The 56,465-nt window shown below is 59.7% G+C and carries 58 protein-coding genes and 1 pseudogene (1 of these 59 running past the window's edge); 33 read left to right on the top strand and 26 right to left on the bottom strand.

The features are described 5' to 3' along the window. The 3 genes in view from WA157_RS19400 to WA157_RS19390 are tightly spaced (at most 34 nt apart) and all read left to right on the top strand, a layout consistent with a single transcriptional unit that may run on beyond the window. A protein-coding gene (locus WA157_RS19400; protein ID WP_422622546.1) for a uroporphyrinogen-III C-methyltransferase crosses the window boundary here: on the top strand, window positions 1–361 show its final stretch. Its footprint begins 749 nt before the window's first position; 361 of the gene's 1,110 nt are visible here — the last part of the coding sequence; its start codon lies off the left edge, out of view; the stop codon is at window positions 359–361. 2 nt (window positions 362–363) lie between these two features. Next, window positions 364–1,653: a heme biosynthesis HemY N-terminal domain-containing protein gene (locus WA157_RS19395; RefSeq protein WP_422622545.1), complete on the top strand. Its 1,290-nt coding sequence runs from the start codon at window positions 364–366 to the stop codon at window positions 1,651–1,653. 34 nt (window positions 1,654–1,687) lie between these two features. After that, window positions 1,688–2,761, top strand: coding sequence for a GGDEF domain-containing protein (locus WA157_RS19390; protein WP_422622544.1), 1,074 nt, complete (start codon window positions 1,688–1,690; stop codon window positions 2,759–2,761). Window positions 2,762–2,833: 72 nt separating this feature from the next. Here WA157_RS19390 and WA157_RS19385 read toward each other — a convergent pair whose 3' ends face one another. Continuing rightward, window positions 2,834–5,806, bottom strand: coding sequence for an Rne/Rng family ribonuclease (locus WA157_RS19385; protein WP_422622543.1), 2,973 nt, complete (start codon window positions 5,804–5,806; stop codon window positions 2,834–2,836). 525 nt (window positions 5,807–6,331) lie between these two features. Here WA157_RS19385 and WA157_RS19380 point away from each other — a divergent pair. The 4 genes from WA157_RS19380 to WA157_RS19365 are packed head-to-tail and all read left to right on the top strand — an operon-like array spanning window position 6,332 to window position 9,491. Continuing rightward, on the top strand, window positions 6,332–7,372 hold the full coding sequence (locus tag WA157_RS19380; protein ID WP_422622542.1) for an RluA family pseudouridine synthase: 1,041 nt from the start codon (window positions 6,332–6,334) through the stop codon (window positions 7,370–7,372). After that, window positions 7,350–8,036, top strand: a complete 687-nt coding sequence (locus WA157_RS19375; RefSeq protein ID WP_422622541.1) for an HAD family hydrolase — start codon at window positions 7,350–7,352, stop codon at window positions 8,034–8,036. The genes WA157_RS19380 and WA157_RS19375 overlap by 23 nt, the downstream gene beginning before the upstream one ends. Before the next feature lie 18 nt (window positions 8,037–8,054). Further along, the gene (locus WA157_RS19370) at window positions 8,055–8,420 is read left to right on the top strand and encodes a Rieske (2Fe-2S) protein (RefSeq protein WP_422622540.1); all 366 of its coding nucleotides are present in this window, start codon (window positions 8,055–8,057) and stop codon (window positions 8,418–8,420) included. After that, window positions 8,421–9,491, top strand: coding sequence for a S49 family peptidase (locus tag WA157_RS19365; RefSeq protein ID WP_422622539.1), 1,071 nt, complete (start codon window positions 8,421–8,423; stop codon window positions 9,489–9,491). It begins immediately after the preceding gene. Window positions 9,492–9,506: 15 nt separating this feature from the next. Here WA157_RS19365 and WA157_RS19360 read toward each other — a convergent pair whose 3' ends face one another. Further along, window positions 9,507–10,295: an SAM-dependent methyltransferase gene (locus WA157_RS19360; RefSeq protein ID WP_422622538.1), complete on the bottom strand. Its 789-nt coding sequence runs from the start codon at window positions 10,293–10,295 to the stop codon at window positions 9,507–9,509. Continuing rightward, window positions 10,292–10,891, bottom strand: a complete 600-nt coding sequence (locus tag WA157_RS19355; protein ID WP_422622537.1) for a Maf family nucleotide pyrophosphatase — start codon at window positions 10,889–10,891, stop codon at window positions 10,292–10,294. Before WA157_RS19355 ends, WA157_RS19360 begins: the two co-directional genes overlap by 4 nt. 25 nt (window positions 10,892–10,916) lie before the next feature. Here WA157_RS19355 and WA157_RS19350 point away from each other — a divergent pair, with 25 nt between their 5' ends. The 22 genes from WA157_RS19350 to nagZ all read left to right on the top strand — a co-directional run bounded on the left by WA157_RS19350 (window position 10,917) and on the right by nagZ (window position 30,276). Continuing rightward, window positions 10,917–11,465, top strand: a complete 549-nt coding sequence (locus WA157_RS19350; protein WP_422622536.1) for a YceD family protein — start codon at window positions 10,917–10,919, stop codon at window positions 11,463–11,465. Window positions 11,466–11,573: 108 nt separating this feature from the next. After that, a complete protein-coding gene (gene rpmF, locus WA157_RS19345; protein ID WP_011464025.1) occupies window positions 11,574–11,756 on the top strand; it encodes a 50S ribosomal protein L32 in 183 nt (60 codons plus the stop codon). Window positions 11,757–11,863: 107 nt separating this feature from the next. After that, a complete protein-coding gene (plsX, locus tag WA157_RS19340) occupies window positions 11,864–12,913 on the top strand; it encodes a phosphate acyltransferase PlsX (protein ID WP_422622535.1) in 1,050 nt (349 codons plus the stop codon). Window positions 12,914–12,916: 3 nt separating this feature from the next. After that, window positions 12,917–13,894, top strand: coding sequence for a beta-ketoacyl-ACP synthase III (locus tag WA157_RS19335; protein WP_422622534.1), 978 nt, complete (start codon window positions 12,917–12,919; stop codon window positions 13,892–13,894). A gap of 62 nt (window positions 13,895–13,956) precedes the next feature. Then, window positions 13,957–14,916: an ACP S-malonyltransferase gene (gene fabD, locus WA157_RS19330; protein ID WP_422622533.1), complete on the top strand. Its 960-nt coding sequence runs from the start codon at window positions 13,957–13,959 to the stop codon at window positions 14,914–14,916. After that, window positions 14,913–15,659 carry a 3-oxoacyl-ACP reductase FabG gene (fabG, locus tag WA157_RS19325; RefSeq protein WP_422622532.1) on the top strand — a complete coding sequence of 249 codons (747 nt, stop codon included), beginning with the start codon at window positions 14,913–14,915 and terminating at the stop codon, window positions 15,657–15,659. Before fabD ends, fabG begins: the two co-directional genes overlap by 4 nt. Before the next feature lie 97 nt (window positions 15,660–15,756). Then, a complete protein-coding gene (gene acpP / locus WA157_RS19320) occupies window positions 15,757–15,996 on the top strand; it encodes an acyl carrier protein (RefSeq protein WP_011464030.1) in 240 nt (79 codons plus the stop codon). A gap of 137 nt (window positions 15,997–16,133) precedes the next feature. Next, a complete protein-coding gene (gene fabF / locus WA157_RS19315) occupies window positions 16,134–17,381 on the top strand; it encodes a beta-ketoacyl-ACP synthase II (RefSeq protein WP_422622531.1) in 1,248 nt (415 codons plus the stop codon). 49 nt (window positions 17,382–17,430) lie between these two features. After that, a complete protein-coding gene (locus WA157_RS19310) occupies window positions 17,431–17,898 on the top strand; it encodes a hypothetical protein (RefSeq protein WP_422622530.1) in 468 nt (155 codons plus the stop codon). Between the two features lies 1 nt (window position 17,899). Beyond that, the gene (gene rpoE / locus WA157_RS19305; protein ID WP_422622529.1) at window positions 17,900–18,550 is read left to right on the top strand and encodes an RNA polymerase sigma factor RpoE; all 651 of its coding nucleotides are present in this window, start codon (window positions 17,900–17,902) and stop codon (window positions 18,548–18,550) included. A gap of 38 nt (window positions 18,551–18,588) precedes the next feature. Beyond that, window positions 18,589–19,230, top strand: a complete 642-nt coding sequence (locus WA157_RS19300; protein ID WP_422622528.1) for a sigma-E factor negative regulatory protein — start codon at window positions 18,589–18,591, stop codon at window positions 19,228–19,230. Continuing rightward, window positions 19,227–20,243: a MucB/RseB C-terminal domain-containing protein gene (locus WA157_RS19295; protein WP_422622527.1), complete on the top strand. Its 1,017-nt coding sequence runs from the start codon at window positions 19,227–19,229 to the stop codon at window positions 20,241–20,243. Before WA157_RS19300 ends, WA157_RS19295 begins: the two co-directional genes overlap by 4 nt. Before the next feature lie 75 nt (window positions 20,244–20,318). Further along, window positions 20,319–21,800: a Do family serine endopeptidase gene (locus tag WA157_RS19290; protein WP_422622526.1), complete on the top strand. Its 1,482-nt coding sequence runs from the start codon at window positions 20,319–20,321 to the stop codon at window positions 21,798–21,800. 463 nt (window positions 21,801–22,263) lie between these two features. Next, window positions 22,264–24,075, top strand: a complete 1,812-nt coding sequence (lepA, locus tag WA157_RS19285) for a translation elongation factor 4 (RefSeq protein WP_422622525.1) — start codon at window positions 22,264–22,266, stop codon at window positions 24,073–24,075. Continuing rightward, window positions 24,075–25,040 carry a signal peptidase I gene (gene lepB, locus WA157_RS19280; protein WP_422622524.1) on the top strand — a complete coding sequence of 322 codons (966 nt, stop codon included), beginning with the start codon at window positions 24,075–24,077 and terminating at the stop codon, window positions 25,038–25,040. Before lepA ends, lepB begins: the two co-directional genes overlap by 1 nt. Before the next feature lie 15 nt (window positions 25,041–25,055). Beyond that, complete coding sequence (locus WA157_RS19275; protein WP_422622523.1) at window positions 25,056–25,406, top strand: DUF4845 domain-containing protein; 351 nt, start codon at window positions 25,056–25,058, stop codon at window positions 25,404–25,406. A gap of 38 nt (window positions 25,407–25,444) precedes the next feature. Beyond that, entirely contained in the window at window positions 25,445–26,116 is a 672-nt protein-coding gene (gene rnc, locus WA157_RS19270; protein WP_404818591.1) for a ribonuclease III, read from the top strand. Between the two features lie 128 nt (window positions 26,117–26,244). Beyond that, complete coding sequence (gene era, locus WA157_RS19265; RefSeq protein ID WP_422622522.1) at window positions 26,245–27,186, top strand: GTPase Era; 942 nt, start codon at window positions 26,245–26,247, stop codon at window positions 27,184–27,186. A gap of 15 nt (window positions 27,187–27,201) precedes the next feature. Continuing rightward, the gene (recO, locus tag WA157_RS19260) at window positions 27,202–27,951 is read left to right on the top strand and encodes a DNA repair protein RecO (protein ID WP_422622521.1); all 750 of its coding nucleotides are present in this window, start codon (window positions 27,202–27,204) and stop codon (window positions 27,949–27,951) included. Between the two features lie 2 nt (window positions 27,952–27,953). Beyond that, complete coding sequence (locus WA157_RS19255; RefSeq protein ID WP_422622520.1) at window positions 27,954–28,712, top strand: pyridoxine 5'-phosphate synthase; 759 nt, start codon at window positions 27,954–27,956, stop codon at window positions 28,710–28,712. After that, window positions 28,709–29,101: a holo-ACP synthase gene (acpS, locus tag WA157_RS19250; protein ID WP_422622519.1), complete on the top strand. Its 393-nt coding sequence runs from the start codon at window positions 28,709–28,711 to the stop codon at window positions 29,099–29,101. Before WA157_RS19255 ends, acpS begins: the two co-directional genes overlap by 4 nt. An 80-nt stretch (window positions 29,102–29,181) precedes the next feature. Continuing rightward, window positions 29,182–30,276, top strand: a complete 1,095-nt coding sequence (gene nagZ, locus WA157_RS19245) for a beta-N-acetylhexosaminidase (protein ID WP_422622518.1) — start codon at window positions 29,182–29,184, stop codon at window positions 30,274–30,276. Here the strand turns inward: nagZ and WA157_RS19240 are convergent. Further along, window positions 30,273–30,491: a hypothetical protein gene (locus tag WA157_RS19240; RefSeq protein WP_422622517.1), complete on the bottom strand. Its 219-nt coding sequence runs from the start codon at window positions 30,489–30,491 to the stop codon at window positions 30,273–30,275. The genes nagZ and WA157_RS19240 overlap by 4 nt on opposite strands. 195 nt (window positions 30,492–30,686) lie before the next feature. On the opposite strand from WA157_RS19240, the gene WA157_RS19235 reads away from it, so the two are divergent. From WA157_RS19235 to WA157_RS19225, 3 genes are read left to right on the top strand one after another with little or no spacing between them, the layout of a single operon-like run. After that, a complete protein-coding gene (locus WA157_RS19235; RefSeq protein WP_422622516.1) occupies window positions 30,687–31,901 on the top strand; it encodes an MFS transporter in 1,215 nt (404 codons plus the stop codon). A 51-nt stretch (window positions 31,902–31,952) separates the two neighbouring features. Next, window positions 31,953–32,315 (top strand): translation initiation factor Sui1, encoded by a 363-nt coding sequence (locus tag WA157_RS19230; protein WP_422622515.1) that lies wholly within the window; start codon window positions 31,953–31,955, stop codon window positions 32,313–32,315. A 2-nt stretch (window positions 32,316–32,317) separates the two neighbouring features. Continuing rightward, window positions 32,318–32,530, top strand: a complete 213-nt coding sequence (locus WA157_RS19225; RefSeq protein WP_422622514.1) for a DUF3820 family protein — start codon at window positions 32,318–32,320, stop codon at window positions 32,528–32,530. Between the two features lie 11 nt (window positions 32,531–32,541). Here the strand turns inward: WA157_RS19225 and WA157_RS19220 are convergent, their stop codons facing one another. The 13 genes and pseudogenes from WA157_RS19220 to lysS all read right to left on the bottom strand — a co-directional run bounded on the left by WA157_RS19220 (window position 32,542) and on the right by lysS (window position 45,382). Next, on the bottom strand, window positions 32,542–33,645 hold the full coding sequence (locus tag WA157_RS19220) for a sulfate/molybdate ABC transporter ATP-binding protein (RefSeq protein ID WP_422622513.1): 1,104 nt from the start codon (window positions 33,643–33,645) through the stop codon (window positions 32,542–32,544). Between the two features lie 371 nt (window positions 33,646–34,016). Then, complete coding sequence (gene cysW / locus WA157_RS19215) at window positions 34,017–34,883, bottom strand: sulfate ABC transporter permease subunit CysW (RefSeq protein WP_422622512.1); 867 nt, start codon at window positions 34,881–34,883, stop codon at window positions 34,017–34,019. After that, the gene (cysT, locus tag WA157_RS19210) at window positions 34,880–35,761 is read right to left on the bottom strand and encodes a sulfate ABC transporter permease subunit CysT (protein ID WP_422622511.1); all 882 of its coding nucleotides are present in this window, start codon (window positions 35,759–35,761) and stop codon (window positions 34,880–34,882) included. Before cysT ends, cysW begins: the two co-directional genes overlap by 4 nt. A 61-nt stretch (window positions 35,762–35,822) precedes the next feature. Continuing rightward, window positions 35,823–36,821: a sulfate ABC transporter substrate-binding protein gene (locus tag WA157_RS19205; RefSeq protein WP_422622510.1), complete on the bottom strand. Its 999-nt coding sequence runs from the start codon at window positions 36,819–36,821 to the stop codon at window positions 35,823–35,825. Between the two features lie 49 nt (window positions 36,822–36,870). Then, on the bottom strand, window positions 36,871–37,428 hold the full coding sequence (locus tag WA157_RS19200) for an RBBP9/YdeN family alpha/beta hydrolase (protein ID WP_422622509.1): 558 nt from the start codon (window positions 37,426–37,428) through the stop codon (window positions 36,871–36,873). A gap of 204 nt (window positions 37,429–37,632) precedes the next feature. After that, window positions 37,633–38,340: a hypothetical protein gene (locus tag WA157_RS19195; protein WP_422622508.1), complete on the bottom strand. Its 708-nt coding sequence runs from the start codon at window positions 38,338–38,340 to the stop codon at window positions 37,633–37,635. Between the two features lie 17 nt (window positions 38,341–38,357). Beyond that, entirely contained in the window at window positions 38,358–39,458 is a 1,101-nt protein-coding gene (locus WA157_RS19190) for an NmrA family NAD(P)-binding protein (RefSeq protein ID WP_422622507.1), read from the bottom strand. Between the two features lie 64 nt (window positions 39,459–39,522). Continuing rightward, window positions 39,523–40,113 (bottom strand): TetR/AcrR family transcriptional regulator, encoded by a 591-nt coding sequence (locus WA157_RS19185; RefSeq protein WP_422622506.1) that lies wholly within the window; start codon window positions 40,111–40,113, stop codon window positions 39,523–39,525. A 254-nt stretch (window positions 40,114–40,367) separates the two neighbouring features. Further along, window positions 40,368–40,484 (bottom strand): annotated as a pseudogene (locus tag WA157_RS19180) (FMN reductase (NADPH)); the annotation flags it as partial. A 32-nt stretch (window positions 40,485–40,516) separates the two neighbouring features. Further along, complete coding sequence (locus WA157_RS19175) at window positions 40,517–41,542, bottom strand: sulfate ABC transporter substrate-binding protein (protein WP_422622505.1); 1,026 nt, start codon at window positions 41,540–41,542, stop codon at window positions 40,517–40,519. A 107-nt stretch (window positions 41,543–41,649) separates the two neighbouring features. Then, on the bottom strand, window positions 41,650–43,179 hold the full coding sequence (locus WA157_RS19170; protein ID WP_422622504.1) for an AAA family ATPase: 1,530 nt from the start codon (window positions 43,177–43,179) through the stop codon (window positions 41,650–41,652). Between the two features lie 27 nt (window positions 43,180–43,206). Beyond that, window positions 43,207–43,776 carry a YgjP-like metallopeptidase domain-containing protein gene (locus WA157_RS19165; protein WP_422622503.1) on the bottom strand — a complete coding sequence of 190 codons (570 nt, stop codon included), beginning with the start codon at window positions 43,774–43,776 and terminating at the stop codon, window positions 43,207–43,209. A gap of 43 nt (window positions 43,777–43,819) precedes the next feature. Then, window positions 43,820–45,382, bottom strand: coding sequence for a lysine--tRNA ligase (gene lysS / locus WA157_RS19160; RefSeq protein WP_422622502.1), 1,563 nt, complete (start codon window positions 45,380–45,382; stop codon window positions 43,820–43,822). A 125-nt stretch (window positions 45,383–45,507) separates the two neighbouring features. Here lysS and WA157_RS19155 point away from each other — a divergent pair, with 125 nt between their 5' ends. Next, window positions 45,508–46,074, top strand: coding sequence for a YggT family protein (locus WA157_RS19155; protein ID WP_422622501.1), 567 nt, complete (start codon window positions 45,508–45,510; stop codon window positions 46,072–46,074). A 148-nt stretch (window positions 46,075–46,222) separates the two neighbouring features. Here the strand turns inward: WA157_RS19155 and WA157_RS19150 are convergent, their stop codons facing one another. From WA157_RS19150 to WA157_RS19110, 9 genes are all read right to left on the bottom strand, one after another. After that, window positions 46,223–47,677: an ArnT family glycosyltransferase gene (locus WA157_RS19150; protein ID WP_422622500.1), complete on the bottom strand. Its 1,455-nt coding sequence runs from the start codon at window positions 47,675–47,677 to the stop codon at window positions 46,223–46,225. Next, a complete protein-coding gene (locus WA157_RS19145) occupies window positions 47,661–48,695 on the bottom strand; it encodes a glycosyltransferase family 2 protein (RefSeq protein WP_422622499.1) in 1,035 nt (344 codons plus the stop codon). The genes WA157_RS19150 and WA157_RS19145 overlap by 17 nt, the downstream gene beginning before the upstream one ends. A 97-nt stretch (window positions 48,696–48,792) precedes the next feature. After that, entirely contained in the window at window positions 48,793–49,665 is an 873-nt protein-coding gene (gene accD / locus WA157_RS19140) for an acetyl-CoA carboxylase, carboxyltransferase subunit beta (protein WP_422622498.1), read from the bottom strand. A gap of 51 nt (window positions 49,666–49,716) precedes the next feature. Continuing rightward, window positions 49,717–50,538: a tryptophan synthase subunit alpha gene (trpA, locus tag WA157_RS19135; RefSeq protein ID WP_422622497.1), complete on the bottom strand. Its 822-nt coding sequence runs from the start codon at window positions 50,536–50,538 to the stop codon at window positions 49,717–49,719. Beyond that, window positions 50,535–51,842, bottom strand: coding sequence for a tryptophan synthase subunit beta (gene trpB, locus WA157_RS19130; protein WP_422622496.1), 1,308 nt, complete (start codon window positions 51,840–51,842; stop codon window positions 50,535–50,537). Before trpB ends, trpA begins: the two co-directional genes overlap by 4 nt. Further along, window positions 51,835–52,569: a phosphoribosylanthranilate isomerase gene (locus WA157_RS19125; protein WP_422622495.1), complete on the bottom strand. Its 735-nt coding sequence runs from the start codon at window positions 52,567–52,569 to the stop codon at window positions 51,835–51,837. The genes trpB and WA157_RS19125 overlap by 8 nt, the downstream gene beginning before the upstream one ends. Then, a complete protein-coding gene (gene truA, locus WA157_RS19120; protein WP_422622494.1) occupies window positions 52,566–53,348 on the bottom strand; it encodes a tRNA pseudouridine(38-40) synthase TruA in 783 nt (260 codons plus the stop codon). The genes WA157_RS19125 and truA overlap by 4 nt, the downstream gene beginning before the upstream one ends. A 49-nt stretch (window positions 53,349–53,397) precedes the next feature. Further along, window positions 53,398–55,836, bottom strand: coding sequence for a FimV/HubP family polar landmark protein (locus WA157_RS19115; RefSeq protein WP_422622493.1), 2,439 nt, complete (start codon window positions 55,834–55,836; stop codon window positions 53,398–53,400). A gap of 376 nt (window positions 55,837–56,212) precedes the next feature. Beyond that, the coding region (locus WA157_RS19110) for an Asd/ArgC dimerization domain-containing protein (RefSeq protein ID WP_422622492.1) at window positions 56,213–56,465 on the bottom strand (253 nt) is incomplete at its 5' end.

The raw sequence follows: 56,465 nt of genomic DNA, 5'->3' as shown, positions 1-56,465 counted from the left end.
TTGGTGGCAGCGCAGTCTGCAGGTGGTGATCACAGAGGCACGCAGTCTGGTGCGGCTCAGTCGTATCGAGCAGCCCGAGGCGGCCCTGCTGTCGCCGGAACAGTCGTTCTTTGTGCGGGAAAACCTGAAACTGAAATTGCTCAACGCACGCCTTGGACTGTTGGCGCGGCAGATCGAGTCAGCGCAGGCCGATCTGGTCGCGGCTCATCAGACGCTCGACAAATACTTCAACGCCACTTCGCGCAAGACACAGGCAGCCGTGGCCTTGTTGCAGCAGGTGCAGAACCAGATGAAGACGCTGCGACTGCCGGCGGTGGATGAAACGCTCGCCGCGCTGGCTACGGCAGCTGCCGGAAGGTAACTATGCGGGCTGCCCTGTGGTTTTTGGGATTGTTTGGTGTGGCGGTGGCCATGGCGTTGTTTGTCGGTAATAACCAGGGCACCATCACGGTTTTTTGGCCACCCTATCGGCTTGATCTGTCGTTCAATCTGGTGGTGCTGTTGTTGGCCTTGTTCTTTTTGGGCTTGCATGTGGCCTTGCGTGCGTTGGCCGCCTTGTTTGCCATGCCGGGTCATGCGCGCAGCTGGCGCATCCAGCACCAGGAGCGCGCCATGCACGTCGCTTTGCTGGATGCCCTGTCGCACATGATGGCGGGGCGTTTTATTCGGGCCAGAAAAGCAGCCGAGGTGGTGCTGGCGCGGGAAAGTGCCATGGCGCGCAGTGGTGAAACACTGGCTTATTCGGCTCGCCTGCGATCGCTGTCGCACTTGCTGGCGGCCGAAAGCGCCCAGTCGCTGCAGGACACGGTGGCGCGGGAGGATCATCTGCGCCAATCACTCGAACAGGCGTCAAGGCGCGATGCGCAAGAAACCCGGGAAGGGGTGCAACTGCGGGCGGCCCGTTGGGCGCTGGAAGATCACGATGCCCAAAGCGCGCTGCAATGGCTGAACGATCTGCCGCAAGGCGCCTCCCGTCGCACCCTGGCCCTGCGTTTGCGCTTGCAGGCCGCACGGATGGCACACCAGACGCAGCTGGCGCTGGAAACGGCCCGCTTGCTGGCCAAACATCGTGCATTTTCCGACGTCGCGGCGCCCGGAATCTTGCGCAGCCTGGCGCTGGACCTGGTGCTGACCGCGTACGACCCGGATCAGCTGCAAACGGTGTGGAGTCAACTCGATGAGACAGAACGCCTGATGCCCGAGGTCGCCATTGAGGCCAGCAGCCGGATGCTGAAAGTGGGCGGCGATATCGAGCTGGCCCGCAACTGGCTGCTGCCGGTCTGGGACCACATGCTGGCGCAGCCGGGGGCCTTGACAGACATGCAGCGCATCAGTCTCATTCGGGCGTTGGAAAGCAGCTTTGCAATGGCGTCCGGTGCACCAGAAGCGACCTGGCTGACCCGCATCGAGCAGGCCCAACTGGCCGATCCGGCCGACTCAAATCTGCAATATCTCGCGGGCATGACCTGTATGCGACTGCAACTGTGGGGCAAAGCCCAGCAGTTGTTGCAACACGCACTGCCCAAGTTGCAAGACGCCGGTCTGGCCAGAAATGCCTGGGCCGCGCTGGCCGAGTTGGCCGATCAGCGGGGCGACGTTGTGGCGGCCACGCAAGCCTGGAAAAACGCGGCCAAGGCGGCGGCAAGCGCGTGACGCCTCTTGTGTTCGGGGCTATTATGTGAAACCTATGAGCACCTTGATCGAACACATTCTCAAGCTGACCGACCATCGGGATCGGGATTTGCTGGAACTCACGCTCTCCAAGGCGCTGATTGATCTGTTGCCGATTCAGCGCATCGTCATTGCACGCGTGATGAGTGAGGAAGCTGAACAGCGCTGGCTGGAAGTGGCGCGGCTCGACGCCAGGGGCGGCGGCAAAGTCGTTGATCCGACGCGGGTTGACTTCTTGACACTGGCGCGCCTGAACGATGCGACGGATCGCCTGAAGTGTCTGTTGGGCCGTGAAATGGTCGAAATAGCATGGGCTGGAGACGAGGGTCCTCGCATTTACATGCTTCCCCTGTTTTCTGACTCACGCAAGGATGACGCAGGCGTTATCGAACTTCACTCGGATTCGACCCTGACCGCAGAACATCTTCTGATGGTCGAGCAATTGCGTCGTATTTACCGCAACATGTATTCCTTGCTGGAGTACAGCGACCGCGATGCCCTGTCCGGCCTGCTCAACCGTAAATCGCTTGATGATGCTTTTTACAGCGCGGTGCTGGAAGAGCTTGACGGCCTCACCGGTGAAGCCCGCACGGCGGGCTCTCCCAAAGGACTGGACCAGGAGCGTCGCCATCGGGTGCCGGCCAATTACTGGCTCGGCTCGGCCATTGTTGACAACTTTGAACAGGTCGGTGAGAAGCATGGTCATCTGATCGCCGAAGAAGTGCTGTTGCTCGTTGCTCGTGTGATGAACAACACGTTTCGTACCTACGACCGCCTTTACCGCTTTGGCGGCGAGCATTTTGGTGTGTTGATGCATTGCCCGGATGAGGCACTCGTGCTGGCTGCCTTTGAGCGTTTTCGTGTCAATGTTGAAAAATTCAATTTTCCGCAAGTCGGCCGGGTCACGGTGAGTTGCGGTTTTACCAATGTGCTGGCGGATGATTCGCCCAGCAGCGCGCTTGAAAAAACAGAGGGTGCAGTCGAGTTTGCGCAGCGAAGCGGCGGCAATAAAGTGTGCAGTCATATCGGCTTGGTGCGTCGAGGCTACTTTGGAGACGCGCCCAAGGTGGGGGCGGTCGACCTTTCTTGACAAAAGCAGGGCGTAAAAAAGGGCACTTGACGTGCCCTTTTTTGTGGCTGCCCCGAGGGGCAGCAAGTCGATTTATTGCGGTTCTTTTTCTTCAAAAGGCAGCGTCATGTTACGCAAATCGCGTTTGGTTTCCACTAAAACCAGTGGTCCTTCCTGCACTTGAACCACTGCCGGGCGTTCACGGGGCACGTGAACTGGTTTTGGTTCGGCCGCGATGGCCGCCTGGACCGCTGCAATTTTTTCCGGGTTCGAGTTGACCCAGCTCAGGCCGGAGCTCTGCGCCACCTGGACCAACTCGCCCAGTGGCAGCTCAAACTGCTCAAGCTTGGGCATGGCTGCTGCCGGTGCCACAGGCTCCGCCACTGGGGCCGCGACCATGGACACGGTGACCGGTGTTGCCACGAGCTCCGGCGCCGCAGATGACACAGCGACAGGGATTGCTGCCGGCGCCGCGGACACGGCGGCTGGCGTTGCCGCAACCGGGATCGGTTCCGCCGGGGTCGTGGCTGCTTCAGGGCTGGCCGTGAAGTAGGACTTGCGGGGCTCTTGCGCCGAAGGCTCTGCTAAAGGCTGGCTGTCACGCGATGGCTGGTCATGACGCTCCCCTTGTTCGGGGCGCTCACCGCGAGGTGCACGATCCCGGCCATAGCGGTCACGGCTGCGTTTTTCACGCGCTGGTGCGCCCTCGGGACGCTCCGTTGCCTGACCGGCAAGGCTTGGTTCGAGGTCGGCAACATTCTCGTGCGAGACGGCCAAGACATCGGTGCGGCTGGCCTCTTGATTGAACGCGTCGCTGGGGACGTTGGCGTCAGGCCGACGGTTGCGTTCGGGACGACGCTCATTGCGCAGGTCGGGCCGGAGCTCATCGCGTTCAGCGGGACTGGTCGACTCGACCCCGTCGACTCGCTCGCTGCGGCCGCGACCACCGCGGCCGCCACGGCCACCCCGTTCAGAATTGCGCGCTGGGCGCTCTTGCCCTGGTTCCGTCCTGGATGTCTCCTGGCCTGTCCCGTTGAGTGGCGTCTGCACTTGGCTGGCGCCTGTATCCATCGCGCCGGGTCTGCCTTCGCCGTCGAAACGCTCACGCGGGCCAGACGCTGGACGCTCACCGCGACCCGTTCTACCGCCACGTCCGTCACCACGTCCCCCGCGGCCACCTCTGCCGCCACGACCTTCGTCGCGACCTTCGCTACGGGGTTCGCCACGACGGGCGCCTTCGCGGCTCGGGCGTTCTTCGCGCTTGTCGGCCTGGCCCGCGTCTGCCTTGGGTTGCGCGGGGACGACCGGTGTTGCTTCGGGCGCAAACAGCCGCTTGAGCCAGCCAAAGAAACCACCTTCTACCGGCGGCACTGGGGCCACGGACGCAGGTACGGGCCTGGGTGCCGTGCGTGCGGCGACCGCTGGCTTGACGGGCTCGGGCCGGGGCGGTGCAACAGGCGCCGGGGCATCGGGCAAGACGCCTTTGATGATCGGCGTCTGCTTGTTGGTGGGCTCCTGCGAGCGGCGTGTCACCGCTGTGGCGTCTTCCATCTGATCGGCCATCTTGTAGCTCGATTCGATGTTGTCCAGGCGCGGATCGTCATGCTTGAGACGCTCCAGCTTGTAGTTGGGGGTTTCCAGTGTCTTGTTGGGCACCATCAGGACATTGATGCGTTGCTTGAGTTCAATTTTTGTAATCTCGGCCCGTTTTTCATTGAGCAAGAAGGAGGCAACCTCAACCGGAACCTGGCACAGCACCGAGGCTGTGTTGTCTTTCAGAGACTCTTCCTGGATGATGCGCAAGATCTGCAATGCACTGGATTCCGTGTCACGGATGTGGCCGGAGCCGCCGCAACGCGGGCAGGGAATGGAGGCGCCTTCTGACAAGGCGGGGCGCAGCCGCTGGCGGCTCATCTCCATCAGACCAAATTTGCTGATGGTGGCAAACTGCACACGGGCGCGGTCCTGCCGCAGCGAGTCGCGCAGGCGGTTTTCCACGTCGCGGCGGTTGCGGCTTTCTTCCATGTCGATAAAGTCGATCACGATCAGACCACCCAAGTCCCGCAGGCGCATCTGGCGTGCCACTTCTTCAGCCGCTTCCAAATTGGTGCGGGTGGCGGTTTCTTCGATATCGCTGCCTTTGATGGCGCGTGCCGAGTTGACGTCCACCGACACCAGCGCTTCGGTGTGGTCAATCACAATGGCGCCACCGCTGGGCAATTGCACGGTGCGGGCGTAGGCCGATTCGATCTGATGCTCGATCTGGAAACGGCTGAACAGCGGTGCATCGTCGCGGTAGCGCTTGACGCGGTCGGCGTGCTCGGGCATCACATGGGCCATGAACTGCTGGGCCTGGTCAAACACGTCGTCGGTGTCGATCAGGATGTCGCCGATGTCGTTGTTGAAGTAATCACGAATGGCGCGGATCACCAAAGACGATTCCTGGTAAATCAGGAAGGCGCCCTTGGCACCCTTGGCGGCGCCATCAATGGCGGCCCACAATTTAAGCAGGTAGTTCAGGTCCCATTGCAACTCGGGCGCACTGCGGCCAATGCCGGCGGTGCGGGCAATGATGCTCATCCCGTTGGGGTATTCAAGCTGATCGAGGGCCTCTTTCAGGTCGGCACGGTCTTCGCCTTCAATGCGGCGTGAGACACCGCCTCCGCGTGGGTTATTGGGCATCAGCACCACGTAGCGGCCAGCGAGCGACACGAACGTGGTCAGGGCAGCGCCCTTGTTGCCGCGCTCTTCCTTTTCCACTTGCACCAGCAGTTCCTGGCCTTCACGGATGGCATCCTGGATACGTGCCTGGCCGACGGCCACGCCTGGTTGAAAATACTGCCGGGAAATTTCCTTGAATGGCAGAAAGCCATGACGGTCTTCACCGTAATCGACAAAACAGGCTTCCAGCGACGGCTCGACGCGGGTGACGACGGCCTTGTAAATGTTGCCCTTGCGTTGTTCGCACCCTTCGATTTCAATCTCGTAGTCGAGGAGTTTTTGTCCGTCGACAATGGCCAGGCGGCGTTCTTCAGCCTGCGTGGCGTTAATCAGCATCCGTTTCATGGGTAGCATTCCTTCAATTCAAATAACAGATAAGCTCTTGACGAGCCATTGATACCGGAACTGACGCTTCGAATTGAGGAGGAATTGCCGGAGAACCAGGACTCAAACAAAAAGTTCTGGTGTAGGCGCGTGGAGGGGAACGGGTTGTCTGGATTGTGAATTTGCTACTAAATAAATAGCTCTATGCGCCCATTGTGTGGGCGCTGACGGCCAATTCATGCCAAAACGCGGCGCGCAAACGCGCCCCAGGCAATTTTGAATCAGGCTCAACAACACAAACATCTCGTTTCATTCCGATCACAGGCAAATCTGTCTGTGATCTTGGGGTATTCCGTATCAGGGTTCCAAAGCGTCGTCTTGACCGTTTGTCCTGCAGGCCACTGCAAGCATCTGGCTTGCGGTTTGCGTGCATTGGCAATCGGCGGTATCGACCTTCTGGCGGTGCTGTTGAGTGCTGGTGAACTAAACTCCACGTCAGTTATGAATTAACTTCTCGTTAAATCAACCACTTACAGCTCTTCGCTAGTGAAACACATTATAGGGGGCAATCCAGTCCCACCGACACCTCAGGCTACAACGATACGCGTCGACGAAGACGCGGCTGGGCAGCGCCTGGATAATTTCCTGATGCGTCACCTCAAGGGCGTACCCAAAACCCATGTCTATCGCATCATTCGCAGTGGCGAAGTCAGGGTGAACAAAGGTCGGGCGTCTGCCGATGCACGGTTGGCGGCGGGTGATACCGTGCGCTTGCCGCCGCTGCGAATTTCCGAGCGGGTGGCGGAAAAAGCCGAGGCGATGACGCAAGCCATGGCCCGTGGAGCGCCAGCGCGGGACTTTCCCATTTTGTTTGAAGATGAGCAACTGCTGGTCATTGATAAGCCGGCCGGCGTGGCCGTGCACGGTGGTTCGGGCGTGAGTTTTGGCGTGATCGAACAATTGCGTATGGCCAGGCCCCAAGCCAAATTTCTGGAACTGGTGCACCGCCTGGACCGGGACACCAGTGGTATTTTGTTGATTGCGAAAAAGCGCAGCGCCTTGACCCGACTGCAAAGCCAGTTTCGCGAGCGCGAAACCGGCAAGACCTATCTGGCCTTGGTGGCAGGGCACTGGCCAGCCAACAAGAAGGTGCTGGACAAGCCGCTCTATAAATACCTGCTGCCAGGCAAGGACGGCAGTGCGGGCGAGGGCGAACGACGCGTCAAGGTGGTGTCCCGGGATGATCCCAACGGCATGCCGTCGGTCACGCTGGTGAAAGTCAGGGAGACGACGGCGACCAGTTTTACCTTGCTTGAAGTCACTATCAAGACCGGGCGCACGCATCAAATCCGGGTTCATCTTGCCAGCGAGGGCTATCCGATTGTCGGCGACGATAAATATGGCGACTTTGGCCTGAACAAGAAATTACTGCAGTCCGGGCCCCGGCCCGGCCTCAAACGCATGTTTTTGCATGCATGGCGCTTGCAATTCAACCATCCCGCCAGCGGCGAGCGACTGGAACTGCTGGCGCCCCTACCGACTGAACTTGAGGCTTTTTCCGACCATGCCGCACCGTCTTCATCCTGAGATTGCCAGAGTCCGCCAGTTCGACTTGATCGCCTTCGACTGGGATGGCACCTTGTTTGATTCCACCGCCATCATCACGCGTTGCATTCAAAACGCCGTGCGTGACGTGGGCGGCGCGGTGCCGAGCGACAAGGACGCCGCCTACGTGATCGGCATGGGCTTGATGGAGGCCTTGGCGCACGCGGCGCCGGACGTGCCAGTGGACAAGTACCCCCAGTTGGGGGCGCGCTACCGCCACCATTACCTTGCCCGCCAAGGTGATATCAGCTTGTTTGAGGGCGTGTTGTCGCTGCTGGCCGATTTGAAGGCGCGCCAGCACTGGTTGACCGTGGCCACCGGCAAGAGTCGGCGCGGCCTGAACGATGCCTTGCAGGCGGTGGAACTCAAAGGCTTGTTCGATGCGTCGCGTACGGCGGATGAAACGGCGGGCAAGCCCGACCCCCGCATGTTGCTCGAATTGATGCGCGAGTTTGATGTGGCACCTGCGCGCACGCTGATGATTGGCGACACCACGCATGATTTGCAGATGGCACTTAACGCGGGCTGCGCCAGTGTGGCGGTGAGTTACGGCGCGCATGAGCCTGAGGTGTTTGCCGCCCTGCAGCCCCGCTTCATTGCCCATTCGGTGGGCAGTTTGCATCGCTGGTTGCTGGACAATGCCTGATATGTTTGAGTTCCGCGCATGGAGCAATTGATTCCCCTGTGCCCTTCAGCTGATTTGCTTGACAGTGGCGATGGCGTGCCGTTTGAAGTGATTTATTGCGGCCGCAGCGGCCGCGGCTTTGCAATCCGTTACCAAGGGCAGGTCCATGCCTACTTGAATCAATGTTCGCATGTGCCGATGGAGATGGATTACCAGCCCAACCATTTTTTTGACAGTACCGGCCACTGGCTGATGTGTTCCACGCATGGTGCAATTTACGCCCCCCAGACCGGCCACTGTCGTATGGGTCCGTGCCGGGGCGGCCTGATCAAAATTGGGACGTCCGAGCTTGACGGCGTCGTGCACTGGCATACTGCCCCTAATCTCAAACCCCTAGAGTTTTAAATGACCGAACCCAACAACCCTGACAAAACGGTCGAAGTATCAGTTTCGACCACGCCTGAGAGTTTAGAATCAAATCAGGCTGCAGCCCCCGTCCATGGTGAGAAGCATGCTACCAAAACAGGTAGCAAGAACGAGGCAGTTGACAGCCCGGGCTGGGAGCGCGCGACGCTGGAAAAGCTGGCATTTGCGTCGCTGACCGAGCAGCGTTTGGCGCGCCGCTGGCGTACTTTTATGCGGCTGGCCTGGTTGGCATTCTTTATTACTGTGGCGTGGCTGGTCATCAGTCAAAATGGGGCGTCCCGTGCCGCCTTGAAGCCGCACACGGCCGTCGTTGAGATCAAAGGCGAAATTGCGTCTGACACGGACGCCAGCGCGGACGCGATTGTTGCTTCTTTGCGGGATGCCTTTGAAGACGCCGGAGCCCAGGCGGTGGTGCTGTTGATCAATTCGCCGGGTGGCAGCCCGGTACAAGCGGGCATCATCAACGATGAACTGCTTCGCCTCAAAGCCAAGCACAAGAAGCCGGTCTACGCCGTGGTTGAAGAAACATGTGCGTCGGCCGCTTATTACATTGCCGTTGCAGCTGACAAGATTTACGTCGACAAGGCCAGCATCGTCGGCAGCATTGGCGTGTTGATGGATGGTTTCGGCTTTACGGGTTTGATGGAAAAACTGGGCGTCGAGAGGCGTCTCATGACGGCGGGCGAAAACAAGGGTTTTTTGGACCCGTTCAGTCCGCAGACCGAGAAGCAGCGCGTTTTTGCCCAAGCCATGCTGAACCAGATCCACCAACAGTTCATCGACGTTGTCAAGGCTGGGCGCGGCACCCGGCTCAAGGAAACCCCTGAGACCTTTAGTGGCCTGTTCTGGAGCGGCCAGCAGGCGATTGAACTCGGACTGGCGGACCAGTTCGGCAATCTTGACTTTGTCGCGCGTGAAGTGGTCAAAGCCGAAGACATCATTGATTACACCCGCCGTGAGAATGTCGCAGAGCGTCTGGTCAAACGGTTTGGCGCCTCTATTGGCCAGGGTGCGGTGCGGGCGATTCAGTCGACGCCGACGCTGCGCTGAATCTGCGCAGCGTTGTCAACGACCCAGCGCGAACACCGCTGGCGTCGAATTGTCCAGCGGCGAGGATTTTTGCCGCCAGTTCTTGATGGTTTCGCTGCGACACACGCCCCGGCTTAAGGTGAGGCCACTGCACACTGCCAACCGCGTGTTGTGCTGCAGTGTTTGCAGCAGTGTCTGCAGCATGGCCGCGTTGCGGTAAGGTGTTTCAATAAACAACTGGGTCTGCCCGGTTTTTAGTGCCAGTGATTCCAACTCGCGCACGCGCTGGGCACGCTCCGCAGCGTCTTGCGGCAGGTAGCCCACAAAGGCAAAATTCTGGCCGTTGAGCCCGCTGGCGGCCAGTGCCAGCAACAATGAAACCGGGCCGGTGAGCGGCACAACTTCAATCCCCAGATCATGGGCGGCGCGCACCACCGAGGAGCCCGGGTCCGCCACGGCCGGCATGCCGGCTTCGCTGACCAGCCCCACGTCATGGCCTTGGCCTGCAGCGTCGAGCAGATGACGCGCGTCAAAGTTGCCGGTGTGATCGCCTTTCTTATGCACTTCGCGAGGCAGTTCCTGAATGTGCAGGGCCTGCAGCGGGACGCTCAGAGGTGTGATCTCATTCACTCGTTTCAAGTAGGCGCGAGCTGATTTGGCGTTTTCACAGACCCAATACTGAAGCCGTGCTGCCACCGCCAGGGTGCCCCGAGGCATGGTATTTTCCAGGTTGACTTCGCTGGCGCAGCCGAAGTCCAGCGGTGCAGGCACCAGGTAGAGTTTGCCGCTGGTAACTTGCGTGGGCTTGGTCGGTGTTGTTGTCATGCGCCCAGCACCTTGATGCCTGCGGCCTGAATCATCCGGCAGGTGCGGATCATCGGCAGTCCCACCAGGGCCGTTGGGTCGTCGTTGTCAATACTGTCGAGCAAAGCGATGCCAAGACCTTCGCTCTTGGCGCTGCCCGCGCAGTCATAGGGCGTCTCCGCGCGCAGGTAAGATTCGATTTCGGCATCCGAGAGTTGGCGAAAATTGACTTTGACCTGGGCCAGATCCATCTGCGCAAAACCGGTCTCAAGGCAGACCACTGCCACCGCAGTCTGGAAAATCACGGACTTGCCACGCATTTGCTGCAACTGGGCAACCGCGCGCGCATGGTTGCCGGGCTTGCCAAGGGCCTGGCCGTCCAGCTCGGCCACCTGATCCGAGCCAACCACGACGCAGGACGGAAATTGCGCGGCCACGGCACGGGCCTTGGCCATGGCCAGGCGACAGGCCAGCTGTTGCGGTGTTTCGCCAGCCCATGCTGATTCATCGACATCGGGCGCGGCGACTTCGAATGGAATGCGCAGCCGCGCCAGCAGTTCGCGGCGGTAGGGCGATGTGGAGCCCAGGATGAGTTTGCGTTGGATAGGTTCAGACATGCCTTGATTCTCTTACACTGCGGGCATGAAACAAGAGTCAGCCCCTACCCATTTGGATGTCAAGGTGTTTGCGCAAGCCGCGAGCGCGATCACCGGACATGATTTGCTATCAAAATTCGTGCGTTTGCTGGAGGAAACAAAAGGGCATGGCGCTGATCTGATCATTGATTGGTCAGCCCGTGGCGAACTTCGAACCGACGAAGCGGGCGCCGAGCAGATCTGGCTGCATTTGACGGTTGATGCCAGTCTGCCCCTGATTTGCCAGCGTTGTCTGGGTCCGGTGGATATTGCTGTGCGTGTTAACCAGTCTTTTCGCTTTGTCGGAAGTGAAGAAGCGGCTGAAGCACAGGACGAAGAGGCCGAAGAAGATGTGCTGGTTCTGAGCCGTGACTTCAACCTGGCTGATCTGATTGAAGACGAGGTGTTGATGGCGTTGCCGGTGATTCCCCGTCATGAAACATGCCCGGTGGAGCTCAAGCTGACGGCTGTGGATCCGGGTTTTGAGGCAGAGGCCACCGAAAAGGTCAATCCTTTCTCGGTGTTGGCCAAGCTCCGCAGCGGCAAAGGCAGTTGAGACGGCAAGGTACGCTATAATTCGAGGCTTCGCGCGGATCAAACAAACGCGTGTTCCACTAACCCAAGTTGTTGCAGCGTTCGCAACACACCTGCCAAGGAGCCGATCATGGCCGTTCAACAAAACAAAAAGTCACCCTCCAAGCGCGGCATGCACCGTGCGCACAATGCCTTGGTCGTGCCGGGTATTGCCGTTGAGTCCACCACGGGCGAAACCCATCTGCGTCACCACATCAGCCCCAATGGCTTTTATCGTGGTCGCCAGGTTCTCAAGACCAAGTCAGAAGCCTGATCGTTTTTTCTTAACCAAGGCCCGAGGCTGCTATGTTTGTAGCCTCGGGCCTTTGTTTTAATGCGCCTGGTAACCGGATTTCATTTGCTTGGGTGGGCTAGCTTGTCATGATCACTATCGCTGTCGACTGTATGGGGGGCGATCATGGCCCGCGCGTCACGCTGCCTGCCTGTCGCCATTTTCTGGATCGTCACGCTGACGCGCAGTTGTTGCTGGTGGGGCGGCCTGAGAGTCTGCGCGCATTTTCCCATCAGCGCGCCAAAACGGTCGCGGCCAGTGAGGTCGTCAGCATGGATGATCCGCTTGAAGTCGCTCTTCGGCGCAAAAAAGATTCCTCCATGCGGGTAGCTATCCAGCAGGTCAAGGATGGCGCTGCACAGGCAGCGGTGTCGGCCGGCAACACCGCTGCGTTAATGGCCATCTCGCGCTATTTGCTCAAAACCCTGGATGGCATCGATCGCCCCGCCATCGCTGGCCAGATTCCCAATGCCAAAGGTGAAGCAACGACCGTGCTGGACATGGGGGCCAATGTCGATTGTTCGGCTGAGCACTTGCTGCAGTTCGCAATGATGGGCTCCGCCCTAGTATCGGTCTTGAACGGCAAGGACAGTCCTAGCGTCGGCCTGCTTAATATTGGCGAAGAAGCAATTAAAGGTAATGAAGTCATAAAGAAAGCCGGTGAACTGCTTCGATCTGCCTCCAAAGCGGGGGATTTGAATTTTTATGGCAATGTCGAGGGCAACGACATTTTCAAGGGAACTGCTGACATCGTGGTGTGTGATGGTTTCGTTGGCAACGTCGCCTTGAAAGCCAGCGAGGGCCTGGCGACGATGATCGTTGATTTTTTGAAAATGGAATTCTCTCGCAGTATTTTTACAAAATTTGCGGCAATTGCTGCCTATCCCATCATATCGGCGCTTAAAAAGCGTATGGATCATCGTCGCTATAATGGGGGTGCTTTGCTGGGCCTGCGCGGTCTGGTCTTCAAAAGCCACGGCTCCGCCGATGAATTGGCATTTGAGTATGCTTTAACCCGGGCGTATGATGCGGCCCGAAACAACTTGCTAGACCGTGTTCAAGCCCGGATTGCCCATGCAGCCCCCCTATGGGGTGCCAGTGGGCGACCCGGGTTGTCCAATACAGTCGCACTCGTCTGATCAATGAAACTTTATTCACGTATCACTGGAACTGGCAGTTATCTGCCGCCCCGTCGACTGACCAATTCCGATCTGGCGGCAGAACTTGCCACGCAAGGTGTTGAAACTTCGGACGACTGGATTGTTGAGCGCACCGGCATTCGGGCGCGCCATTTTGCTGCGCCGGAGGTTTGCAGCAGCGATCTGGGCCTTGAAGCCGCACGCCGGGCTTTGCAGGCCGCTGGGGCAAAGGCCCAAGATATTGACCTCATCATCGTCGCCACCTCCACGCCCGATATGGTGTTCCCCTCGACCGCTTGTATATTGCAGGACAAGCTGGGAGCCAATGGTTGCCCGGCGTTCGACGTGCAGGCTGTCTGCAGCGGTTTTATTTACGCTTTGAGCATTGCCGACGCGATGATCAAGACCGGCGCTGCCAAGAAAGCGCTGGTGATTGGCGCAGAAGTCTTTTCACGTATTCTCGATTTCAAGGACCGGACCACATGTGTGCTGTTCGGTGATGGTGCTGGCGCCGTGGTGCTGGAAGCGTCCGACACCCCCGGTATTCTCGCCAGTGACTTGCATGCAGACGGCAAGCATGTTGGCATTCTGTGTGTGCCGGGCCACGTCTCAGGTGGCAATGTGCTGGGCGCCCCGCTGCTGCAGATGGATGGTCCGGCCGTGTTCAAGCTGGCGGTGGGCGTGCTGGATGAAGCCGCCCGCGCCGTTCTGGCCAAGGCGGGCAAGACAGCGGCCGATATTGACTGGCTGATTCCGCACCAGGCTAATATTCGCATCATGCAGAGCAGCGCCAGAAAGCTCAAGCTGTCGATGGACAAAGTCGTCGTCACAGTCGACCAGCATGGCAATACCTCCGCGGCTTCCATTCCCCTGGCGCTTGATGCGGCGGTGCGTAGCGGCAAGGTCAAGGCTGGTGAACTGCTGCTGCTGGAAGCGGTGGGCGGCGGATTTACCTGGGGTGCTGTGCTGCTAAATTTGTAGCATATAGTGAAGTAAGAACGGGGGCTGTAGCCTCATCCAATCCTAATATTAGCCATAACAGCATGCAAGCTTTCGCTTTTGTATTTCCCGGCCAAGGGTCCCAGTCCATGGGTATGCTTGATGCTTGGGGTGATCATCCGGTGGTGCTGGAAACGCTCCAGGAGGCCTCTGATGCCTTGGGCGAAGATGTTGCGGAGCTCATCCGGAGGGGTCCCAAGGAAGCACTGGCCCTGACGACGAATACCCAGCCGGTGATGTTGGTGGCAGGGGTGGCCGCGTACCGTGTCTGGATCGCCGAGACCGGCGCTGCGCCATCCGCTGTGGCGGGGCATTCGTTGGGCGAATACTCGGCGCTGGTGGCTGCCGGTGTGCTGACACTGACTCAGGCCGCCCCGTTGGTGCGCTTTCGGGCCCAGGCCATGCAGGATGCAGTGCCTGTCGGCGTGGGCGCCATGGCCGCTATTCTTGGCTTGGATTCTGCAAAAGTCATAGCGGGCTGCGCAGAGGTCACCAAGGAGTTGGGCGAAACACCGGATGAAGTAGTGGAAGCCGTCAATTTCAATGACCCTCTGCAGACGGTCATTGCCGGTACCAAAGCAGCCGTTGAAAGAGCCTGTGTGGTGTTAAAGGCCAAGGGCGCCAAGCGGGCCCTGTCGCTGCCCGTGTCAGCGCCTTTCCATTCCAGTTTGATGAAGCCGGCCGCGGCAAGACTTAAAGAGAAATTGAAATCGGTCGATTTTTTGGCGCCCCAGATTGCGCTCATCAACAATGTGGATGTCGCCGTCGAGGTTGACGCTGATCGGATTCGCGATGCCTTGTACCGTCAGGCCTTCGGGCCGGTGCGCTGGGTTGAGTGCATCCAGGCACTCAAGGCTCGTGGATTGACTACCCTTGTGGAATGCGGTCCCGGCAAGGTGCTGGCCGGCACGGTTAAACGCATCGACCCGGACTTGAACGCCATGGCGCTGTCAGATCCAGCCAGCCTGGTTGAGCTTAAGAAATTACTTTTGGGTGCCGCATGACTGATATCAAATTTGACGGACAGGTCGCTTTGGTGACGGGTGCGTCGCGTGGCATTGGTGCCGCCATTGCCCTGGAGCTGGCAAAACAGGGGTTGAAGGTCATTGGTACGGCGACGACCGACGACGGAGCCGCAAAAATTGGGCAAACCCTGGCAGCTTTCCCCGGGTGCAGCGGCAAGACTTTGAACGTCAACGATGCGCAGGCGGCCGAAGTTTTGATTGGTGAAATTGTCAAAGAACATGGCGGCTTGCAGGTGCTGGTGAACAATGCCGGTATCACGCGCGACAACCTGGCCATGCGGATGAAAGACGACGAGTGGGATGCCGTGCTGGACACCAACCTCAAAGCGGTATTTCGCATGAGCCGTGCCGTCATGCGCACCATGATGAAGCAGCGTTATGGCCGCATCATCAGCATCACCTCCGTGGTGGGGGCCTCAGGCAACCCGGGACAGGCCAACTACGCCGCCGCCAAGGCGGGCGTGGCCGGCATGACCCGCGCGCTGGCCCGTGAGCTGGGCTCGCGTTCCATCACGGTCAATTGTGTGGCACCCGGTTTTATCGAAACCGACATGACCGCCAGCCTGCAGGAAGAGCAGAAAAAAGCACTGGTGAGCCAAATCCCGCTGGGGCAACTCGGCCAACCCTCTGACATCGCCCACGCGGTGGTCTACTTGGCTTCACCGCAGGCGGGCTACGTGACCGGGCAGGAATTGCATGTCAATGGTGGCATGTACATGTAAGATGTAAGCCGATTTATCCGCTCGGCAGCCGGATTGGGGTATCAGCCCTGCACCCGGCTAGAATCGCGGATTAATTTACAACACTCTGAGTGAACCCATGAGCGATATTGAAGCACGCGTTAAGAAAATCATTGCCGAACAACTCGGTGTGGAAGAAGCACAAGTCACCAGTGAAAAAGCCTTTGTGGCCGATCTGGGGGCTGATTCGCTCGACACAGTGGAGTTGGTGATGGCCCTGGAAGATGAGTTCGGTATAGAAATTCCGGATGAAGACGCTGAAAAGATTACGACAGTGCAAAACGCCATTGATTACGCCAATACACACAAGAAAGCGTAAGGGGCTCTGCTGGCGGCGCGCTAAAGCGTCGTTGCGCTTGCTCTGACGGACTGGGCTGCTTTGGCGCCAGTCTGCAAGTCTGGTTTCATGCCGCTGCTGGCGGCTTTCCTTAGCTAAACTACTGGCTGCAAATTTTTATGTCCCGTCGTCGCGTTGTAGTAACAGGTTTGGGGTGTGTCAGTCCCGTGGGTAACACGGTGGCTGACGCGTGGGCGAACCTGCTGGCCGGAAAATCCGGCATTGATCTCATTACCAAGTTTGATGCCTCCAGTTTTTCCTGCAAGATTGCGGGTGAAGTCAAAGGCTTTGATCTGGGGTCTTACATCGGCAGCAAAGAGGCGCGCACGATGGACACCTTTATTCACTTCGGTATCGCGGCGGCGAGTCAGGCCGTGGCCGATGCCGGTCTGCCCACCGGCGAGGCGCTGACAGAGGAGCTGGCAGTCCGCATCGGCTGTTTGATCGGTTCAGGCATTGGCGGCTTGCCAATGATCGAGGACATGCACACCGAGTTCGTCAACCGGGGCGCGCGCCGTATCTCTCCATTTTTTGTGCCGTCCACGATTGTCAACATGATCGCCGGTCATGTGGCGATTCGTTGTGGTTTCAAAGGGCCCAATATGGCCATCGTGTCGGCCTGCACCACCGGACTGCACTGCATTGGTGAAGCTGGCCGCATGATTGAATATGGGGATGCCGACGTCATGGTGGCGGGTGGCTCCGAAGCCGCGGTGTCGGCCCTGGGTGTTGGTGGCTTTGCCGCCATGCGGGCTTTGAGCACCCGCAACGATGACCCCCAAACGGCCTCGCGCCCGTGGGACCGGGACCGGGATGGCTTTGTTTTGGGTGAAGGCGCCGGCGTGATGGTGCTCGAAGAGTACGAACACGCCAAGGCCCGCGGTGCCAGGATCTACGCCGAGCTGGCTGGTTTTGGCATGAGCGCCGATGCCGGCCACATGACCGCCCCCAACATGGATGGCCCACGCCGCGCCATGCTAAATGCCATGCGCAACGCCGGGGTCAACGCCGATCAGGTTGATTATTTGAATGCCCATGGGACTTCCACGCCGTTGGGGGACCTGAACGAAACCAATGCCATCAAGGCTGCGTTGGGGGAGCAGGCGAAAAAGACGGTGGTCAACTCCACCAAATCCATGACCGGGCACCTGCTGGGCGGTGCTGGCGGCCTTGAGTCCATCATTACCGTGCTGGCGCTGTATCACCAGAAGAGCCCACCGACCACCAATATTTTCAACCAGGATCCCGAGTGCGATCTGGACTACTGCGCCAATACGGCGCGCGACATGAAAATTGATGTGGCCCTGAAAAACAACTTTGGGTTCGGTGGTACCAATGGCTCGCTTGTTTTCAAGCGCGCGCCCTGACGTTTGCTTGGCACTGTACCCAAATTCTTGCAATTTGACTGATTCCAGCATGCACAGCGCCCCAGCGGTTAATTATCCGGTGGGGCGTTCGCGTTTCCAGGGTTGGCTGGTGCTGGGGCTGGGTTTGGGCGCCTGCTTGACGGGCGCGCTCTGGCTGCGACAGCTCGACGCTATCGGATGGCGTCAGTGGCTGTTTGCCGGGGTTCTGTTGGGCGCTTGCGGAACTGCGGCGGTGGCTTGGCGCCGGTGTGCCCAGGGAATCTTGCGTTGGGACGGACAAGCCTGGCATTGGACTGGCGCTGATGCGTCGGTCCCGGTGCTGCTGACGGTACATCTTGATGGTCAATTCGTTTTGTTGTTGAGCCTGCGCCCAGACACGGGTAAGCGCCTCTGGCTCTGGCCGGAAAGCCGACTTGATGCGGCGCATTGGAACGCTTTGCGCCGGGCTGTCTTTTCTCGTGGCGGCGCGGGACACGCTCAAAACGCCGCTGCCATCGTTCACACGTCGAACTGGTGACATGGTGAGTGCAGACTCCACAAAACCCTCTCTGCCGGCACTGACCGGGGCCACTGACAGCGACCTGATGCTGGTGGAGCGCGCTGTCGCGGGTGATCAGAACGCCTACGAATTGCTTGTGATTAAGTACCAGCGCCGGATTCAACGCCTGATTGGCCGCATGGTGCGTGATGTGGACTTGGTGGAAGACATTGCCCAAGAGACTTTCATTCGGGCCTATCAGGCCTTGCACCAGTTTCGCGGGGACGCCCAGTTTTACACCTGGCTGTACCGCATTGCGGTCAACACGGCCAAAAAATTCTTGATGGAACTCAAGCGTGACCCCACGGTGTCGGAGAACGCCCTTAAATCAGATGATGAGGGTGATGAAACTTCTTGGGCTGGAAATGAACCAATTGACAACGAAACGCCGGAGTCGGTGCTGGCTGCCAAGGAAATTGCCATGGCGGTAGATGCCGCCCTCGAGGCTTTGCCAGAGGATTTGCGACAGGCGTTGACTTTGCGCGAAATTGAAGGCTTGAGCTATGAGGAGATTTCGGAAGTGATGGATTGCCCGATTGGTACCGTTCGCTCCCGAATTTTCCGCGCTCGGGAAGCGATATCTGACATTGTGAAACCAATGCTGGAAAGACAGACCAGCAAACGCTGGTAAACCACAGGCTGAGACGGGTAAAAAAACTGGAATTGATGATGCAAGAAGCTGCGAAAAATCGTGAATTGATATCGGCACTGGCCGATGGGCAGTTGCGCGATGAGGATTTCGCGCGAACGGTTGAATGGGTCAATCAGACTGAAGAGGCCCGACTCACCTGGCGCACCTATCATCTGGTGGGCGATGTGTTGCGCTCGGGTGAGCCGGTGGTGAGTGCACGCGATGCTGATTTTCTGCAAAGTTTGAAGTTGCGCCTGCAGCAGGAGACGCCGCAATTGCGTCATGCGATCGCTCCTGAATTAATAGCTAATGATCCAGGTACGACGGGGGCTGGAGTCCAGAATGGCTCAAGATATTGGAGTGCCAACGACGGTCGATTCCGCTGGAAAATGCTGGCTGGCTTGGCTTCGTTGTCGACGGTCGCGCTCATTGGCTGGCAAATTGTCAGCGGCTGGGGTGATCTGGGTGGGGCGCGGCAACTCGCGCAGGTGCCAGTTCAGGCGCTCCAGCCCGAGGTCGGGTTAACGCAGCCTGGCGTCGGTGCTGAGCCGCAGCGCATGATCCGCGACCCGCAACTTGATGCGCTGCTGGCGGCACACAAACAATTTGGCGGTACATCTGCGCTGCAGGGACCGGCTGGGTTTCTTCGTAACGCCACGTTTGAGGGAGGCGTTCCTTGAGCCATTACCTAGCTGGGTTGCTGCTCATGGCGCTGAGCGCCACAGCAACGGCTCAGACCACGATTAGCGCTGCGGCGCCTGCGGCTGTTGACCGACCCGTCGCTGAGCGCAGTATCGGCGACTGGTTGCAGCGCATGCACGATGCGTCGCGCCAGCGCGCCTATGTGGGTACATTTGTGGTGGCGGGGGGAGGGCGCTTGTCAAGCGCCCGCATTTGGCATGTCTGTGATGGCACGCAGCAGATGGAGCGCGTGGAGTCGCTGACGGGCGCGCCGCGCTCCACGTTTCGCCGCAACGACCAGGTACTGACGTTTTTGCCCGAGAACCGGGTGGTGCTGGCAGAAAAGCGCGAGTCATTGGGACTTTTCCCGCAGTTGCTGCAAGCAAACAATGCTGCCATTGCGCAGTATTACCGTGTTCACGAGTTTGGCCGTGATCGGGTTGCCGGTTTTGAAGCCGATGTGTTGGAACTGCAGCCGGTCGACAGCTTGCGTTTTGGCTATCGGGTCTGGATTGAGAAAGATACTGGATTGATGGTCAAACTGCAAACCCTGAACGCGCGGGGGCAGGTGCTGGAACAAGCGGCTTTCTCCGATTTGCAATTTGACGTGCCGGTCAGCATGGACCAGCTGGCGCAAATGATGAGCCACACCGAAGGCTATAAGCTTGAGAAGCCTCAAATGCGCAAAACCACGGCCGAAGCCGAAGGTTGGTTTTTAAAGCAAGTAGTACCCGGTTTTCAGCCCATGAGCTGCTACCAGCGCTCAGTGAAGGGCAGCGCTCAAAGTCAGCATGAGCACACCGTGCAATGGATTTTTTCCGACGGGCTCGCGTCGGTTTCGCTTTTTATCGAGCCCTTTGTTGCCCGGCGTCATGGTCAGCCAGCGAGCCAGGCCATGGGCGCCACACACACCCTGACGCGTCGTTTGGGGGACTGGTGGCTCACAGCGGTTGGCGAAGTTCCGACCGAAACCCTGGCGGCTTTTGCGCAGGGGCTTGAGCGGCAGAAATGAAACCTTATATGTCCGAAGCGTATCGAAGCCCTGTTTCCGTTAATTAGCCATTTGTTTATTGAAGAAAGGTCGATGATGATTCATATCGATTGGAAGAAGTTGCATTCTTTTGTTCTCGCCAGTGCTTTTGCCTTGACGGCGTCGGTCGTTCTGGTGCCCGTGTCGCAGGCGATGGCTCAGGTGCGCACCTTGCCGGACTTTACCGACTTGGTGGAGCAAGTGGGGCCATCGGTGGTGAACATTCGTACGCTTGAAAAGGTGACGCCATCCGACGGTTCCGGTGGTGTGGACGAACAAATGCTGGAGTTTTTCCGTCGTTTCGGGTTGCCGATTCCGAATATGCCCAATGGTCCGAAAAATCCGCACCAGACGCCGCCCAAGAATCATCCGCCGATGCCAGAAGACTCGCAGCCGCGTGGCGTCGGTTCCGGCTTCATCCTGTCGGCGGACGGTCTCATCATGACCAATGCCCACGTCGTCGACGGCGCTGACGAGGTGCTGGTGACGCTGACTGACAAACGCGAGTTCAAGGCCAAAATCATTGGTGCGGACAAGCGCAGTGATATTGCGCTGGTCAAGATCGAGGCCGTCGGCCTGCCGGCTGTCAAAGTGGGCGACGTGGGTCGACTCAAAGTTGGCGAATGGGTGATGGCGATCGGCTCGCCGTTCGGCTTGGACAACACCGTGACGGCCGGCATTGTGAGTGCCAAGCAGCGCGACACGGGCGACTATCTGCCCTTCATTCAGACCGATGTGGCTATCAATCCTGGCAATTCGGGCGGCCCCTTGATCAACATGCGCGGCGAAGTGGTGGGTGTCAACAGCCAGATTTATTCGCGCTCGGGTGGCTCTATGGGCATCTCGTTTGCCATTCCGATGGACGAAGCGTTTCGCGTCAGCGAGCAGTTGCGCGTGTCGGGTCGGGTCTCGCGCGGGCGCATCGGTGTGCAAATTGACCAGGTGACCAAAGAGGTGGCGGAGTCCATCGGTTTGGGCAAGGCCCAAGGGGCGCTGGTACGCGGTGTCGAGCCTGGATCGCCGGCCGAGAAGGCAGGCGTGGAAGCAGGCGACATCATTATCAAGTTCGAAGGGAAGGCGGTCGAGAAATCCAGTGACTTGCCGCGCATGGTGGGTAGCACCAAGCCGGGTACCCGAAGCAGCCTGACTGTGTTTCGTCGTGGTAGCCAGAAAGAGTTGACTGTCACCATCGCGGAGATTGAAGCAGACAAAGTCGCAGCCAAAGCGGCTGAGAAGGTGGAAAAGCCCAAAGCATCCAGCGCAGGGCAGGCGCTTGGATTGGCTGTCACCGAATTGACTGATGCGCAGAAGAAAGAACTCAAGGTCAAAGGTGGCGTGAAGGTCGAAGCCGCGACCGATGCGGCTGCCCGCGCTGGTATCCGTGAGGGCGACGTGATTGTTGCCGTTGCCAATGTGGTGATTGCCAACATCAAGGAATTCGAAAGTGCGCTGGCAAAGCTTGACAAGAACAAGGCCGTCAGCGTTCTGTTGCGGCGTGGCGAATGGGCGCAATATGCGGTGATTCGACCGGCGCGTTAGGCAAACAAGCGGTGCAAGACCCCAATTCCAGGAGGGGCTTGATGTTTTTTTACCCGTCTTTTTGTTCGGCCCAAGTTTGCATTCACTAACTTTCAGTTTTAACTATGGCTGTTTTGGTTAGAATGAGAGTACACAATTGGGGCTTAAAGGCATATCAAAAGGGTTCAACCCCACGATGCGGGATAATGAACAGGGATGCACAGGTGATCCACAGTTCACCCACAAGTTGTCCAGAGGTTGACCTATCGATTATGTTGATAAGCTGTGTATAAAATTTTGTTGCTGCACTGCAACGACTCATGTTGACTGTTTTTTGGGCTGTATGTTCTGGGGTTTTTACCTACAATGAACTTCCAGCTATCGCAGTTGCCAATGATTGTTGGTTCAGGGCGCGTCAAAACTTGACGTGCCCTTTTTTCTTGCCTCTCATCGTTCTAATTCAGTCACTTGAAGCTCGCCCTTGATGAATCACATCAGAAATTTTTCGATTATTGCGCACATTGATCATGGCAAATCCACCCTGGCAGATCGCTTGATTCAGCGTTGTGGGGGTCTGCAAGAGAGGGAGATGGAGGCCCAGGTGCTGGACTCGATGGATATCGAGAAAGAGCGCGGGATAACCATCAAGGCGCAGACGGCGTCACTCAAATACAAAGCGCAGAACGGCCAGATTTACAACCTCAATTTGATCGACACACCGGGGCACGTTGACTTCTCCTATGAAGTCAGTCGTTCGCTCTCTGCCTGTGAGGGTGCACTGCTGGTGGTGGACGCCAGCCAGGGCGTCGAAGCACAAACGGTGGCCAACTGCTACACCGCGCTTGATCTGGGGGTGGAGGTGGTGCCGGTCTTGAACAAGATGGACTTGCCCAATGCAGATCCAGATAACGCCAAGATAGAAATTGAAGATGTGATTGGCATTGATGCCACTGATGCGATCGCGTGCTCGGCCAAAACCGGCATGGGCATTGACGAAATCCTGGAAGCCGTGGTGGCTCGCATGCCGCCGCCCAGAGGCAACCCGGCCGGTCCACTGCGTGCCATGATCGTCGACAGCTGGTTCGACACTTATGTGGGTGTGGTGATGCTGGTGCGTGTGGTCGATGGGCGTCTGTCCAAGGGTGAGCGCATCAAGATGATGGCCACCGGCACCACCTACAACGCCGACAGCCTGGGGGTCTTCACGCCCGCTAATGAACCGCGCGAGTCATTGGAGGCGGGTGAGGTCGGTTACATCATTGCCGGCATTCGCGAACTGCAGGCGGCCAAGGTGGGTGACACCATTACCCTGATCAAAGCCGGTACCGGTGGTGCCGCGTTTACGGCCACCGAGCCCTTGCCGGGTTTCAAGGAAATCCAGCCACAGGTGTTTGCGGGCCTTTATCCGACCGAGGCCAGCGAGTATGAAAGTCTGCGTGACAGCCTGGAAAAACTCAAACTCAACGACTCTTCACTGCGCTATCAACCTGAAGTGTCGCAGGCTCTGGGTTTTGGTTTCAGGTGTGGCTTTCTGGGTCTGCTGCACATGGAGATCGTGCAGGAGCGTCTGGAGCGCGAGTTTGACCAGGATCTGATCACCACGGCACCGAGCGTGGAATACCAGGTGGTGCAGGCGGATGGCACGGTCAAGATGGTCGAGAACCCATCCAAGATGCCCGATCAGGGTCGCCTTGACGAGGTGCGCGAACCGATTGTCACCGTGCACTTGTACATGCCGCAAGACTACGTGGGTGCGGTCATGACGCTGGCCAACCAGAAGCGCGGCGTGCAGATGAATATGGCGTACCACGGCCGGCAAGTGATGCTCACTTACGAAATGCCGCTGGCAGAGATCGTGATGGACTTTTTTGACAAACTTAAAAGCGTGTCGCGCGGCTACGCGTCGATGGACTATGAGTTCAAGGAGTACCGCGCCGCCGATGTGGTCAAGGTTGATATTTTGCTCAATGGCGACAAGGTTGATGCGCTGTCCATCATCGTGCACCGCTCCCAGTCGCAATACCGGGGTCGTGCGGTGGTTGCCAAAATGCGCGAGATCATCTCCCGGCAAATGTACGACGTGGCGATCCAGGCCGCGATCGGGTCCAACGTCATTGCGCGTGAGACAATCAAAGCCATGCGCAAGAACGTGATTGCCAAGTGCTATGGCGGCGACATTTCGCGTAAACACAAGCTTTTGGACAAGCAAAAAGAAGGTAAGAAACGCATGAAACAGATTGGTTCGGTGTCCGTGCCGCAAGAGGCATTTTTGGCGATTTTGCAGGTGGACGCTTGATGCAAATCCTGACTTCTTTCATTCTGGCGGCCTTCGTCGGCTACGCCGGTGCCTGGTACCTTGGCATGCTCGAAGGCAACTTCGCCTTGTTGCTGTTTCTGGCCACGGTGGTGACCGGGGTTTACTGGCTGGCCGAGCGCTTTTACTTCCTGCCGCAGCGGCAGAAGGCGGTGGCGTTGCTGGAGGCTGATGCGATCAAGCGCCGCGAAGCACTCGTCAAACAAGGTATCAGCCAGGTTGACATGGATATCACCGAGGCCAGAAGCCGCCTGCTGGCGCAGCCCTGGTGGCTGGACTGGACGGCGGGCTTGTTCCCGGTGATCATCGCCGTGTTTTTCTTGCGCTCGTTCCTGTTCGAGCCCTTCAAAATTCCGTCTGGTTCCATGATTCCGACCCTGACGGTGGGCGACCTGATTCTGGTCAACAAGTTTCACTACGGTGTGCGCCTGCCGGTGCTCAATACCAAGATAAGCGAAGGCACGCCGCCGCAGCGCGGCGATGTGATGGTGTTCCGCTATCCACCCAAACCAAGCCTCGATTACATCAAGCGTGTGGTCGGCGTCCCCGGTGATGAGGTGGCTTATCTGAACAAGCGTCTCACCATCAATGGTCAGGTGATTGAAACCGTCGCGTTGCCGGAGTACTTCGACGAAGACGCCATGCGTTACTTCAAACAGTTTGAAGAAACCCTGGGTGAGCAAAAGCACCGTTTGCTCAACGATGATGACCGGCCCGCCTTTATTCCCGGCGCGGACGACTTTGCCTTCAGGCAAAACTGCCGCTACAGTGTTGAAGGCGTGGTATGCAAAGTGCCTGCAGGCCACTACTTCATGATGGGCGACAACCGCGACAACTCGCTGGACTCGCGTTACTGGGGTTTTGTGCCGGATAAGAACATTGTTGGTAAAGCATTTTTTGTCTGGATGAACTTCAGCAGCTTGAAGCGCATCGGCTCGTTCAACTGATTAGGAGAATGCGAGATGGTTCAGTTCAAATCCAGGCAGCGTGGCCTGTCTTTTTTGGGGCTCTTGTTTGTCGGTGGTCTGCTGGCTGTGGCGGGCGTCATCACCGCCCAAATTGTGCCCACTGCCATCGAATACCAGGCGGTTCTCAAAGCGGCGAACAAGGCCAGTGAAGGCAATTCGGTGGCCGAGGTGCGCAGTATTTTTGACAAGGCGGCAGCGGTCGACAACATCAGTTCCCTGAGTGGCAAGGACCTGGAGGTCACCAAGGAGAACGACAAGATCGTCGTCAGTTTTTCCTACCAGCGCGAGATTCACCTCGCCGGTCCCGGCTACCTGACGCTTAAATATGCCGGACGTTCCCGCTAAAGTGTTCGCTAAGAGGTGTGGGTTTGAATAATGGTTTGATGGCGCTGCAGGCTCGCTTGCAGCATGAGTTTTCCAACCCGGGTTTGTTGACGCGCGCACTCACCCATCGCAGTTTTTCACTTGATCACAATGAACGGCTGGAGTTTCTGGGCGACTCGGTGCTGGGTCTGGCTGTGGCTGACCTGCTGTACGAGCGCCTGAGCACGCTGCCGGAGGGCGATTTGTCGCGTGTGCGTGCCAATCTGGTCAAGCAAGATACGCTGCATCATTTGGCGCTGGGCTTGGGTTTGCCTGAGGTCATTCGACTGGGCGAAGGCGAGGCCCGCTCGGGCGGACATAAGCGGCCTTCCATCCTGGCTGACGCGCTGGAGGCTGTCATTGGGGCGGTTTATCTGGATGCCGGTTTTGCCGTGGCACAAGGCTTGGTGCGGCGCCTGTTCCAGGCGGTTGAAATCAAATCCGACATGGAGGCCATTGGCAAAGACCCGAAGACCGAATTGCAGGAATGGTTGCAAGGGCGCAAGATGAACCTGCCGCTGTACCGGGTGGTTGCCACCCTGGGGGCGGCGCACAAGCAGACGTTTGACGTCGAGTGCGAAATTGTCGAACTCAATTTTCTGGAACGTGGCATCGGCGGCTCCCGTCGTGCCGGCGAACAGGCCGCAGCTGCTGCGATGCTGCAAACACTCAAGGCAAAGGCCGCGCAATGACCGCTTCAAAAACTACTGTTAAAACACCAAAACCCAAGAAATTGGATGTCGCCAAATCATCTGCTACTGAATCAGTAGCTTCTGATGCAATAACGGCGGGGGCTGAAGGCCAGAATGATATAGAAAGCATGCTCAAGAGCATGCGCGTGGGTGCGGCGGGGACGCCGGTGGCAGGTCAGCGCTGCGGCTTGATCGCCATCGTCGGCAAACCCAACGTCGGTAAATCGACTTTGATGAATGCGCTGGTCGGCCAAAAGATCAGCATCACCTCGCGCAAGGCGCAAACCACGCGCCACCGCATCACCGGCATTCATAGCCAGGGCGCGACGCAGTTTGTGTTTGTCGATACGCCGGGCTTCCAGACGCGGCACAACAACCCCCTGAACCGCTCGCTCAACAAAACCGTGCTCGGCGCGGTCGGCGACGTGGACCTGATTCTGTTCGTGGTGGAGGCCGGCATGTTCAACCAGGCCGATGCCAAGGTGCTGGCGCTGCTAAGTAAGGACATTCCGACCCTGCTGGTGGCCAACAAGCTCGATCAGGTCACGCGCCGCGCCGACATCGCGCCGTGGCTGCAGGAAATGCAACAGCGCCACAAATTTGCCGAGTTCGTGCCGATGTCGGCCAAGAACGCCAAGGACATCGAGCGCATGCTGGGCATCTGCGAAAAATACCTGCCCGAGCAAGCCTGGTGGTACGCCGAAGACGAGTTGACCGACCGCAGCGAGAAATTCCTGGCCAGCGAGACGGTGCGCGAAAAGCTGTTCCGCCTGACCGGCGATGAGTTGCCCTACACCTCCACAGTGGTGATCGACAAGTTCGAGGAAGAGGCTGGTCGCGGCAAGCAAAAGCGCCTGCTCCGGATTGCCGCCACCATCGTGGTCGAGCGTGACACGCACAAAGCCATGGTGATTGGCGACAAGGGCGAGCGCATCAAGCGCATCGGCATGGAAACCCGCGTGGAGCTGGAGAAAGCGCTGGACTGCAAGGTGTTCATCGAAATGTGGGTCAAAGTGCGCTCCGGTTGGGCCGACGATGAAGCGCGGGTGCGCTCGTTCGGCTACCAGTGATCTGCTGATCCCCCCGTGGCGACCCAACGCATCTCTGACGAACCCGCTTACGTCCTGCACCGCTATGACTGGAGTGAGTCGAGCCTGATTCTGGAGGTGTTCACCCGCCACCATGGCCGCATTGCTCTGGTGGCCAAGGGCGTCAAGCGGCCCAGCTCCAGTTTTCGCCCGATTCTGTTGCCTTTGCAGCCCTTGCATGTGGCCTTTGGCGGCGATGCCGAAATTCGCACCTTGAAAGCTGCCGAGTGGCAGGGCGGCCACGTCATGCCGACCGGCGACGCGTTGATGTCCGGTCTGTACCTCAATGAACTGTTGTTGACACTGCTGGCGCGCGACGACCCGCACACCCGCTTGTTTGACGTCTATTCCCAGGTGGTGCAGGTGATCGCCTCCGAGCATGGCGAGGTTTTGCAGTCGGCCTTGCGCGCCTTTGAGCTGTTGCTGCTGCGCGAGATCGGCTTGTTGCCCCTGCTGGATGCGCAGACCATGACGCTGTTGGCACTCGACCCACAGAGCCGCTACAGCCTGGTGCCCGAGGGCGGTTTGCGTCAGACCAATGACGCTGATCGGGCCAGCCTGAGCGGCGCCCAATGGGTCACGCTGCAGCAGTCGCTGGCCGACTCGGCACCGTTTACCACCACGCTGCGCGCCTGTTCGGAAGTGATGACGCAACTCAAACCGCAACTTCGCACGCTGCTGAATTACCATTGCGGGGTGCAGACCCTGCGCACGCGGCAAATGATGATCGACCTGCAATCCCTTTAGCTATGACCACCAAGCTTTCAGTCAACCTCAACAAAGTGGCGCTGGTGCGCAACACGCGCCACCTGGGCATCCCCAGCGTGACGCGGGCGGCCACCTTGTGTCTGCAGGCCGGCGCCCACGGCATCACGGTGCATCCCCGGCCGGACGAGCGCCATATCCGCACCGACGATGTGCGGGATCTGGCGCTGTTGATGCAAGCCTGGCCGGACCGTGAATTCAATATCGAAGGCAACCCGCTGCACAATTTGATGGACGTGGTGCATGGTCTGGTTGAGAAAAAACTGCCGGTGCACCAGGTGACCTTTGTGCCCGATTCAGAGGGTCAATTCACCAGCGACCACGGCTGGAATTTCCCGTTTGACGCGCAGCGCCTGCGGCCCTTGATCGATCAAGCCCATGCCTGGGGCCTGCGTGTCAGTCTGTTCATGGATGCCGACCCGACCGCCATGGCGGCGGCACGCGCGGTAGGGGCCGACCGTGTTGAGCTCTACACCGAGCCCTATGCCGCCGCTTGGGGCACGCCGCAACAGGACGCGCAACTTGCGCGCTTTGCCCAGGCGGCGCAAGCCGCGCTGGACGCCGGGCTGGGCGTCAACGCCGGCCATGACCTGAACCGCGACAACCTCGCCGCTTTCATTCAAGCCGTGCCGGGCGTCGCCGAAGTGTCAATCGGCCATGCCCTGATTGCCGACGCGCTGGAGCTGGGCTACTGCGCCACGGTGCAGGCCTACCTGCGCTGCATCGACCAGGGCCGGTCGTGATCTACGGCATTGGCACCGACATTTGCGACGTGCGCCGCATCCGCGCCAGTCTCGCGCGCCACGGCGAGCGCTTTGCGCTGAAGATTCTCAGCGACGCTGAATTTGCCACTTGGCAAGCGCGTAGCGTGCGCTGGCCGGAACGCGGCGTGCGTTTTCTGGCGACTCGTTTCAGTGCCAAGGAGGCCTTCAGCAAAGCCATTGGCTTGGGGCTGACGATGCCCATGACCTGGCGCTCGTGCGAAGTTGGCAACTTGGCCAGCGGCAAGCCCACCATCGTGCTGCATGGCGCCTTGAAAGACTGGTTTGACGCGCGGGCCTTAAGCGCCCATGTGAGTGTGACCGATGAAACCGACTACGCTGCCAGCTTCTGTGTGGTCGAAAGTTTATAAGAAATTGGCCTCTAGCCCCCGTCTAATATACGTAAGTAGCTATTAAACATATAGCATTATTTTCTACCAAAGGTTTCCCGATGACCCAACATGCGCCTCTCATCATTGACATTGCGGGCTTGAGCCTGTCCCGCATTGACCGCCAGCGCCTGCAACACCCCTTGGTGGGGGGCATCATCCTGTTTGCCCGCAACTGGCAGAGCCGCGCCCAGCTGACCCAGTTGTGCCGCGACATCAAAAAAGTGCGGCGTGACTTGCTGATCTGTGTTGACCACGAAGGCGGCCGTGTGCAGCGCTTCAAGACCGATGGGTTTACCCATTTGCCGCCCATGCGGGCTTTGGGCGAGCTATGGATGAACGATAAAAAAGGCGGACAGGGCAGTGGTGCCATGCGTGCCACCAACGCCGCCAGCGCCTGCGGTTTTGTGCTGGGGTCTGAGTTGCGGGCCTGTGGTGTCGACTTCAGCTTCACGCCGGTGCTGGACCTTGATTTTGGTGCCAGCAGTGTCATCGGCGACCGCGCTTTCCATCGTGACCCGCGCGTGGTGAGTCTGCTGGCCAAAAGCCTGATGCACGGTCTGTGCATGAGCGGCATGGCCAATTGCGGCAAACACTTTCCGGGTCATGGCAGCGTAGCAGCCGACTCCCACAGCGCCGTTCCCGTGGACAAGCGCAGCCTGAAAGCGATCCTGGCTGACGACGCCGCGCCCTATGGCTGGCTGAACACCACGCTGAGCAGTGTCATGCCCGCGCATGTGATCTACCCCAAGGTCGATGCGCGGCCAGCGGGTTTCTCAAGCAAATGGTTGAACGACATCCTGCGCGGCCAACTGGGCTTTGGCGGTGCCATCTTCAGTGACGACCTGTCGATGGCCGGCGCGCGTCTGCTCGACGGCGAGCCGGTCAGCTACACCCAGGCGGCGGTGGCGGCATTGAACGCGGGTTGTGACCTGGTGTTGCTGTGCAACCAGTCGCCCGCCAGCAGCGAGGGCGCTGGCGGCGCGCTGGACGCCTGGATCAACGGGCTGACCGAGGCGCAGCTCAAAGGCGCCTGGCAGCCCTCGGAGGCCAGCGAAGAGCGCCGCCGCGCGCTCTTGCCACAAACGCCCGCGCTGCCATGGGATGACTTGATGCTGCGCCCCGATTACATACATGCGCTGACGCTGGTGCCCTAGGGGGAGCGGTGCAGCCGCGGCGCCGCGATCATGTCGGTGGTTGCGGCATCGATGTTGGGGTGCTGCGCCAGTAGTTTGGCTTGGGAGAGGAGGACGCGCAGTTGCTGCAAATCCTTCACCGTGGGGGCGACTTTGATCTGTGCCAGCGCGGCCGAACTGTTGCCTGCTTGAATCAGGGCGGCGACCTTGGTCGCCCACACTTGGGGACGTGACATACGAAGAACTCCTGACAATCGCTTTGCTTATGAGCCATTTTGGCACGTTGCCCGCGTGCATTCTTTGTGAGTAGCTATTAAAAATATAGCTTTATTCAAGACGACAGCAGCCGGCGGCAAGCCTGGCAAGCTTGGCCCATCCCGGCTGCGCGGCGACCGACAGTGCGGCCGTCGGTTTCCGCGACAATGGCCGCCATGAATCACCCCCCGCGCCTTTGGTTTCGCCTGGTTCCGGCCTATGCCCTTGGCTATTTCTTGTCGTATGGACTGCGCAGCGTCAACGCCGTGATCGCGCCCGAGTTGATGCACGAACTGGACATGACGGCCACCGGCCTGGGTCTGCTGACCTCTGCCTATCTGCTCGCCTTTGGCCTGTTTCAACTGCCGCTGGGTCTGCTGCTCGACCGCTTTGGCCCGCGCCGGGTCGAAGCGGCGCTGCTGCTGGTGGCCGCCGCGGGCTGCGCGCTGTTCGGCCTGGGGACGACGATCGGCGTGCTGGTGCTGGCCCGTGCGCTGATCGGCCTGGGCGTCTCGGCCTGCCTGATGGCCAGTTTCAAGGCCTTCAGCCAGTGGTTCCCGGTCGAGCGGCTGCCGTCGTTGACGGCCACCATCATGGTCGCCGGTGGTCTGGGCGCGCTGTCGGCCAGTGTGCCGGTGGAGGCCGCGCTGCCGTTGCTGGGCTGGCGCGGCGTGTTCTTTCTTTGCGCCGGTTTGCTGGTGCTGACGGCGGGTTTTCTGCTGACGGTGCCCGACCATGCCGCGGGTACAGAGCGCGAGCCCTTCGTTCAGCAGCTGCGCACCCTGCGCGCCATCTTCTGTGACCGCACGTTCTGGCGGTTTGCGCCGCAGGGTTGCCTGGTTTCTGGTGGCTTCATGGCGATCCAGGGCCTGTGGGCGATGCCCTGGCTGATGGAGGTCAACGGCGTAACGCGCACCGATGCCGCCGGTGTGCTGTTCTTGCTGGCGCTGGCCATGCTGGCCGGCTTCCTCTTCGTGGCCACCTGCTCGGGTTGGTTGGCCCGCCGCGGCATTGCGCCGATGACGCTGCTGAGCGTCGGCATGGGCCTGGCGCTGGTGACCGAGCTGGCCATCATTCTTGACCTCACCCGCCCGGCCTGGCTCTGGCCGCTGCTCGGCGTGTCGTTCAGCCTGAGCAATATCGCTTATTCGCAGCTCAGCGCGGCCTTCCCGGTGGCGCTGGCCGGGCGGGTCAATACCGCCCTCAACCTGCTCGTTTTCGTCGGCGCCTTTGGCCTGCAATGGGGTATTGGCGCCGCCGTGGACGGCTTCGCCGGTGGCATGAGTCGCGCTGCTGCCTTTCGACTCACGTTCGCCGCGCTGCTGCTGGTGCAGGGGCTCGCTTTTGCGTGGTTCCTGCTGCCCGTCAAGCGGGTCCATCCAGCGCCATGACCGAGCGACCTATCGTCCATCCATCATGACTTTACCGAGGCCGATTCATTCATGAAGTCCAGATCAACCAGCGGGGGCCTGGTCTACAGCACCGACAGCGGGCGCATGTGTCCGCAGTGCCGCTTGCCCGTGGCCAGTTGCCGTTGCAGCGCTACCGTGGCTGCGGCGCCGTCAGATGGCGTGGTGCGCGTATCGCGTGAAACCAAGGGCCGCGCGGGCAAGGGCGTGACCCTGGTGCGTGGCCTGGCGCTGGAGCCGCCGGCGCTGGCCGCCCTGGGCAAACAGCTCAAAACGGCCTGTGGTTCGGGCGGGACGGTCAAGGAGGGGGTGATTGAAGTGCAGGGTGACCACTGCGTGCGCGTGATGGAAATGCTCAAGAGCCAGGGCTTTGTGGTCAAGCGGGCAGGGGGCTGAGCATGCAGCCGCAAGACCTGCAATTGCTGGTGACGCGAAGCATGCCGTTTGGTAAATACAAAGGCCGGATCATTGCCGACCTGCCGGGCGACTACCTGCGCTGGTTTGTGCGCGAAGGTGTGCCCAAGGGTGAAATCGGGCGGCTGCTGGCCCTGATGCATGAGATTGACCACAACGGACTCAACGACTTGCTCAAGCCGCTGCGCAAGGGTTGAAAAGGTAATCATTAGGCCACAAACACCCTTGCCTTGCGTGGCGTCAGCACCAGCGTGTCGCCTTCCTTGAAATCGAGTTCCCGGTAATGCTGGGCCGGGATTTGCGCCTCAATGATGTCGCCGCTGCCGGCTGCTGATGCATCCAGCGGCAGCAGCTCCAGCCGGGCAATCGGTCCAATCACCATCGCGCGGGTCAGCTTGGCCACAATGCCGCGCGGCTGGTCTGCCGCGTTCAAGCCCACCACGTAGCGCTGCACATCCAGATCATGCGGGCGCACGTAGGCAAAGGCTTTGCTGTCCTGCACATCGCTGTGCTCAGGGCTGGCCAGGCGCAGGCCGTGCTGGTCTTCGCCGATGAGCATTTCGCCCTCATGGGCGCGACCGTGAAACAGGTTCACGTCGCCCAAGAAGCCATAGACAAAGGGGCTTGCCGGGTGGTCCCACACCTCTTGCGGCGAGCCAATTTGCTCCACTTGGCCGCTGTTCATCAGCACCACCCGGTCGGCCACTTCCAGCGCTTCTTCCTGGTCATGGGTGACAAAAATGCTGGTGACGTGCAAGTCGTCATGCAGGCGGCGCAGCCAGCGGCGCAACTCCTTGCGCACCTTGGCATCGAGCGCGCCAAAGGGCTCATCGAGCAGCAGCACCTCGGGTTCCACAGCGAGCGCGCGCGCCAGGGCAATGCGCTGGCGCTGCCCGCCGGAGAGTTGTGACGGGTAGCGGTCCGCCAGCCAGTCGAGCTGCACCAGACCCAGCAGCTCATGCACTTTTTGCTTGATCACGGCCTCTGCGGGGCGCGTTGCCTTGGGCTTCATGCGCAGGCCAAAGGCCACGTTGTCAAACACGCTCATGTGGCGAAACAAGGCGTAGTGCTGAAACACGAAGCCCACGTTGCGCTCGCGCACATGCTTGGTCGTCGTGTCTGCGCCATTGACCACGATGTGGCCCTGGTCGGCGGTTTCCAGTCCGGCGATGATGCGCAACAGCGTTGTTTTGCCGCAGCCTGAGGGGCCGAGAAGCGCCACCAGTTCACCGGATTCGATGTCCAGGTTGACGCTGCGCAGGGCGTGGAAGGTGCCAAAGTCTTTGCTGACGTTGCGGATTTCTATGCTCATTTTGTTTAATTCAGTACGTTTTTTATATCTAAGTTAATCGCTTTTTTTCGTTGCTTCCCCCACTCACTCCCCCAACCCCTCTCTCGCCCCGCCGGGCGAAAGAGGGGGGCCTCATTTGGCCATGTGTTTGAAGGTTGGAAATTGGTCTTTGCCTGCGCGCTGGCCTCGAAGTGACTGCAACCCATGAACAGCCCGATCAAATTCATGGCTTGATCAACGTCAAATGGCGCGTGTACGTCCCACCTAAAAACACGCGGCCAAATGTGGCGGTTAGCTCCCTCTTTCGCCCGGCGGGGCGAGAGAGGGCGGGGGGAGTGAGTGGGGGCAGAACAAGACATAACTAAATTAGCGTCAAAAATTCAGCAATCAACTCAAGCGACAGGACGTTCAGGCGGCAACGCAGCCGCCGCCTTCATGTCGCGTTCAAACTGCCACTCCACCACCGACTTGATCAACAGCGTCAGCACCGCCAGCAGTGCCAGCAGCGAGGCCACGGCAAAAGCCGCTACCGACTGGTATTCGTTGTACAAAATCTCCACATGCAGCGGCAGCGTGTTGGTCTGGCCGCGGATGTGGCCTGAGACCACCGACACCGCGCCAAACTCGCCCATGGCGCGGGCGTTGCACAAGATCACGCCATAAACCAGCCCCCACTTGATGTTGGGCAGCGTCACATGCCAGAAGGTTTGCCAGCCGGTGGCGCCCAGCACGATGGCCGCTTGCTCTTCTTCGGTGCCTTGCGCCTGCATCAGCGGAATCAACTCCCGCGCGATGAAGGGAAAGGTGACAAAAATCGTGGCCAAAATGATGCCCGGCACGGCAAACACAATTTTGATGTCGTGCTCAGCCAGCCACGGCCCGATCCAGCCCTGCGCGCCAAACATCAACACGTAAATCAGGCCCGCCACCACCGGCGACACGGAAAATGGCAGGTCGATCAGCGTGGTCAAGAACGCTTTACCCTTGAACTCGTACTTGGCCACGGCCCAGGCGGCTGCCACACCAAACACCAGGTTCAGCGGCACCGCCACGGCAGCGGTGATGAGCGTCAACCTGATGGCACTCCAGGCATCGGGTTCGCGCAAGGCTTCCAGTGCGGCAGGCAGGCCTTTGCGCAGCGCCTCGGTGAACACTGCGGCCAGCGGCAGCAGCAAAAACAGCAGCACAAAACCCAGTGCCAGTGAGATCAAGGAGACGCGTACCCAAGTGGGCTCAGAGGTTCCCGCACGCGCACTCATGTCTTTCCCCCCGAGCGGCGGCGCTGCCAAGCTTGCAGACCGTTGATGATCAGCAGCATGACAAACGAAATACCCAGCATCACCGTGGCCACGGCGGTGGCACCGGCGTAGTCGTATTGTTCGAGCTTGCCGATGATGATCAGCGGCGTGATTTCAGAAATCATGGGCATGTTGCCGGCAATGAAAATCACCGAGCCGTATTCGCCGATGGCACGCGCAAAAGCCATGGCAAAACCGGTCAGCAGCGCGGGCGCGATGGTCGGGAAAATCACGTAACGAAAGGTCTGCCAGCGGCTGGCGCCCAGGCAGGTGGCGGCTTCTTCCAGTTCTTTCTCGGCGTCTTCCAGCACCGGTTGCACGGTGCGCACCACAAACGGCAGGCCAATGAAGATCAGCGCAATCACGATGCCGTTGCGGTTGAACGCCAACTGGATGCCCAGCGGCTCCAGGTATTGGCCAATCCAGCCATTGCCGGCCAGCAGCGCAGTCAGTGAAATGCCCGCCACCGCAGTGGGCAGGGCAAATGGCAAGTCCACCAGCGCATCGATGATTTTTTTGCCTGGGAAGCTGTAGCGCACCAGTACCCAGGCCAGCAACAGGCCAAAAAACACGTTGACCAATGCCGCCACAAACGACGCCCCAAAGGTCAGCCGGTACGAGGCCAGCACGCGTGGGCTGGCCACTGCGGCCCAGAACTCCACCCAGGTCAGGGTGAAGGTCTTGAACAGCAGGGCGGAGAGCGGGATCAGCACGATCAGGCTGAGGTAAAACAGCGTGTAGCCGAGCGTCAGCTTGAAACCCGGCAGCACGCGCCGGGTGGCGCGTTTGGCGGGCAAGCCACCCGCGAGGGGCGATGGGGAGAGGATGGCAGAGGTCATTGAAGCGTGATCAAAAGGTTGTCATGCCGGATGCGGTCCGGCAGTCAGGGCGGTGTAACGCTTACTTGACGGTATAGATCTTGTCGAACTGGCCGCCGTCGTTGAAGTGAACCTTTTGCGCTTCAGAGAGCGAGCCAAAGTACTCGCTCACCGGGAACAATTGCAACGGTTTGAAGGTGCTGGCGTATTTGGTCAACACTTTTTGATTGCTTGGGCGAATGCCGTGTTTGGCAGCAATTTCTTGCGCTTCGTCGGAGTACAGGTAGTTCAGGTAAGCCTTGGCCAAATCGCCGGCGCCTTTCTTGGCCGCGGTACGCTCAACGACTGCCACCGGGTTTTCGGCAATGATGCTGACCGACGGGTGAACGGCATCCACCTTGCCGGCGCCAAATTCGCGGTCCACCGACACCACTTCAGACTCAAACGTGATCAGCACGTCGCCAATGTTGCGCTGCAAAAAGATGGTGGTGGCATCACGCCCGCCCTTGGCCAGCACGGGCACGTTTTTGAACAGCTTGCTCACAAACTCAGCCGCTTGCGCGTCGGTGCCGCCCGTTTTGCGCACATAGCCCCAGGCGGCCAGGTAGGCCATGCGGCCATTGCCACCGGTTTTGGGGTTGACCACGATCACCTTCACATCGGGGCGAATCAGGTCATTCCAGTCCTTGATGCCTTTGGGGTTGCCGTTGCGCACCAGAAACAGCATGGTCGACGTGGTGGGCGAGGCATTGTTGGGGAAACGCTTGGCCCAGTCAGCCGCGACGATGCCACTTTTGGCCAGAAACTCGACATCGGTGGTGGTGTTCATGGTGACCACATCGGCGTCCAGCCCGTCGTTCACGGCGCGGGCTTGCGCGCTGGAGCCGCCATGGGCTTGATCCACCTTGACATCCTTGCCCTTGGTCTTCTTGTAATTGGCCACAAAAGCTGCGTTGTAGTCCTTGTAAAACTCGCGCGACACGTCGTAAGACGCATTGAGCAGGGTTTGAGCTGCTGCAAATTGTGTAGCTGTAAGCGCAATACCAGCAAGGGCTAGAGTCACTTTTTGCATAAATTTCATGGTGTTTCCTTTGGCGTCTGTAGAAAGTTAAAAGAGTGTGTGCGGGGTGTCAGGCGGCGGCCAAAGCAGCCTGTTTAAAGGCGACAGCTTCACCCATGAGCGACTGCAGCAGCGCCAGCCCCAGCGGCCAGGGACCAAAGCCTGCCTCCAGGTTGAGGTGCCCCGCGTTTTGCAGCCGTACAAATTCGCTGCCCCAGGCCCGGGCGTAAGCGCCTGCGGTGCGGACCGGGCAATAGGGGTCGTTGTTGCTGGCCACGATGATGCTGTGGTACGGCAGGGTCTGGCACGGCACTGGGGCAAAGTTAGCCAGCACACCCCGGCGCTCGGGGTCAGCCGGGGCTACCAGCAGTGCACCCTTGATGCGGGCGTTGGCCTCAGGTGGTAAGTGGACGGTGGCAATGCAGCCCAGGCTGTGCGCGGCAATCACCACCGGTTTGGTTTGATCCAGCACCGTGCGGGCAATGGACGCAACCCAGGCACTGCGCGAAGGTGCCACCCAGTCATCTTGCTGCACACGGACCGCGCCCGGTAGCTGGTCTGCCCACAGGCTCTGCCAGTGGCCAGCGGGCGAATCGCGCCAGCCAGGAATGATGATGATGCTGACCATGGTCAAGTGCTTGCGTTGCAAGCTGAAATTGAAGTTGGTCGCATTGTGGGGTGACTTGCTTAAAACACAAACTACTTGTTTTTCATTTGGTTATTTCGAAATTCGCATATAAAAGCGTCATTCATCGCGGCAGCATGGCGGCTGGTAGCCGCTTTATCCTGCCGCTCCATAAGCCAATAGGCATCGGCTGCCGCGTTCTCTTGTTCAAGCTGCGTTGACAGGGAGTGCGGGTTCTGAAAGATGGCGCATGCGATGCCGCAGCGCCCGAATGGCCAGCACATGCAGCAGCAAGGCCAGCGGCACCATGAGGCCGGGAATGTACGAAAAGGGCAGGGTTCCGATGGCCGTATTGGGCACCTCGGCGGTGATCAGATGCAGTGGCCCGGGGGCGGTGAGCACACCCCGCAGCGCCACATTGGCGAGCATGACGATCCCGAGCACATTCCACGCCAGTGCAGCCCGGTCAGAAATCTTCCTTGATGCCAACAGCCATGCCATGAGCGGTGCCGATGCGCCGATCAGAATATCGAAGTTGGCGCCATGGAACGTCATCATCTTGGGCAGTTGTCCGTCGCGCCACAGCTGGTCCAGGAAGAGTTCCACCACCAGGCGGAACGATTCCGTGCCTATCAGCAGCCAGGTCGGAAAGCTCAGTGCCACGGTCAACCCCAGGCGGGACCGGGCCATGAACATGACAAACAGCACCATGGGCGCGAGCAGGTAGAAAAGCCCCGGCGGCATCAGCGATGCGTTGCCAATCACGCCAGCGTAGCTCAGCATGCCGCCGTAGGTGATCCATGTCACCCATCCGATCAAGGCCGGTGTCTTGTAAGCGTGCGGCAGGTAACGCATCAATCCGGTGGCCACGACCACAACCATGGCGCTGGCGAAGAGCAGAAACAGTGTGTTCATGTTCATTCCCTTTCGCCTTATTGCGCCAGGGGGGTGGCCACCAGATGTGCCGCCGGCAGGCCCGAGCCCGGCGTGTGCGTGGCGAGCCATTGCGCCGAGTCCGCCGCCAAAGCCGTTTGGGCGAGACGGGGAAAATCGTTGGACTGTGCGAAGCGTGCCGGGTTCAGCGCTGGCGTCAACAGGATCTTCACCATGCTGCCCAGCGCACGCAGGCGGGCGCCCATGTTTCTTTGAGCGCAGGGCGATTGGCCGACGTAGCGGCGAACAATCGTCTCGAAGTCTTCCGGCCATTGCCCGGTGACTTCCAGCACGGCCTGCGTCGGTGCTCCCACGGCAAACGCGTTGCGCTGGTAGTCATCGAGATACCACAGCACCTGGGCAATTGTGAAGTCCGGAAAGTTCAGCGCACGCGCCACTTTGGTAAACATCCCGATTGGCGCGTTGACATACCTGACCGGCCGCCCAAGAACCTTCGCATAGGTCGCAGCAATGTCCTCGGGGGACAGCAGCACGGGGCCGGTAGGCCGGTAGGTCTTTCCGATGTGCGGGGCCGGGTGGACGAGCGCCGCCACGATCACGCGCGCGATATCCTCGTTCGAGGGTGGCGCATTCATGCCTTCTCCAAGCGGCATGGGCATCATGCCGAACTGGGCGATCGGCTCCAGGGCGGCCATGTAGTTGTCGGCGAACCAACCCGGATTCACGGTGACCACATCGACATCGGGCATCCACGACAGCATCTTGTCGGACAGCCAGGTTTCGCGCGTGTGGATGGAGGGATGGCGCGGATCGGCCGGCCATTGGCTCAGGGCCACGACGACCTCAAGCCGCTGCTCTTGCGCGGCGCTGGCAAAAAGGGCACTGGCACTCAATCCGCCCCGCAGCAGCGGCGCACAGAAATAAGCGCGTTGCACATCCCGAAGGGCCTGGCGCACATCCTCTATGTCCTGCAGATTGCCTACCCGTATCTCTGCGCCGAGCGCTTTCAAGGCGTCGCTGCGGGCATCCACGCGGCGCACCAGTGCGCGCACCGGGAAACCCTTTTCCAGCAATTGTTTTGTGGTCTGAAAGCCGGTGTTTCCGGCGGCGCTGGTGACCAGTATGCGGGGCAGTGTCATGTTTATCTCCTGGGGTTGTATGATGATCGTCATCTAATGGTGCAAAAAAAAGCAGCGAACGAATTCAGTCCAGCCAGCTGCCGTACAAATGCAAGAGCTGGGTGCGAACGGAATCGAGCAATAGCGTGCTGAACTTGGGGTCGTTGACGGCCCGCGCGACCAACACGCCTCCGGCCATGCTGGAGAGAAGCATCATGGCCTGCGAGAGCCGGCTCTTCTCACTCGCACCGGGCATGTAACGGGCCATCTGGCGCAGGTTCTGCTTGGCTGCCTGGGTAAAGGCGTCGCGCACGGAGTCCGCTTGCCCGGCAATCTCGGCTGCCAGTGCGGGGAGCACACATCCAAAGCCCGGCTCATCCCGGTGCGCAGGGCTCAGGTAATAGTCCAGCATCGCCGCCACTTCCTTGCCGGGCGCGGCCGCCTGGGCCGCCGCCATCAGTTGCTGAAAACCATGGTTCGCGGCGCAAACCGCCGCCTCTTCCACCAGTGCATCCCGGTCTTTGAAATGGGCATAGAAGCCCCCGTGTGTCAGACCCACCTGCGACATGAGATTGGAGATGCCAATGCCCTGCAGTCCCTTGCTGCGGAACTCCCGGGCGGCAATGTCCACGATTTGCTTGTGTGTTTCGGCCTTTTGGTCGGCGGGATAGCGCATTTCTGGTTGGCAGTATTTTGTATGACGGTCATCATACTACAGCCCGCCCTACCGTCAAGCGTGACCGCGTTTTCGCATCCGCCGGACAAATTGGCTTGCGCCTTGGCAATCGTTGCTTCGTCCAGGTACTTGATCAGGTCGTCCGCCACAGCCCGGGCCCGATCGTTGGTGTCGCGCGGGATGACGTGCAGGGGGCACATCAAACTTCATCTTGCGGCCCAGCTTGGCGGCGGGTTTGCGCACGTCGTCAACGGCGCCTGCAATGCCGGGCGCAGCGCATAGTCCAACGCCAGCAGGTGATTCGGGCTGCCGCCAGAGGCCAGGGGCAACACGGTTTTGCCTGCCAGCGCGTTTTGCGGCAGCAGGTCCAGATGATGTGTGACAGCGAACAGGCAACGTTTACCTATTTTTTGGTGTAAATCTGGTCGAAGGTCGCGCCGTCGGCAAAGTGGTCTTTGGCTGCTTTGGTCCAGCCGCCAAAGGCTTCGTCGATGGTGAATAGCTTGATCTTGGGCAACTGTTTCACATACTTGGCCTGGAACTTCTCGGAGATGGGGCGGTAGAAGTTCTTGTCGGCAATGTCCTGGCCTTCATCGGTGTACAGGTATTCCAGATAGGCGGTGGCCACGGTGCGGGTGCCTTTCTTGTCCACGTTTTTGTCCACCACGGTGACCGGTGGCTCGGCCAGAATGCTCAAGGATGGGTAAATGATGTCCACCTTGCCGCCAAATTCTTTTTCCAGCAGGTGGGCCTCGTTTTCCCAGCTGATGAACACGTCGCCCTGGCCACGCTGGGCAAAGGTGATGGACGAGCCGCGTGCGCCGGAGTCCAGCACCGGGACGTTCGCATACAGCTTGGCGATGAAGTTCTTGGCCTGGGCATCACCACCGTACTTGCGTTTGGCAAATTCCCAAGCAGCCAGGTAATTCCAGCGCGCACCGCCGGAGGTTTTGGGGTTGGGGGTGATCACACTCACGCCCGGTTTGATCAGATCATCCCAATCCTTGATACCTTTGGGATTGCCCTGGCGCGTGACCAGCACGATGGTGGAGGTGTAGGGAGACGAGTTGTGCGGCAGACGTTTTTGCCAGTCAGCCGGAATCCAGCCGCCGTTTTTGTGAACAGCGTCGATGTCGCCCGCCAGCGCCAGAGTGACCACGTCGGCCTCCAGGCCGTCGATCACGGCACGCGCCTGTTTGCCCGAGCCGCCGTGGGATTGTTTGATGGTTACGTCCTGACCGGTCTTGGCCTTCCAGTGTTTGGCAAAGGCAGCGTTGAACTCCACATAGAGCTCTCGGGTGGGGTCGTAAGACACGTTGAGCAGTGTGACCGGGGCGGGCTGGGCGCTGGCACCGATGGCCGAACCGGCCAGCACGGTGACTGCAGCGGCGTTGAAAACGCGGCGGGAAATGGATGACGTCTGTGTCATGGTTGAGTCCTCAAGATTCATTGCCAAAGTGCAATGGAGTGAATTCTGGGGGTCAACCGTTGAAACTGGAACTACTGATTTTTCAGTTTCTAATTACCAAATCATCTTTAGAGGGGCCGGGCACCAGGGCAGGGCGTACCAGGATGTTCAATTTCCAAAACCTCGTCCGGCCCGAGTGGCTCCAGGGTGCGCATCTGCTGCGCCAGCACGTCCAGTGTCGCCTCGGACGCATCCTGCCTCAGGGCCGTGCGCGCCAGGATGCGTTCGCGTAACTGCTCGGGCGTAGCTCGCGGCGCCAGAATGCTGAACGCCACGCCGCAGTCGCGCGCCAGCGCCCGAAACGCCTCGCGGTCGGCCCGTCGCAGGAAGGTTGCATCCACAATCACCGACCAGCCCGCGCGCAGCAAGCGGCTGGCCTGCTCGCGCAGGTGGCCATAGGTGCGGCCGTGGGCGTCGGCGGCGTAAATGCCGGCGTTCAGCGGCGCGCCGCTGCGCTCGGTGCCGGCCAGTCCGAACAGGCGCTTGCGCTCCACATCCGAGCGCAGGCGCAGCGTGCTGGCATGGGGGTCGTGCTGCAGCAATTTGTCTGATGCCACGGTTTTGCCGCAACCTGAGAGTCCGTGCGTGATCACCAGGCGGGCCACGGGCGGCGTCATCAGACGCTCTGCCAGCGCGATATAGGCCAGCGCGGCGCTGCCGTCGTCCTGGGTCTGACGCGTGCGAATGGCCGCCACCTTGGCCCGCACCAGGGCCCGGTACACGGCATAGAAGCGCAGCAGCAGGGCGGCTTCATAGTCGCCGGTGTGGCTCAAGTATGCGTCGACAAACCAGTCGGCCAGCCCGGGCTGCTGGTGCGCGAGCAGGTCAACATAGGTGAAAGCGACTTCACTGGCCACGTCAATCCAGCGCAGACTGTCGCTGAACTCAATGCCGTCAAACATCCGTACCCGCTGCTTGATCAGGACCAGGTTGGCCAGATGCAGATCGCCGTGGCATTCACGCACCCACCCGGCTTGCTTGCGCGCTTGCATCAGGGGGGTGAGTTGCGCAAATTGCGCTTCGGTCCAGGCCCGCAAGGCTGCAATCCGGCTTGGCAGGCCCTCCTGGGGCAAGCCGTCCGTCAGGGCGTCGAAATTGTCCCGCATCGGCGCGATGATTTGTGCCGGTGAGCCAAAGCTTGACTCGACCGGTGCGACCTTTGCTGCCTGGTGAAAAAGGGTCAGGGTGTCGGCCAGATCGGACAAATGCGAGGCTTGCAGTTCACCGCGGGCACAGACCCGGTCGAGCCGCCCGGCTTCATCGAAGCGGCGCATCTTGACGGCGTATTCGATCGGCGTGCCCGCGCCTCCCCACTGCGGGTCTTGGGGCGTGTTGCCAATGGCCAGCACTTCCAGGTAGAGGTCCGGCGCAAAGCGGCGGTTCAGGCGCAACTCGTTCTGACAGTAGCGCTCGCGTTGCGCCAGCGTGCTGAAGTCCAGAAAAGACAGTTTGACCGGCTTTTTGATCTTGTAGGCAAAGTCCCCCGCCAGCAGCACCCACGAGATATGGGTCTGGACCAAGTCAACCCGCTGCACCGCACCTGGATATCGCTTGGGCTCCAGCAGGGCTGCAATGAGGGGGGGTAAGTTGTCGTCCATCAGCGCGATGATGCTAGAGGCCGAGGATCAGGCCGATGACGCGGGGCAGGGCTGAGCTTGCAGCCCCCACAAACGCGGCCCCGAGGCGTCCAGATGGGTCAGATAGACCCGCAACTCAAACTCCAGCTGGTGGTAGCGCGGCTCCATGTGGCAGCACAGTTGGTAAAAGGCCTTGTCATGGGCGCGCTCCTTGAGGTGGGCCAGCTCATGCACGCTGATCATGGTCAGGAACTCGGGCGGTGCGTCCTTGAACAGGGCCGCGATGCGGATTTCGCGTTTGGCTTTGAGTTTGTTGCCCTGCACGCGCGATACCGTGGTGTGGGTGCCCAGCGCGTGCTGCACGATTTGCAATTTGCTGTCGAACGCGACCTTGGCCAAAGGTTCGGCACCGCGCAGGTAGCTTGCCTTGAGCGCCTGCACGTACTCAAACAGCGCCTTGTCGGTGCGCACGCCGTGGGCATCGGGGTACTTGTTCTGCAGCCACTGGCCCAGCCGCTGGTCAGCGATGAGTTGGGCCACCTGCGCCAGCGTGTCGGCCGGGTAGCCCTGCAGAAACTTCAGGCGCTGGGCGGGCGCATGGGATGCTATTGAATTCATAGCTACTTATGCAGTATTCGCGGGGGCTAGAGGCCGATTTTTCTTAAACTTCGTGGCGCAGCGCCGGGAACAGGATCACGTCGCGGATGCTGCTGCTGTCGGTCAGCAGCATCATCAGCCGGTCCAGGCCCACGCCACAGCCGCCGGTGGGCGGCATGCCGTATTCCAGCGCGCGAATGAAATCGTGGTCGTAGTACATGGCCTCGTCGTCGCCGTCGTCCTTGGCCGCCACCTGGGCGTGAAAGCGGGCGGCTTGCTCTTCGGCGTCGTTGAGCTCACTGAATCCGTTGCCGAACTCGCGGCCGGTGATGTAGAGCTCAAAACGCTCGGTCACGCCAGGCTTGTGGTCGCTGGCGCGGGCCAGGGGCGAGATTTCGACCGGGTGCTCGCAGATGAAGGTCGGCTGCCACAGTTGTTCTTCCACGGTTTCTTCAAAGTACAGCACCTGCAGGCTGGCCAGTGAGCGGGTGGAGAGATTGTTCTTGCCCTCGGTCAGGCCCAACTTGCGCAGTGCATTGATGAGCCAGGCGGCGTTGTCCACCTTCAGGCAGCCGTCGAGGTTCGCGCCTTCGAGCTCTTGACCGGCTTCGGTGAACTTGCAAATGGCCTCGTGAATCGTCAGGCGTTCAAACGGCTGAGTCAAATCGACCGCCCGGCCGCCATAGCTCAGCTCCAGGGTGCCGACGGCCTTTTGCGCCGCATCACGAATCAGCTTTTCGGTGAAAGTCATCAGGTCCTGGTAGTCCCAGTAGGCGGCGTAGAACTCCATCATGGTGAACTCGGGGTTGTGGCGCACCGAGATGCCTTCATTGCGAAAGCTGCGGTTGATCTCGAACACACGCTCGAAACCGCCCACGATCAGGCGCTTGAGGTAGAGCTCGGGCGCAATACGCAGGAACATTTGCTGGTCCAGCGCATTGTGGTGCGTGGTGAAAGGCTTGGCGTTGGCGCCCCCGGGAATGGGGTGCAGCATTGGCGTCTCCACCTCCAGAAAATCGTGCGCCACCATGAACTCGCGGATGCCGCTGACCGCTTTGCTGCGGGCCGTGAAGCGCGCGCGAGCGGTCTCATCCATCATCAAATCGACATAGCGCTGGCGGTATTTCGTTTCCTGGTCGTTCATGCCGTGAAACTTGTCGGGCATCGGACGCAGGCTCTTGGTCAGCAGGCGCAAGCTGCTGGCGTGAATCGAGAGCTCACCGGTTTTGGTCTTGAAAACCTTGCCCTCTGCGGCCACGATGTCGCCCAAATCCCAGTGCTTGAAGCTGGCGTACACCTCGGCCCCCACATCCTCCCCCTTGATATAGAGCTGGATGCGCCCCGTGCTGTCTTGCAGGGTGGCAAAACTGGCCTTGCCCATAACGCGCTTGAGCATCATGCGTCCAGCGACTTTGGCCGTTGCGCCTTGCTCGATCAGGCCTTCCGGTGTCTGGCCGACGTGGGCGGCAAACAGGTCAGCTGCATGGTCGCTCGGCTTGAAATCGTTGGGGAAGGCGACGCCCTTGCCCTCGGCCTGCAGTTGGCGCAAGGCTTTGAGCTTGTCACGTCGCTCCAGGATCAGTTGGTTTTCGTCGACGGGGGCTGGGGTGCTTGGGTGGTCTGACATGAGGGCGCAGTAGAAATAGTGGGGCGACAAGGCAAGAACCGTAACGGGTGTTCTTGCCAAAATAGAGGATTTTAAGTTGCTCCGCCCGCTCGCTATGATTCGGGCAGTCTATAAACTCAGTTCTTATGTTGTACCAAATTTTTTCCCTGTTGCTTGAAGTGGCCACCGGCGTGCTGGCCGGGGCCTGTTTGCTGCGGCTTTACATGCAGTACCAGCGCATTCCCATGTCAAGCCGCTCAGGCAATCCGCTGGGGCGTTTTGTCTTTGCCTTGACCGATTGGCTGGTGCTGCCTTTGCGGCGTGTGGTGCCGGCAGCGGGGCGCTGGGACCTGGCCAGCCTGGTGGCGGCCTATGGGCTGGAGCTGGTGCAATTCTTGTTGTTGTGGCTGCTCGCGGGGGCCAGTGGTGGCTTGTTTGCGGTGCCGATTCTGGCCGCGTTTGGTCTGGTGCGGCTGGCGATCTCGGGCCTGACCGGCCTGGTCATCGTGTATGCCGTCTTGTCCTGGGTGCCGACCCAGTCGGTGATATCGGATGTGATTGGGCGGCTGTGCGCCCCCCCGTTGATGCCGATCCGCCGTGTGCTGCCCCTGGTCGGCGGCATCGACTTGTCGCCACTGGTGCTGCTGTTGTTGCTGCAGATCGCCTCGATCGTGCTGGGAAACCTGCAGGCCGCCGCACTGATGGCTTTTTGAACGCAATCCATTTGGCAGCACTTTGTGCTTGCATGGTGCGCTCGCACGATCTGGGCGTGCAGCGTGTCATGTGCTTGGCAAGCCCGAATTGCGTAGCATGGTGGCCCGAGCTTTTTGTAACGACTGTGCTTGGGCGCTGCCGTTGTGGTTACTGGGGCAGTAGCGGGAGCTTGGGTGGGATGACCACCAACACATGTTCCCGGCTTTCAAAGCAAGGTTGCAAAGGGGTGTTCAAAGCGGCTGCAACCCGCTGCAAATCTTTCTTTGGCAGACCCACGTACAGCGCTGCGGCTGAGTTTGGCACCTGGGCTAAGGCATTCAGGCTGATGGCACTGACTTGGCCATGGGCGTAAAAAGTGGCTGAAAAGGGGACCTTATCAAGGTAGACCAGCTTGTCGTCAGGATTCATTTGGGTCAGGGCGTGGGCCACCAGGTATTTTTCGGTTTTCAGGCGCTGCGGCTGCAGCGCACCCACAACCATGTACAGGGTCACGCTCAGGGGAATCAGCAGGGTCAGTGTCACCGGCATGGCGAGCGCCCAGCGTGTGTTTGCAAGGGGTTGTTGCAGGGCCAGCGCCATCAGCACGCTAAAGGCTGCCAGTGCAGGCAGCACGTAAGTCCACAATATGTTTCCTGAGAGAGAAAAAAATACGGGGGTGAACAACGCCCAGGCCAGCAGATAGGCCAGGTCGGGGTCAAGCCGCTTTTTCCACAGCGCGGCACGTTGTGCGGGTTTGATCAGTTGGCGCAGCAGCATGGCCAGTGCCAGCAGGCCCCACGGAAAAGAGGCAGTCAATACATCAATCCAGATGGCGCCTTTGACGCGCTTGTGTGCCACGCCATACAAATCGCCAGCCCAACCCGGTTCAATGAAGCGCAAAAAATGTTCACCGACTAAAAAGTAGTTCAAAAAACCGGGAGTTTTAAGCTCCGCCAGCGCATACCAGGGTGCGCTCAGTAGCAGTGTCAATGCCAAACCCGTGACCCACGGCATTTTTTTGACGCTGCAACGCAGGCTGGGGTAAAACACCAGCGAAGGCAGCAGCGGCCCAGCGACGAGCACACCAATCAGCGGCCCTTTGGCCAACAGGCCCAGCGCCAGTGCGACAAAAAAACCGTAGCGCCACGGCCAGTTGGGCGACTTGGCTGCCATCGCCCAAGCCACCATGGCCCAGGTGGTCGCCAAGGCCAGAAAGGGATCGGTCAGCACTGCGCCCGAGGCAATGAACACCAGTGCGCAAGACGCGTAAATCAACAGCGACCACGTGGCCACGCGTTCACCAAAGTAGGCGCGGGCATAGACAAAGACCAAGCCCATGCTGCCCAGCGTTGCCAGCCAAGATGGCAGCCGCACGGCAAATTCTGTAATCCCCAACAGTTTGAAGGCCAGGGCTTCGGTCCAGAAAGAGAACGGGGGTTTGCCCCAAAAAGGTTGCTCAGGGGTAAACCAGGGAGTGATCCAGTCGCCTGTTACCGCCATGAGTCGGGCCATTTCTGCATAGCGGGGCTCGGATGTGCCGGTCATGGGCATGATCGCCATGCCCACCAGACGCAGGCCGAGCAAAATGCCAAGCAGCCACCACAGATTAATGCGTTTGTTCACGGGCTGCTGCTTCTTGTGCAGCGTCGGTTGGATTCAGCGCACGCGGGCTTTGCACCACGTCGCGCAACACATACAGTGGGCGCTGTTTGGCTTCCAAATAAGTTTTGCCCACGTATTCACCAACCACGCCAATGGACAGCAGTTGCACACCACCCAAAAAAGTGATGACGGCAATCAGGGATGGATAGCCGCTCACCGCGTTGCCATGCCACAAAGCATCCAACACAATTTTCAAACCAAAGGCCGCGCCCGTCAACGCTGCCAGCATCCCAAAGCTGATGGCCAAGCGCAACGGGGCCACTGAAAAAGAGGTAATGCCTTCAAAAGCCAAACCCATCAGCCCGAAAAAATTCCATTTGGTGCTGCCGGCGGCGCGCACTTCGCGGTCGTATTCGATGACATGGGTCGGAAACCCGACCCACGCAAACAGGCCTTTCATGTAGCGATTGCGCTCGGGCAGGTTGTTCAGCGCGTTGACGGCGCGCCGACTCATCAGTCGAAAATCTCCAGTGTCCTCAGGAATCGCGAAATGGCTGATGCGGTTGAGGATCCGGTAAAAAAGATGTGCGCTCAAGCGTTTGCCCCAAGACTCACCAGCCCGGGTACTGCGCTTCATGCAGACGATGTCTGAACCCGCTTGAAACGCCTCCAGCATGACGCCAATGAGTTCGGGAGGGTCCTGCAAATCGGCATCCAGAATCACCACGGCATCACCGCTGGACAGGTCCATGCCTGCACTCAAGGCCGCTTCTTTGCCAAAATTACGGCTCAGCCGCACCGCCTTGATGTGGGGGTCATGCGCGGCCAGCGCCACCAAAATATCACCGCTACCATCGCGGCTGCCGTCATCCACCAGCACCAATTCGTAGCTGATCGCCAGCGGGGTCAGCACCTGGGCGAGGCGCTCAATCAAGAGAGGCAGGACTTCGCGCTCGTTGTAAAGCGGCACCACGACCGACAGTTCAACCCGATCGTGTTGGTGGGGTTCAAAGTGTCTGGCTGAAGGTTTAGTGTGCATGTGCAAATCCTGCGATCCGGCAAGTTCGGGCCTGGCGCGGCGGTAGGCCCCAAAGGGCGGACTGTGACTGTCTTTTCCTCATGCAGCCCTAGATTTTTTAACTCACCGCATCCGCTGATTGGCGCGTCAACATGGCCAGGGTATTGGCGATGGTCTTGCGCAGTTCGCGGCGATCACAGATGAGGTCGATCGCGCCTTTGGTCTGCAGGAATTCGGCGCGTTGAAAGCCTTCGGGCAGGGTCACGCGCATGGTGGATTCAATCACCCGCGGGCCGGCAAAACCGATCAGCGCCTTCGGCTCGGCAATCACCACGTCGCCCAAAAAGGCAAAGCCGGCGCTGACACCGCCCATGGTTGGATCGGTCAGCACGCTGATGAAGGGCAGGCCTTTTTTGGCCAGTCGCGTCAGTGAAGCATTGGTTTTGGCCATTTGCATCAGGCTCAGCAGCCCTTCCTGCATGCGTGCGCCGCCGGTCGATGCGAAACAGATGAACGGCACTTTTTGCTCGATTGCGGTATGCACGCCGCGCACAAAACGCTCGCCCACCACGGAGCCCATGCTGCCGCCCATGAATTCAAATTCAAAGCAGGCCGCCACCACGCCGATGCCCAGCACCGCGCCGCCGATCACAACCAGCGCATCGGTCTCGCCGGTGTTTTCCAGCGCTTCTTTCAGCCGCTCCGGGTACTTGCGGCTGTCCTTGAACTTGAGGGCATCGACCGGCAGCACCTCCTGCCCGATTTCATAGCGACCCTCATTGTCCAGAAAGACATTGAGCCGGGTGCGCGCGCCGATCCGGTGGTGGTGGCTGCAGCTGGGGCAGACGTTCTGGTTTTGCTCCAGATCGGTTTTGTACAGCACGCTGTCGCAACTCGGGCACTTGATCCACAGGCCCGAGGGCACGCTGCGCCGGTCGGCCGGGTTGGTTTGCTGAATTTTTGGGGGAAGTAGTTTTTCGAGCCAGCTCATGGCGGTTCTCCGCTAGTCAGAGGTGAGAGAAGTCAAATCGTTTGCACAGGATTATGAATCGAGCGCGGTGCGGATTTCACGTAAGAATTTTTGCGCTACCGGGCCCACCTGGTCCCGCGGCTGTTCATCAATCAACTGGATGATTTTGCTCCCGATGACCACCGCATCGGCGACCTGCCCGATGGTGCGGGCAGCGGCGGCATCGCGAATGCCAAAGCCGACACCGACCGGCACCTGCACATGCGCCCGGATGCGCGGCAACATCGCCTCGACGGCACCGGTGTCGAGCGCACCGGACCCGGTGACGCCCTTGAGCGAGACGTAGTACACATAGCCGCTCGCCACCCGCGCGACCTGCTGCATGCGCTCGTCGGTACTGGTGGGGGCGAGCAAAAAGATCAGGTCCAGCCCCGCACTTTTGAGCTCGGCGGCAAAGCCTTCGCATTCTTCGGGCGGGTAATCGACAATCAGAACGCCGTCCACACCGGCCGCCGCAGCATCAAGCACAAAAGCGCTCTTGCCGTCCCCTCGGTCATGCTTCTGGTTGTAGCGCTCCACCGGGTTAGCGTAGCCCATCAGCACCACCGGTGTGCTCGCATCCTGGGTGCGAAAGGTACGCACCATGTCCAGCACCTGCACCATGCCAATGCCTGCGGCCAGTGCTTTGTCGCCGGCCTTTTGAATCACCGGGCCATCGGCACTGGGGTCGGAAAAGGGCACGCCCAGTTCAATCACATCGGCGCCGCCGGCTACCATGGCATGCATCAACTCGGGCGTGATGTCGGCGAACGGAAAACCGGCGGTGACATAGGGAATCAGCGCCTTGCGGCCGTGGGCTTTCAACGCTGCAAAAGTGTTGGCGATACGGCTCATTGGGCGACCTTCACAACTTGTTGGTTGGCGCTGGGCTGCGCGTTGTCTGCGCCTTTGACCGACTGGCCTTTGCAACTCGGGCGGCAATAAAAGTCGGCGTGGCTGAGGTCGGCCACGGTGCCGATGTCCTTGTCACCGCGGCCCGACAGATTGACCAGGATCGACTGGTCTGGGCGCATGGTCTTCGCCAGCTTCATGGCATAAGCCACGGCGTGGCTCGATTCGAGCGCCGGAATGATGCCTTCGGTGCGGCACAGGTAATGAAAGGCGGCCAGTGCCTCCTGGTCGGTGATACCCACATACTCGGCCCGGCCGATGTCCTTGAGGAAGGCGTGTTCCGGGCCGACGCCAGGGTAGTCCAGCCCGGCGCTGATGCTGTGGGTTTCGGTCACCTGCCCGTTGTCGTCCTGTAGCACGTAGGTGCGGTTGCCGTGCAGCACGCCCGGACTGCCACGTTGCAGAGACGCCGAGTGTTTGCCACTGTCCATGCCAAGGCCTGCCGCTTCGACGCCGATTAGACGTGTGGCTTCATGCGCAATATAGGGGTGAAAAATGCCCATGGCGTTGGAGCCACCGCCGACGCAAGCCACCACCGCATCGGGTTGCGTTGTATGGCACCCTGCGGCTTGCAGCATTTCGGGCATTTGCACCACGCATTCCTTGCCGATGACGCTCTGAAAATCGCGCACCATCATCGGGTAGGGGTGCGGCCCGGCGACCGTGCCGATGATGTAAAAAGTATTGTCCACGTTGGCAACCCAGTCGCGCATGGCCTCGTTCAAGGCATCTTTGAGGGTTCGGCTGCCGCTCTCGACCGGCACCACCGTGGCGCCCAGCAGATTCATGCGGTACACATTGGGGCTTTGCCGCTTGACGTCTTCACTGCCCATGTACACCACGCACTCCAGACCGTAGCGGGCGCAGATGGTGGCCGTGGCCACGCCGTGCTGGCCGGCGCCGGTTTCGGCAATGACGCGCGGTTTGCCCATGCGTTTGGCCAGCATGGCCTGGCCGATGGTGTTGTTGATCTTGTGGGCGCCGGTGTGGTTCAGGTCTTCGCGCTTGAGAAAAATCTGCGCGCCGCCCTGTTCCCGGCTCATGCGATCGGCATGGTAAACCGGCGAAGGACGGCCGACGAAGTGGGCCAGCTCGTAGTTGAATTCGGCGACGAAGGCCGGGTCAAACTGGTACTGGGCGTAAGCCGCCTTAAGCTCGTTGATGGCATGCGTCAGCGTTTCGGAGACAAAGCTGCCGCCGTAAATGCCGAAGTGGCCACGCGGGTCGGGTTGTTGATACTCAAACATGTTTTGACATCTCTGCAAGTTGTTGGTCGGCGGCGCGAACGGCGGCGACAAACTGGTTGATCTTTTCGGGGTCTTTGATACCCTTGTTGCCGGGGCCGGACACTTCCACCCCCGAGCTCACATCCACCGCCAGCGATTTACAGCGCGGGCGTGCCTGCAGGATGCCCGCGGTCACGTTGGCAGCGTTGAGCCCACCACTCAAGACGAGGTGAGCGTTGACGTTTGGAGGCAGCAGTGACCAATTGAATGTTTGACCGCCACCGCCGTAGCCCTCCACATGGGCATCGAGCAAAATGGCTTGGGCCTGAGAATAATCTAGAGCGAATTTTACGAGATCGAAACTACCAGCGGCGTCGCCCAGTGGAATACGTGCCGCACGCAAATAGGGGCGCGCCCCTGACTGGGACGCCAGCCAACACTGTTCAGGTGTTTCATCACCATGAAATTGGGCTGTAGCCCCCGCTACGCTTGCGTAAGCCGCTGCTATTTTTGTAGCACTCTCGTTGACAAACAACAGCACCGGTGTAACAAAAGGGGGCAGTCGGCGCGCCAGCTCGGCAGCCCGCACGGGTGACACACAGCGCGGGCTTTTGGCATAAAGCACAAAGCCGATGGCATCCGCGCCTGCGGCCACGGCGGCGTCCACATCCTGTTCGCGTGTCAGGCCGCAGATCTTGATCCGGGTCCGCTGTGCCAAGTGGTTTTTTGGTAATGGCGTCTGGCTCATGGCAATCGATCAAAGGAAGGGGTGCGATCCGGCAAACCCCAGTGTGGCGCATAGCGCGGACCCAGAAAATAGAGTCCATGCGGGGAGAAGGTTGGTGCCGCAACATCGCGGTTGCGCGCCAGCAGCACCTCTTTGAGCCACTCGGGAGGTTTTTTGCCCTGGCCCACGGCAATCAGGCAACCCATGATGTTGCGGATCATGTGATGCAAAAAGGCGTTAGCCTCAAACTCAAAACGCCAGCAGGCACCATGGCGCGAGATGTCGAGGCGCTGCAGCATTTTGACTGGCGACAGCGCCTGGCAGGCCGAGGCCCGAAACGAACTGAAGTCGTGCTCACCCAGCAAGTGGCTCGCCGCCTGCTGCATGGCTACCTGTTCCAGCGGTTTGAAAGTCCAACCGACCTGGCCCGCATCGACGCTGGGGCGCACCGGTGATTCCAGCAAAATATAGGCATAGCGGCGTGACAGCGCGCTGGCGCGGCAATGAAATTCAGGGGGCACGGGTTTTGCCCACTCGACCGCAATGTCGCGCGGCAAAAAAGCATTGGTGCCCCGCACCCAGGAATTGGGGGCGCGATCAAGTGGGGTATCAAAATGAATCACCTGCATCAGACCATGCACCCCCGCGTCTGTTCGGCCTGCGCACAGGGTAGAAACCCGGTGCGATGCCAATTTGCTCAGTGCCATTTCAAGTTGATCCTGCACGGTTTGCCTCGACAACTGGCTTTGCCAGCCTTGGTAGGCTTGCCCGTTGTAGCTGACGCCGAGTGCCAGCCTCACAGTGAGTTCATAACGCGGTTCTCGGGGAATACCTGACAGCGAAGCCGGGTCAGAGATTGCTCAGAGCGCGCTGCGCCTTGATCTTCATGTCGCCCGAGGCTTCCGAGATCACTTCTTCAATCAGCGCCCGCGCACCGTCCTCGTCACCAATTGCGCGGAATTCTTCTGCCAGGGCCAGCTTGGTGACCAGCGGGTCTTCATACCCGTGTGCGCTAGGCGTTGCGCTGGCTTCAGTTGGCGGTTCGTCCCCCAGATCAAGGGACAGTGAGCCAAGGTCAAATTCCAGCATGCCTAAATCAGGAGCGGGAGGCGCTAGCGGCGCCGAATCGGGCAAGGGCACCGGGCCGGTAAGCCCAAAACTATTGGCGGCCTGCAGTTTGAAATCGTCGCTGTTCGCAGCCGGTTGGCTCTGGTCATTGTCTGCAGTATCCAGATCGGGCAGCGAGAATTCGATGGCATCGGGGCCATCGGCTGCGTCGGCTTTTGCAGCCGTCTCGGCGGTCGCAAAAGGTGCCGTGGCTTCGGCTAGGTCAAAGTCCAGATCAAGTGCAGGGGGGGCGTCGGCCGCCTGCAGGCTGATGGTGGGTTCGGGGTAGCTTGCTTTGGTCTCGCTGATGGCACTGACGGGTTCTTCGTCAAGCGAAAAGTCGAGGTCCAGATCGAGGTCTCCCGCACCGCCAACCTGGGGAGTAATGACTGGTGCTGCCAGTGCATCCGTGTCGCTGGCAAGATCGCCGGTCTGGTCGAGGGGCATCGGACGAGATGGCGTGCCATCCAGATTATTGGGTTGGCCACCGGGTTGGTACAGCGCATTGCTCGGGTCAATGCTCAGACCCAGTTGGCAAACGCGCTCCCAGTCCGATCCCTCGCCCTTGGTTATCTGGAAGGTCTGGGTGGCCATCTTTTCAAAGTTGTTGGAGTCACGCCGCTTGGCGAAAATTTCAAGCAACTTCTGATGGATCGCGAGACGTCCGGGGTTGCTGACCAAGGCGTCCTTCAGGATTTCCTCTGCCTGCAAATCACGCCCGTAGGCGAGGTAGACATCGGCTTCAGCGACGGGGTCAACATCGTCCACCGCATCAAGCTGGCTGGGCGAGTAGACCATGGACGAGCCAGTGGCCGCATTGTCGCTGGTGTCGACATTTTCACCACCACTGGCACCAAAAAATGAGTCGGGCTGTAAACGACTGTCCAGAAATGAACTGTCGCCCGAGGCGACTTTCTTGTGCTGCCTTCTGCGGTAGAGCCCAAAGGCGACTAACAGGGCGATCAAGCCGAGGGCGCCGGACAGGGCCAAGGGACTATCGCTCAGATCATCAAGCGGGCCCGGTTCGGGCACAGAAGCGGGAGTGATCGCAGGCGCTTTTTGGGTTACCGAAGCGGCCGGCGTTGGGGCGGAGGCTGCTGCGGGCACCGCTTGTACCGATGCGATACCGGCGGCGTTTGACGCAGCGTCTGGCGCAGCGGATGCCGACAGAGCGGGTGCCACGACGCTCGAAGCGGCCCCCAACTTACCCAGATCACTGATGTTCTTGGCGATTTCAGTCGCCCGGTCGGCAGCCTCCTTGACATTGCGCTCTTTGGCCAGCTGAGCTTCAGCTGACGTTCCCTGAACAGCCCCTTTTGACAACGTCAATTTATCAGGTACTGCGGTGAGGGGTTTTTTGTCCTCAACTTGGGCTTGCACCGTGCCGCTCGCTGTGCGGTCTGCACTTGCGACCTGGGCGCTGGGCGCAGCGCCTGCCAGCTTTCTGCGGAAGTCGTTGAAGTCCTTGCTTTGGGCAATGATGATCTGGCGAGCGTCTGCGGCCGGCGTGGCTTCTGCTTGCGCCGCGGTGGGGATGTTCACGACTGACCCAGCCTTGACTCGGTTGACGTTGTCGCCGATGAAGGCAGCCGGGTTGGCGCGCAGCAAGGCCACCAGCATCTGGTCCAGGGAGACGTTAGCTGGTTTTGTCGCCGTCGCTATTTTGCCGGCCGTGTCGCCGGGATTGACGGTTACTGAGCGGGCTTCGGTGTCCTGGGTTTTGACGACAGCAGGGCGTGCGATCGGCTTGACTGGGCTTTGACCAGGCTCAACAGCAGGCCCCGCGATCGGTCTCGAAGATGCAGGCGCAGCTGAAGTGGTCCGGCTGGCCGACGACGGGGCTGGAATTTGCGCCGGGACTTGAGCTGGGGTTGGTGCAGTGGCTGGCGCTTTGCGCAGACTGGGGGGATCAAACAAGAGGGTGTAGTCACGCACGATGCGACCGGTCGCCCAGTTGGCTACAAGAATCATGTCAACGAACGGATCGTTGATGGCACGGTCGCTGCTCAAACGAAGGTAGGCACGCCCGTCAGCACGTCTTTGAAGCGTGACCTGCATGGCCGCCATGGCAGGGTTGTACTCCAGTCCGGCCGCCCGAAAGGACTCCGGCAATGCAATAGATGGCTTGAGCGATGCTGCCTCTTCTGCATTGATTTCCGGAACTTCAATTTCCGCACGCAAAGGCTCACCAAGCGCTGATTGGACGGAGATTCGACCCAGTGAAAGTGCCGTCGCATTCGATCCCCAGAGGCTGAAAAGCGCAGTAGCCGCAATTGCCATGGCAGTTTTTTGCCAACGATGAGACTTAGAAATCAATTTGTGGACTCCGGTGTTCGGGCGGCTGGGAAATTTGTCGTCATGATGTGAACAAATGCAGTGGTACTGAAAACGTGAAAAGCACCATAGCATCAATGCCCTGACCTGACAAGCCAAGCTAGCTCTTAACTTTGAATCATTGGCAGGCAAAGCAAACACATGTTGATTCTATGTTGTCGAGCGACAACGACCTGCTTTTTGTGCCGCTAGGGCAAACCCTTGGACGGCATTCAATCAGTGCTTAGGCGGCCAGCAAAATACGCAGCATGCGGCGCAGGGGCTCTGCGGCGCCCCATAGCAACTGGTCACCAATGGTGAACGCTCCCACATATTGCGGACCCATGGCGAGTTTGCGGATGCGCCCCACCGGAATGCCCAGCGTGCCGGTGACGGCCACCGGTGTCAGGTGTTGCACACTTGCCTCGCGCGTGTTGGGCACGACCTTGACCCAGGCGTTATCGGCCGCAATCAAGGCTTCAATATCGGCGCTGGGC

The sequence above is a fragment of the Rhodoferax ferrireducens genome (assembly GCF_049302455.1).
Classification (GTDB): Bacteria; Pseudomonadota; Gammaproteobacteria; order Burkholderiales; family Burkholderiaceae_C; genus Rhodoferax; species Rhodoferax ferrireducens_B.
This window is presented reverse-complemented; position numbering and strand designations above follow the sequence as displayed.

Coding starts and splice junctions, on each gene's coding strand:
- WA157_RS19395 (WP_422622545.1), top strand. CDS start 364: ATGCGGGCTGCCCTGTGGTTTTTGGGATTGTTTGGTGTGGCGGTGGCC.
- WA157_RS19390 (WP_422622544.1), top strand. CDS start 1,688: ATGAGCACCTTGATCGAACACATTCTCAAGCTGACCGACCATCGGGAT.
- WA157_RS19385 (WP_422622543.1), bottom strand. CDS start 5,806: ATGAAACGGATGCTGATTAACGCCACGCAGGCTGAAGAACGCCGCCTG.
- WA157_RS19375 (WP_422622541.1), top strand. CDS start 7,350: ATGCCGCACCGTCTTCATCCTGAGATTGCCAGAGTCCGCCAGTTCGAC.
- WA157_RS19370 (WP_422622540.1), top strand. CDS start 8,055: ATGGAGCAATTGATTCCCCTGTGCCCTTCAGCTGATTTGCTTGACAGT.
- WA157_RS19365 (WP_422622539.1), top strand. CDS start 8,421: ATGACCGAACCCAACAACCCTGACAAAACGGTCGAAGTATCAGTTTCG.
- WA157_RS19360 (WP_422622538.1), bottom strand. CDS start 10,295: ATGACAACAACACCGACCAAGCCCACGCAAGTTACCAGCGGCAAACTC.
- WA157_RS19355 (WP_422622537.1), bottom strand. CDS start 10,891: ATGTCTGAACCTATCCAACGCAAACTCATCCTGGGCTCCACATCGCCC.
- WA157_RS19350 (WP_422622536.1), top strand. CDS start 10,917: ATGAAACAAGAGTCAGCCCCTACCCATTTGGATGTCAAGGTGTTTGCG.
- rpmF (WP_011464025.1), top strand. CDS start 11,574: ATGGCCGTTCAACAAAACAAAAAGTCACCCTCCAAGCGCGGCATGCAC.
- plsX (WP_422622535.1), top strand. CDS start 11,864: ATGATCACTATCGCTGTCGACTGTATGGGGGGCGATCATGGCCCGCGC.
- WA157_RS19335 (WP_422622534.1), top strand. CDS start 12,917: ATGAAACTTTATTCACGTATCACTGGAACTGGCAGTTATCTGCCGCCC.
- fabD (WP_422622533.1), top strand. CDS start 13,957: ATGCAAGCTTTCGCTTTTGTATTTCCCGGCCAAGGGTCCCAGTCCATG.
- fabG (WP_422622532.1), top strand. CDS start 14,913: ATGACTGATATCAAATTTGACGGACAGGTCGCTTTGGTGACGGGTGCG.
- acpP (WP_011464030.1), top strand. CDS start 15,757: ATGAGCGATATTGAAGCACGCGTTAAGAAAATCATTGCCGAACAACTC.
- fabF (WP_422622531.1), top strand. CDS start 16,134: ATGTCCCGTCGTCGCGTTGTAGTAACAGGTTTGGGGTGTGTCAGTCCC.
- WA157_RS19310 (WP_422622530.1), top strand. CDS start 17,431: ATGCACAGCGCCCCAGCGGTTAATTATCCGGTGGGGCGTTCGCGTTTC.
- rpoE (WP_422622529.1), top strand. CDS start 17,900: ATGGTGAGTGCAGACTCCACAAAACCCTCTCTGCCGGCACTGACCGGG.
- WA157_RS19300 (WP_422622528.1), top strand. CDS start 18,589: ATGCAAGAAGCTGCGAAAAATCGTGAATTGATATCGGCACTGGCCGAT.
- WA157_RS19290 (WP_422622526.1), top strand. CDS start 20,319: ATGATTCATATCGATTGGAAGAAGTTGCATTCTTTTGTTCTCGCCAGT.
- lepA (WP_422622525.1), top strand. CDS start 22,264: ATGAATCACATCAGAAATTTTTCGATTATTGCGCACATTGATCATGGC.
- lepB (WP_422622524.1), top strand. CDS start 24,075: ATGCAAATCCTGACTTCTTTCATTCTGGCGGCCTTCGTCGGCTACGCC.
- WA157_RS19275 (WP_422622523.1), top strand. CDS start 25,056: ATGGTTCAGTTCAAATCCAGGCAGCGTGGCCTGTCTTTTTTGGGGCTC.
- rnc (WP_404818591.1), top strand. CDS start 25,445: ATGGCGCTGCAGGCTCGCTTGCAGCATGAGTTTTCCAACCCGGGTTTG.
- era (WP_422622522.1), top strand. CDS start 26,245: ATGCTCAAGAGCATGCGCGTGGGTGCGGCGGGGACGCCGGTGGCAGGT.
- WA157_RS19255 (WP_422622520.1), top strand. CDS start 27,954: ATGACCACCAAGCTTTCAGTCAACCTCAACAAAGTGGCGCTGGTGCGC.
- nagZ (WP_422622518.1), top strand. CDS start 29,182: ATGACCCAACATGCGCCTCTCATCATTGACATTGCGGGCTTGAGCCTG.
- WA157_RS19240 (WP_422622517.1), bottom strand. CDS start 30,491: ATGTCACGTCCCCAAGTGTGGGCGACCAAGGTCGCCGCCCTGATTCAA.
- WA157_RS19235 (WP_422622516.1), top strand. CDS start 30,687: ATGAATCACCCCCCGCGCCTTTGGTTTCGCCTGGTTCCGGCCTATGCC.
- WA157_RS19230 (WP_422622515.1), top strand. CDS start 31,953: ATGAAGTCCAGATCAACCAGCGGGGGCCTGGTCTACAGCACCGACAGC.
- WA157_RS19225 (WP_422622514.1), top strand. CDS start 32,318: ATGCAGCCGCAAGACCTGCAATTGCTGGTGACGCGAAGCATGCCGTTT.
- WA157_RS19220 (WP_422622513.1), bottom strand. CDS start 33,645: ATGAGCATAGAAATCCGCAACGTCAGCAAAGACTTTGGCACCTTCCAC.
- cysW (WP_422622512.1), bottom strand. CDS start 34,883: ATGAGTGCGCGTGCGGGAACCTCTGAGCCCACTTGGGTACGCGTCTCC.
- cysT (WP_422622511.1), bottom strand. CDS start 35,761: ATGACCTCTGCCATCCTCTCCCCATCGCCCCTCGCGGGTGGCTTGCCC.
- WA157_RS19205 (WP_422622510.1), bottom strand. CDS start 36,821: ATGAAATTTATGCAAAAAGTGACTCTAGCCCTTGCTGGTATTGCGCTT.
- WA157_RS19200 (WP_422622509.1), bottom strand. CDS start 37,428: ATGGTCAGCATCATCATCATTCCTGGCTGGCGCGATTCGCCCGCTGGC.
- WA157_RS19195 (WP_422622508.1), bottom strand. CDS start 38,340: ATGAACACACTGTTTCTGCTCTTCGCCAGCGCCATGGTTGTGGTCGTG.
- WA157_RS19190 (WP_422622507.1), bottom strand. CDS start 39,458: ATGACACTGCCCCGCATACTGGTCACCAGCGCCGCCGGAAACACCGGC.
- WA157_RS19185 (WP_422622506.1), bottom strand. CDS start 40,113: ATGCGCTATCCCGCCGACCAAAAGGCCGAAACACACAAGCAAATCGTG.
- WA157_RS19175 (WP_422622505.1), bottom strand. CDS start 41,542: ATGACACAGACGTCATCCATTTCCCGCCGCGTTTTCAACGCCGCTGCA.
- WA157_RS19170 (WP_422622504.1), bottom strand. CDS start 43,179: ATGGACGACAACTTACCCCCCCTCATTGCAGCCCTGCTGGAGCCCAAG.
- WA157_RS19165 (WP_422622503.1), bottom strand. CDS start 43,776: ATGAATTCAATAGCATCCCATGCGCCCGCCCAGCGCCTGAAGTTTCTG.
- lysS (WP_422622502.1), bottom strand. CDS start 45,382: ATGTCAGACCACCCAAGCACCCCAGCCCCCGTCGACGAAAACCAACTG.
- WA157_RS19155 (WP_422622501.1), top strand. CDS start 45,508: ATGTTGTACCAAATTTTTTCCCTGTTGCTTGAAGTGGCCACCGGCGTG.
- WA157_RS19145 (WP_422622499.1), bottom strand. CDS start 48,695: ATGCACACTAAACCTTCAGCCAGACACTTTGAACCCCACCAACACGAT.
- accD (WP_422622498.1), bottom strand. CDS start 49,665: ATGAGCTGGCTCGAAAAACTACTTCCCCCAAAAATTCAGCAAACCAAC.
- trpA (WP_422622497.1), bottom strand. CDS start 50,538: ATGAGCCGTATCGCCAACACTTTTGCAGCGTTGAAAGCCCACGGCCGC.
- trpB (WP_422622496.1), bottom strand. CDS start 51,842: ATGTTTGAGTATCAACAACCCGACCCGCGTGGCCACTTCGGCATTTAC.
- WA157_RS19125 (WP_422622495.1), bottom strand. CDS start 52,569: ATGAGCCAGACGCCATTACCAAAAAACCACTTGGCACAGCGGACCCGG.